Here is a 54,760-nt window from a genome sequence, read left to right as displayed (position 1 = left end):
AGCCATTGCCATTTTGGCCACCAACGACGGGCAAATCAAGGACTACGAAGGAGTTAACAGAATCTCCTCTCCTTTACCGCCCATGGTCATGGTGTCCAGCACCGGCGGTTCCGGCGCGGAGGTATCCCAGTTTTCCATGATCGTTGAGAAACGCCGGCAGGTCAAAATGGCGATTATTTCAAAATCACTTATTCCCGATATTGCCATTGTGGACCCGTCTTTATTGCAGACCAAGAGCGCGCGGTTGACGGCGGCCACCGGTGTAGATGCCTTAAGCCATGCCATCGAGGCCTATGTTTCCCTGGCTGCCACACCACTGACGGATGTCCATGCACTGGCGTCCATTCGCCTTATCTCCGCCAACCTGAGAGAATCCGTAGCCTGCAGGACCAACCTGGAGGCCAAGTCGGCCATGGCCATGGCCAGCTTGCAGGCAGGTTTGGCCTTTTCCAATGCCATTTTGGGTGCCACCCATGCCATGACACACCAGGTGGACGGCCTGCTGGACCTGCATCATGGTGAGACCAACGGATTTTACTCCCCTATATCATGGAGTTTAACATGATTTCCTGTGGCGAAAAGTTTGCCAATATCGCGGCAGCCATGGGTGTGCAAACCACCGGGCTGGGCAAATGGAAAGCCGCCGAAAAGGGAATCGCCGCGGTACGCAGGCTGTTCAGGGATATTGGCATACCGGAAAGGTTGTCTGAAGTAGGGATGAAAGAGGAACATATTCAAACGCTGAGTTTAAATTCCCTCAAGGACGCCTGTTTGGTAACCAACCCCAGGGATTGCAGCGCCGATGAGCTTGAAGGATTATACAGAAGAGCCCTTTAAAGGGGGAGTGCCTGGTGTTTGACGACAAATTAACCATTATACAAAACTTAACAGGGGTCAACTCTTCCAAACTTAACTATTATCTTGAGGTTCAGCGTTCCAACGAGCAGATCAAAATACAGATCAACCGACTGGAACTGCTGCACCAGTTAATTAAGGATATTAACATTGACATGTCCCTGGCGGACATTGTGGAACGGGTATATAACAAACTTCCCCGGGCCGTGCCCTGTTGTTTTTTAGGACTGGCCCTGGCCAAAGGAGACCGGCTGATCATGACAGCAGCCATACCGGACAACCGGCACCTGGGCCAACCGGTGCCCAGGACATCGGTACTCTGGAAGTCCTATACCAAATGCCAGCGGCTTCTCTACAATTTGAACGGTAAAAGGGAGCTTGTGCGCTCACCGGTTGACGGGCAGGACCCGGTGGAAAGCTGGGGCCTCAAGTCTGCTACCATTGTGCCGCTGCTGGTGAGAAATCAGGTCATCGGTGTATTTGTTGTCGGTGATAACCAGGAATTTACCTACGGCAGTTCCGAACTGGCCTTTATTGAGCAACTGGCGGACCAGCTGGCCATTTGTATTGAAAACGCCAGGTTGTATGAAGAGGTGTCCAAGGGAAAACAAGAATGGGAAGCCACCTTTAAAGCGGTTCCCGACCCTTTTTTTTGATCGATAAAAATTATAATGTGCTCCGTCATAACCATAGAAATAATAAAATCGTTTCTCACATTGATGACAGGGAGGAAACGCCCAAGTGTTACAATGTCCTTTGGAAAAGAAACGCCCCCTGTGAAAACTGCAGCCTGGAGGATGTTCACCGGAACGGCAAAGGAGTTTACCGGCAGATTCAATACGACGGGGCCATTTTTGACGCCTTTTATTACCCGATGATGGATTCCTTCGGAGAGACCTATGCGGTGATTCTTCATGTGAAAGATGTTACCGAGAAGGTAAAAATGGAGGCCCAGTTGGTCCACTCGGCCAAACTGGTGGCCATTGGGGAAATGGCCGCCGGGGTGGCCCACGAGCTGAACAGCCCCATGACGGTGATTATCGGCACGGCTCAAATGATGCAGCGGGACATGGGCAGCGAAGATCCCCGGGCTGAATGGCTGGATGACATTATCAGCTGCGGCATGCGATGTAAAAAATCATTCAGAATTTACTTTCCTTCTCCCGGCAGGGACAATTTTTTTTCGTGGAAACTAATGTCAATGAACAGGTAGAAAAGGTATTAAGCATCATCCATTACCAGATTAACCGCAACAATATTGAAATTGTGAAAAAATTGGACCCAACTGTTCCCGATGTAATGGCCAACGGCCATCAACTGCAGCAAGTTCTCATTAACTTGCTGCTGAATGCCCGGGATGCCCTGGAAGAAACCGAGGGTGAGAAATGCATCACCATATCCACTGGGATTGAGACAGAACAGGATAAAAAATGGGCGATCATTAACGTACAGGATAACGGCTGCGGCATTGAACCGGAGAACCTCAATAAAATATTTAACCCCTTTTATACCAGCAAAGAAGCCAGCAAAGGGACCGGGCTGGGACTTTCGGTCAGTTTGGGCATCGCCCAGTCCCACGGCGGCGCCATTCGGGTAGAAAGCCAGCCGGGTCTGGGGAGTACCTTTCGATTTCTGCTTCCTTTAAAACATGAGACAGGGGGTGAACCGTAAGTGGTCAATGTACCAGGTATCTTAATTATTGACGATGAACAACCTGTAGGAACGTTTTTTACCAGGCTGCTGCGGACCAAAGGCTACCGGATCGGTGTGGCCAGTTCGGGCGCTCAGGCCCATGAACTCATTGCCCGGGAAAATTATGATGTGGCCATGGTGGACCTGAAGCTGCCGGATGCCGATGGCCTGAGCCTGCTGCAGCATATTAAATCGGCACAGCCCCGGTGTGAAGTCATTATCATGACCGGTTACAGCACTACGCGTACCGCGGTGAAGGCCATTCAATTCGGGGCCTTTGATTATATTGAAAAACCCTTTGACGATATCGACCTGGTTGAACAATTAATTGAAAAGGCCATTCTTTTTGGGAAAACCGCAGGGCAATTGGGGAAGAGTTCCTATAGCTGGAGCGAAGTGACGGAGAGGATCGGTTTTCAGGTGGGCAAAACGCCCCAGATGATCAAACTGGTCAATATCGCCGAGCGCATTGCCACCAAGGACATCAACGTCTTGATTCACGGCGAGACTGGCACCGGTAAGGAAGTGCTGGCCAGGTTTATCCATGCCGCCAGTCACCGGGAGGATAAGCCCTTTTTAGCCATTAACTGCGGAGCGCTGCCGGAGAACCTGTTGGAAAGTGAATTGTTTGGACACGAAAGGGGATCCTTCACCGGGGCCAGCGTCCAGCGGAAAGGGATCTTTGAATTAGCCAACAACGGCACGTTGTTTCTGGATGAAATCGGGGAAGCCAGCCTGGCCATTCAGGTAAAACTTCTGAGAGTCCTGGAAACAGGGGAATTTTTAAGGGTCGGTGGCGAAAAACCCGTTAAAACGAATGTACGGATTATTGCCGCCACCAACGTGGATTTGGAGGAAGCGGTCAGTCAAAAAAACTTCCGGGAGGATTTATTTTACCGGTTGGACGTGGTCCGTTTGGAACTGCCGCCCCTCAGGGAAAGGAAAGAAGATATTCCGCAATTTGTGGAACATTTTATTCATAAGTTCTGGGGAAAAAGCGCTGGTCCGGTGCCGATCTTTTCCCCTTCCTGCATGGAGGCCCTGCTGAATTATCACTGGCCCGGCAATATCCGGGAACTGGCCAATGCCGTAGAACAAGCCCTGGCCCTGTGCGATGGCAGCATGGTGCTGCCGGAACACCTGTCAGGAAAAATTAACGGGCAACTCCTGCAGGCCAGCAGGTACGATGCGAAGGACCTGCCTAAGGGAAGCGAGGATTTTCCTCAGGTGTTGTCCTGCCAACCGGAAAATTTAGAGCAGCTGGACGAGGACAGTTTGCTGAATTTATACCGGAGGGTGCAAACCCTTCACAGGGCTTTACACCGCACTATGGGCAAAAAAGGTATTACAACTGTTTTTCCGGTCTCCCTTCAAGAAATGGAAGCGCGCACTATTGAAGAAACGCTGGAATTTTTCAACGGCAATGTCAGTATGAGTGCCGGGCCCTGGGGATTGGCCGCAACACGTTGTATCGTAAGGCCAAGGAATACAACATTAATATAACAGGTTAATAAAAATGAGGGGAGCTACCCCTCATTTTTACTGATCTTTTTTCCCGACGATCCCTAAAATCACCCTGTAGGGGCCGGTGTGCCGGGAGGAAGGATGGCCACCCTGTCACCGGGTTTAATGCAGTGAGACAAACTGCAAACCGCGCCGTTGACCATGATTGCCTCCACATCCTCTTGCTGTATGGTTAACTTATCCAGCAGCTGGTAACCGGTGAGACCGTCCCCCACCTCGTACATTTCCGGAAAGCCAAACCCCTTTTCCTGCATAACCGCCCGGAGTTTGGCAAAGCCCCTTAATTCAATCGCTCCCAATGGCAGACACCTCCTGAACCGAGTCGCTCTAAGGTAAAACATACGCAATTTCTACTCCCATTATATAACGAAAATTCACTCTTTTCCTGTGGTATTTTGACACAGCTGTTTCACTTTAGAACGAAGACATGTACCATTTTGGTTATTTTTTAAGATTCAGAAGCTTTTAATCTTTGGTACATTCTTTGCATTTTATTATGGAATTCAATGATACCTAGTAGAAAGGGGGCAAATACAGACAAATTTTTGAATATAGAAAAAAGCAGGAAAAGTCGAATACGAATCGAAGTATTTAAGTGATTACCAATCAAGGAGGGATATGTTGTGCCAAAATTTTTACGCATTGATATGGGCAAAAAGCAAGTCAAATGGGAAGAATGCCCCGAAAAGTATTTAGGTCTTGGTGGCAGGGCACTGACTTCGCAAATGGTATTGGACGAAGTACCTCCAACTTGTCATCCCCTGGGTGAGTACAACAAACTCGTCATCGCACCCGGTTTATTATCCGGTACCAACGCCCCTTCTTCCGGCCGCCTGTCTGTGGGTGGCAAGAGTCCGTTGACCGGTGGCATCAAGGAATCCAACGCGGGTGGTATTTGCTCCCAGAAACTCGCCAACCTTGACATCAAAGCCGTTATTCTTGAAGGCAAGCCTGCCGACAAGGGCACCTGGATGGTAAAAATCTCTCCCGAAGGCGCAGAATTACTGCCTGCGGACGATCTGGCCATGAAGGGCACCTATGAAGTGACCGCCATCCTGCGCGAGCGCTACGGCAGCAAAGTCGGCGTCATTTGCATCGGCCCCGCCGGTGAAATGATGCTCATGGGTGCCGGTGTAACCAATAACGACAGCGACGGCAACTCCAGCCGTTATGCCGGTCGCGGCGGCCTGGGTGCTGTAATGGGCTCCAAGGGCATCAAGGCCATCGTCGTAGACGCTCCCAAGACCTTTGACGTTCCCGTCAAGGACAAAGAGCGCTTCTCCGCTGCTGCCAAGAAATTTGCCAAGATCCTCATGGATCACCCCGTTACCGGTGAAGGTCTGCCCAACTTTGGCACCAACGTGCTGATGAACATCATCAGCGAAGCCGGCACCCTGCCTGTCCGGAACTTCAGCAACGTTGGACGTTTTGAGAAAGCTAATAACGTTGGCGGCGAAACCTTAGCAGAAGTAGCCAAGGCCCGCGGCGGCAAAGCAACTCACTCTTGTCACCCCGGCTGCGTCATGCGCTGCTCCAACGTATATCCCATGCCCGACGGCAAAGTTTGTGCTCCCATCGAATATGAAACCGCCTGGTGCTTTGGTCCCAACCTGGAAATCAGTGATCTGGATGTTGTTGCCAAACTGAACTACCTCTGCAATGATATCGGTCTGGACACCATCGAAATGGGTGTTGCTCTGGGCGTATTAATGGATGCCGGCGTCATTCCCTTCGGTGACGGTGAAGCAGCCATCAAGACACTGGAAGAAGTGGGCAAGGGAACCCCTGCCGGACGTATCTTGGGCAACGGTTCTGTATTTGTGGGCAAAGCTTACGGCGTAACCAGAGTTCCCGCCGTTAAGGGCCAGGGCTTACCTGCTTACGATCCCAGATCCTGCAAAGGCAACGGTGTTACCTATGCTACATCCCCCATGGGCGGCGACCACACTGCCGGTTATGCTGTAACCGCCAACATTTTGAAGGTGGGCGGCTTTGTAGATCCACTGAAGCCGGAAGCCAGGTAGAACTGTCCAGAAACCTGCAGATCGCTACCGCTGCTGTGGATGCCACCGGTCTGTGCCTGTTTGTAGCCTTTGCCGTACTGGATAATCCCGAAGGCCTGCCCACCATCGTTGAGATGCTCAATGCCCAGTATGGTCTGGAACTGACCACTGACAACGTGGTTGAACTTGGCCAGAGCATCCTGAAGAACGAGCGTGAATTTAACGCCAAGGCCGGCTTCACCAACGCTGATGACCGCCTGCCGGAGTTCTTCTACACCGATAAACTGGCTCCGCACAACACCGTGTTCGACGTTACAGATGAAGAGCTGGATTCTGTATTTAATTTCTAGCCCATAGACAGACTATTTGTAGTATAATGAATTTTGAGGTGACCTGGACATGGTGATTGAGCTGAGGGTATATACAGGCCTGGAAAAATACACGGGAACTCGTTACGGCGAGTTAATCACGTTACAATTGGCTGAGGGAACCACCCTGCGGGATATTTTCAGCAAGTATGGCATTCCGGAGGAGGAAGTATTCAGCGCATTGGTAAACGGCTTGCATAAGCCCTTTGACACTGTTTTACAAGACGGTGACCGGGTTGCCCTTTTTCCGCCGGTTGGCGGCGGTTAAACCGACCAAGGAAGTCAGGGGCAGGGGAAAATTCCCCTGCCCTTGTGCAGAACGTCGTTATGCTTACTAGAACATATTGGTGGTGGTTCGTTCGTGGACGTATTCTGGAATGGGTTTATGATGGCAGTTAAACTTCTTCTGGCCGGGGACAAAGAAATTATCGAAATCGCGTTATTAACGTTAAAGGTTTCCGGTACCGCCACCTTCATTGCTGTTTTAATTGGCGTCCCTATGGGCTTTTTCCTGGCCCTGACTTCCTTTCCCGGTAGAAACCTTCTGGTAAGTGTCGTAAATTACGGCATGGGACTGCCCCCAGTGGTGGTGGGACTGGTGGTATGGCTGCTGCTCAGCCGCTACGGCCCCCTGGGCATGCTGGGACTGCTGTATACGCCCGCAGCCATGATCGTCGCCCAGGGCATCATTGCCTTTCCCATTGTGACAGGCTTTACGCTGGCAGCCTTTCAGCAGCTGCACCCCAAGTTAAAGTTGCAGATTCTGTCCCTGGGAGCCTCCCGGCTGCAGCTTCTCTGGCTGATGGCCAGGGAAGCCCGGATGGGACTGTTGGCGGCGGTGATGGCCGGTTTTGGAGGGGCCGTTTCCGAAGTGGGAGCCTCCATGATGGTAGGTGGCAACCTGGTGGGATCTACCAGGACCCTGACCACCGCCACGGTACTGGCGGTTAATAAAGGCCAGCAGGAACTGGGCATGGCATTAAGTTTGATCCTGCTGTTTGTCGCTTTTACCATTACAGTGATCCTGACAACGGCCCAGCAGCGGGGGAGGTGTCCATAGTGGTTATTTTAGAAGCAAGGGATATTAAGTTTATCAAAAATAACAGAACGATCCTGGATATTGATGCGTTCGCTTTACGGCAAGGCGAAGTGACGGCCCTGATTGGTGTCAACGGGGCGGGGAAAACCTCTTTGATGCAAATCCTGGCCCTGCTGCAACAGCCAACCTCCGGGCAGGTACTGTTTCAAGGGGAGCCGGCCGGTAAGCACAACCTCCTGCAATTGCGGAAAAGAATGGCCTTTGTTTTTCAACAGCCCCTTTTACTGGACATGACAGTAAGACAAAATATTGAAACCGGCCTTCGATTACGGAAAGTTGCCAGTCATTTAATCAATCAGCGAGTGCAATTATGGTTGGAAAGGCTGGGGATTCAGCACCTGGCTGACGGCCCTGTTCGTTTCCTGTCCGGCGGGGAGGCCCAGCGGGTCAGTATTGCCCGGGCCCTGGCCCTGGAGCCGGAGGTTCTGTTTTTGGATGAACCATTCACGGGCCTCGATAGCCCCACCCGGGGACAACTGCTGTTGGACATGGCCAAACTGCTGCATGGGACCAAAATTGCAACGCTGTTTGTTACCCATGATTATGCAGAGATCCCTTATCTGGCTCACCGGCTGTCCGTGCTGGACCAGGGCCGAATTATCCAAACCGGCACGCCCCAGGAAATCTACCAGCGTCCCAAAAACCAGGCCGTACTAAAACTGCTCCAGTGGATACCCATGAGAGGTGAGATGCGGGAAGCAAAGGGGGCATTCTAGAATGATCGATAATTTTAAAAGGAACATCAACTACCTTCGCATATCCGTTACCGACCGGTGTAATTTACGCTGTGTTTACTGCATGCCCCCGGAAGGGGTGAAACAGACCCCCCACTGGGAAATACTAAGTCTGGAGGAAATCAGCCGGGTGGTGGACGCGGCATCGAATGTCGGCATTCGAAAAATACGCATTACCGGCGGTGAACCGCTGGTGAGAAAAAATATTTTGGAGCTGTTTCAGGCCATTTCCGCCAACCCTGCCATTGACGATCTCTCGGTTACCACCAACGGGGTGCTTTTTGCGGATATGGCAGAGGACTTGAAAAAAGCCGGGTTAAACCGGGTTAACTTCAGTCTGGACAGCCTAGCGTCTGAAAATTTCAGGGATATAACCCGGGTGGGAAAGTTTGATGATGTTTGGCGGGGCATCCAGAAGGCCCTGGAACTGGAGCTTCATCCGGTTAAGTTAAACGTTGTGGCGGTACGCGGGGTGAATGACCGGGAGTTTGGGGATTTTGCCCGCTTGAGCAGGGAACTGCCGCTACATATTCGTTTTATTGAACTAATGCCCATCGGGGAATGCAACCCCTGGGCGGTGGGGAATTTTATTTCCGCCGAAGAAATTATGCAGCACCTGCAGCAGGAATTCGGCCCCCTGGAGACACAAATCAAGGTGACCGGCAGCGGACCCGCAAAATATTACCGACTGCCCGGCGCCAGGGGAACCATTGGTTTTATTACTGCCATCAGTGAACATTTTTGCAGCACTTGCAACCGCTTACGTCTGACAGCTAACGGTCAGCTTCGACCCTGTCTTTACGGCAACCAGGAATTCGACCTGAAGACTTTATTAAGAAGCGGCGCGGGCAGGCAGGAATTGGCGGAGTTTATTGCCAAAACCATTCAGCACAAGCCTGGCCAGCACCATATGGAGGACGGGTGGACCGACCGCAGGGTGATGAGCCAGATAGGAGGTTAAGAACCATGTCCCAGTTAACACATTTTGATGCCAGGGGCAATGCCCGCATGGTGGACATTACAGACAAAAAAGAAACCCACAGGGTGGCCGAGGTACGGGGAGAAGTGGTCATGTCCCCAGCCACCCTGGAGTTGATTCAACAGGGCGGTATGGCCAAGGGGGATGTCCTGGGTGTAGCCAGGGTAGCGGGGATTATGGCAGCCAAAAGCACCCCCAATTTAATCCCCATGGCCCATCCCATTATGATTACCGGGGTGAACATTGACTTCAAATTTGCACCGCCCAATATGCTGGAGATCCGGGGGATTGTCAAGACCGGCGGCAAAACAGGGGTGGAGATGGAGGCCCTTACCGCCGTCAGTGTGGCTGCATTAACCATCTATGATATGTGTAAAGCGGTGGACAAGTCGATGGTAATCCAAAATATCCGGTTGGTTAACAAAAGCGGCGGCAAAAGCGGCGACTTTTTACGGGAGGGAGAAGAACCATGGGAAAAATAGTGGCAGTTTGCACCAGTCCTAAAAAGGGAATGCGGAAGAAAAACGTAGGTGAAGGGCTTCTGGTGGTGGAACACGGGCTGGAAGGGGATGCCCATGTGGGTGGCTGGCACCGCCAGGTAAGTTTGCTGGCTTTAGAAAGCATTGAAAAAATGCGCCAACTGGGGCTAAAGGTGGGACCGGGCGATTTTGCCGAGAATTTGACCACCGAGGGCATTGATTTGGTTTCCTTGCCCATTGGCACAAAACTGAAGATTGGTGATAGTGCGCTGGGTGAAGTGACGCAAATCGGCAAGGAATGCCATACCCGCTGTGCCATTTATCACCAGGCCGGGGACTGCGTAATGCCCAAGGAAGGTATTTTTATCCGGGTGCTGCAGGGTGGACCGGTAAAGGTAGGGGACTCCATTGATATTCAACCGGCATAAAGCAGCGCCACCGGCTATTTCCCTGGTGGGATGTTCCAATTCGGGGAAGACCACTTTTTTAGAAAAACTGATCAAGGAAGTCAAGGCCCGGGGGTATCGTATCGGTACCGTTAAGCACCACCGGGGGGCCTTTGAACTTGACATTGAGGGTAAAGATACCTGGCGGCATGCTCAGGCAGGGGCAGACACCGTGGCCTTGGCCACGCCCACCGGCTTTGGTCTGGTAAAAAACTGGAGCAGGAGCTGTCGTTGGCGGAGATTATCAACTATATGTCCGGTGTGGACATCGTGATCATAGAAGGTTTTAAAAAGGGCCCCCAGCCTAAAATCGAGCTCGTTCGTTCCGAGGTATCCAGTTCCCCGGTTTGCCCTGCTGATGAACTAATGGCCGTTGTCAGCGACCTGCCGCTGGAACTGGGCATTCCCTGCTATGATTTGCATGATATTGCCGGTGTGGCAGATCTCATTGAGGAGCGGCACCTTAAACCAGCCGGGGATGTGAACAGGCTGGCATTAGACGACCGGCAGAAAAAACGTTACCATCGAAACATCATGCTGCCAGGGGTCGGGGAAGAGGGGCAGCTCAAGCTGCTGAACTCCTCGGTAATGGTGGTGGGGACCGGCGGATTGGGTTCCCCGGTGGCTTACTACCTGGCGGCGGCGGGCATCGGCCGGTTGGGCCTGGCGGATGCAGATGTGGTGGATTTCTCCAATTTGCAGCGGCAGATTCTCCATGCCACGGTGGATGTGGGGCGCCTTAAGGTGGAATCTGCGCAGGAAAAGCTTCTGGCAATAAACCCGGATATCGAGGTTAAACTCTACCCCTATCGTATCGATGAGGTCAATGCTGCGGAGTTGGTCAGGCAATATGACATCATCGTGGATGCCACGGATAACCTGGAAAGCCGGTACTGCCTGAACCGGGCCTGTATCCTGGAGGGGAAACCTTTTATCTATGGCGGCGTATTGTCAATGGTAGGTCAGGTCATGACCATTCTACCGGGCCGGGGTCCCTGCTTCCGCTGCATCTTCCGGGAGCAGCCTTCGGCCAAAGCTGTTAAGTCTACTGCCGAGGTAGGAATTTTAGGGTCGGTGGCGGGCATCATCGGCAGCATTCAGGCCACCGAAGTCGTGAAATTCCTGCTTGGACAGGGAGACCTGCTGGTGGGCCGTATGCTGACGATGGAAGCATTGTCCATGACCTTTCAAGAGGTTGAAGTTAAACGGGATCCTACATGTCCCGAATGTGCCCACCTGGCATAACATAGGAAAAAGATTGAAATAAGTAAAAACCCAGGCTAGCCTGGGTTTTTACTTATATATAATGTTATAGTTTTAAAAATACCTTAATTACTCCAGACTTGACTTTGCGGTTAGGCCGTAAATCATCTGGCCAAAACAATCACAAAGAATTTCCGGTTCGGGTTTACCGGATTTAACAGGCTGATTCTTCTTGGGCTTTGAATCGTGTATTTTCTGCAACACAACCAGTTCATAAAAACGAAACAAGCTAGTGCCATTTTTCACTTTATCGGTCATACTTCACCAACCCCTCACGAGCCCAACCTAACTGCTTTTTAAAAGGGTATCACACCCGGAGAAGGGTCACAAGGTGGGGGGACAAAGAAAAACTAGCAAAAATAGGATGATAATTTAGAATATTAAGACAAGTTAACTCTACCTGGCCAATTTACTTTTACCCACGGGCGCCAAAGCGGGGAGCCACACAAATAAAATGAACAGACTGTAAGCTACCAGCAAACTTGGCAAAGAAAAAAACTCCAACCAGCCGCCTCCCAGCAGGGGACCTAAGAGATAGCCCAAAGAAAAGGCGGTGTTGTAGATACCTTTTATACTATAACTAATTTTATAAAAAAGAAATCCCATCCAATGTGGGATTTCATTCTGTCTTTCTAACCCAGGGGGCGTTTATTAATGGTGATTACCGGCGGGCCGCCCCGGTCGTTTTTTCTATGGGGCCGGTCCGGAAAAGGAATGTTGCTTGCACGGGGCGATACTGGCGGCGGGTGTGGCTCCGGCTGAGAAGGAATGAACGGTGGCTGTGCGGCCCCCGGTTGTTCCAGCCCGGGGGCTGTGGGTACCTCCGGGGGAGGGGGCTGCTCCCCCGGCGTTGGAGGCTCCGGTGTAGTGGGCTGGCTGCCGGCGCCCGCCAGAGGGCCTGGCATACTGTTGCCCCCCTGGGGCAGCAGGGGAGGTTGAACGGCCGGCAACTGGTTGGGCGGGTTTTCCGGCGGGTGCCTGGGGGCATGCACAACGGTGATACTGTTATAAATCCGCTCGTCCTCACAGACCAACTGCCCGTTTTCATACCGCCGCTGGCGGATTTCCACCCGTGGAATAAAGGCGGATACCTCCGCGGGCACACTAAGACTGGACAGTCGGCACAAGCGAATCCCGGCCCCTTCCACCACCAGATCGACATGGTCATTTTGATAGCAGTTACAAGGGTCAAATACTTGAAGTTGACGGCTTTTTCGAATCAATTTATACTGAGCCATAACAGCCACTCCAATAGGGAAAAGTTTCCTTAAAACTACTTTATGTCGTTTTTGGTTATTCGGTGACAATTATGGTAATAGGTTTAAAGATTGCCCTGGGAAAAAGTGTGTGGAGGAAGGAGGATGTCCCATAATTTGGATTAAGAGATGGGTGATTTGCTTAAGTCTTATTTTGCTCATGGTCGGTTGTGCAGCCAAGGGAAGAACAGAGAAGGTTGAGCCCCCTGTGGATCATACCGCAGTGACTGGCAACCACGAAGCCAACTTAATCAAATGGACTGCCGACGGGATCATCAGTCCCAATGAATACAGCAAGTATCAAAAGATTGGTGAGGTGGGATTCTATAGCAGGATTGAAGGGGACTTTGCCTGCCTGGCCATGGTAGCGCCAACGACCGGTTATATCGTCCTGGGCATTAACCAGGCTTGGGGGACTGGATAAGGTAGAGGTCCGGCCGACCCTGGGGATGGAAGACCCCTGGCACTACCGGAATAAAATTCACTTGCATGTAAAGAAAGAGGGCCACAGGGTAAAACTGGGCTTTTATGCCGAGGGAACCTACGAACTGGCCACCGGTCTGGGTCATCAAACCTGCCTGCTGGTGGACAAACAAATTAACCAAGTGGCAGCCACCCTGGAGGAGTTCATAAATAAACATGCTGTTTCTCCGTACCACTGGCAGAAAAAAGAGGACTGCTGCGCCACGTCATGATACGCCGGGGTTTCGGAACCGGGGAGATCATGGTAGTCCTGGTAACCTCCGCCGAAAGATGGTCCACCGCAAAGGAATTTGACAGGGCCATTGTAACCCGGCATACGGAAATTGTATCCGTTATCCGCAACATCAACACCAGTCCCGGGCGTGTTGTCCTGGGTTCAGAAAACCGTTTATTAACGGGCAGGGAGTATATTTTGGATTACTTAAACGGATTGAAATTTAAAATTTCCGCTCCCTCCTTTTATCAAGTGAATCCCCTGCAGACTGAAGTGTTATATAACAGGGTTTTAGAACTGGCTGACCTGAAAGGGCACGAAACGGTTGTAGATGCCTATTGCGGCATCGGAACCATTGCGAACTTCCTGGCACGCCATGCGGGCCGGGTGATCGGCATGGAAATCGTCCCGGAGGCGGTGGAAGATGCTAAAGAAAACGCCCTGTTAAACGGCCTGTCCAATACCGAATTTATCCCGGGCCCCGTAGAAAGTTTATTACCGAAGATGGTTGCCAAAGGCCTGAAACCCCACCTGGTGGTCCTGGACCCGCCCAGAAAAGGTTGTGAAAAAGAAGTATTGCAGGCCATCTCCGAAGCGCAGGTGCCCAGGATGGTCTATGTCTCCTGCGATCCCGGAACCCTGGCCCGGGACCTGGGGATCTTTGACAGCTCGGGATATCAAACCTTACTGGCCCAACCGGTGGATATGTTTCCCTGGACCAGTCACGTAGAAGCGATAATTCTGATGACACGTAGTGGTTCAGGCGATAAATAGTAGAGTTTGACCACAACATATAGTGGTTTTGGTCTGAATTTTGGGCAAAAAACAGACGAAAAAATGACCTTTTTTGACCCCTAAAAAAGGGCTAAAATATAGATGACATTGGTTAAAATCGAAAAAACCGATGGTTTTGCATTAGTTTTGATAACACAAATGAATATTTAAGTAATGAATAATTATGAGGCAAAGTTTACTGGTCAATTAGAAGAGACCAATGAGCATTGCCTCTTTTTTATGTTCAAAATCCAGAAAGAGAGGGAAAAAAGATGTCAAAGTATTTTATGAATGATTCAGAACTTCAAGAGCTAGAGCAGTTGATGATGTTGGTTCCAAATTTCTCACCAAGGGGTAGAGGAATAATTGTGGTACACGGATTTGGAAAGGTAGATGCACAAGAAAAAGAAGAAGAGGTCTTGCCAACCTTACCAGAGCAATTTAGATTTGATTTAGATATTGGATGTCTGAAAAGTAATGGTAGAGGTGCATCCTATGATCGATTCATTTCAAGTTGCTTTCATGAGTGTAAGTCGCACCGGCTTCAAAGTCGTCTTGAGTATTTGATTAGAAACTGCGCAGGTGATTTTTTCATAAGCCAATCACACAGAGGGAGATTCGGTTCTGTCTGTCGCCTACAAGAGATTCCAGTTGAAAATAGAAGTTCAATCCATCTGGCCGTTTTATTTCTATTGTCTGCTGATGATAAACTCTGGTCTGCAGCTAAGGATCATGTTTATACTGATAGTTTTGATTTTAAGAAAATGAATTTAAGCGGCATCAACACTGATGGCTATGCCATCTATCAAATGGCAAAGACCATCTATACGGCAAGAGAATATATCAGAATGGATGAAATCGCTGACAAGTTTTTAATAGGTGATCAGGCATTTAAAGCAATCATTCATTCAATACTCATCGCCAAATACGGAGCGACAGCGCTCCAAGTAAAGTTCACTTAAGCCACCTTCTACAAAATCAAAATGTAGGATGTGGTTTTTTATTGTCACAAAATGAAATGGAGGGATACGAAATGTACATTACAATTAAGAAATCAAACAACATCGATGAGAAATCTATAGAAGCTTGGTTTCCCGTTGCAGAAGAAAAGTTTAGTAAAATCTGCGAGGAGCTTGGAATAATTGTTTCAACAAATGCCAATTGTTATATTGTCGATTCAAATGACAGCGATTTGATTGGTGTCATTAAAGAAAGATACTGCAATATTGATGAACTGAACTTTTTGGTAAAGAGGCTAGATAGCTTTGATGCAAAAGAAAAAAATACTTTCTTTGCTTCTGCTGTTGCCACTGATGCTCAGTCACTTAAAGATCTTATCAACCTAACATACAATACCCATTGTTATAGTGTCATCAGTGATTTTAGCAATCTGAATGCGGTGGGAAGGGATGTATATCTCAATGAGGTCGGTGCTGCGACTACAAAAGAACTTGAAGCAATCGATGGAAGAGCCGTGGTTGATGAACTTATGAAATTCAGTCCAATGAAAGTTGTAACACCTTATGGATTCCTTTATCAAAATAGAAATCAACCTGAACAGGTTTATGATGGCAGGCACTTTCCTTGTTATTACTGGCAAAGTGAAATAGCTACATTATGTTTTGAAGCTCATGGAGATCAGGAGTTCATTTACATGCCGTGCCCTTCTAGCTCTATTGAAAAGGCGTTGATTCGATTAGAAGTTAAGGACATCGAAGAATGTAAACTTTCCTTTGAAAGCGATATGTTACCTAATAGGTTGATTGAGTTCATTAGCAATGATGAATCGATGGCGGCCAAGGTAAACAGGCTAAATGATTTTTCAAAGCGCTTTAAAGAGATGGGTGGTCATGAATCTCAATATTTTGAAAAGTTAATGGCGTACATCAGACCAAGAAACCTGTATGAAATAAACGCTTTACTAGATCATATGCATGAATTTCAATTGTTTGATGGTATTAGAAGTGCAGAAGAGTATGGGCGATTTATGATATGTGACTCCGGCCATTTTGAATACGATGAAAATCTTGAAGATTACATTGATTTTAAAAGGTATGGCGAGCAAAGAATGAATAATGAATGTGGCGCTATGACCCATAACGGTTACATTACTTTTTATGGTTCGAGTATGAAACTGCAGGATGTTCTACTAGAGAATCTCGGTATGACAATTCAAAACACTGACAGAGTTCATCAAATGAAGCTCTATATGCCTCTGATAGCCGTCACTTATGATGTTGAAAATGACTATGGCTACATGGAAAAATCATATGATTCTGAAGAAATCTCTTCGCATGAGCTCACTAAATACGAAGAGGAAATCCTAAAAGCAATTGAAAAACGCAGATTGCCAGGCGAGGAACAAAGGGGGATGATGAAATACTATAGCGAACGTGACAGCTTGAACGCAAAGGTTTCAAAATATGAGTTCACAGTTGAAGAAGTAGGCGGTGAACTGATGGGGGTTGCAGTTTTTACACTTAATGATGACTTAACGGAAAAAGAACTGGATCTCATCAAGAGTGAGGTAACTGGTCAAGCATCTGAGCTATTGGCAACCGTTAATTCTAAGAATACCGGTGATGAGCTTGGTATGGAGATTAGAAGGCTGCGTGATGAGAAGCAGGCCCTTCAAAATGAGCAGGCATCCCGACAGGATCTGAGAACACGACTCGATGAGATGATGCGTTTCCTTAACGATCTGCCTTGCGAGTTGACTGAATATGAAGAAGATTATGTAAGGACTCTCTTGGAAAAGATAACGGTTTATGATGACTATTTCATTGTGGAATTTAAGTCTGGAATTGAAATCCAAATTGACGAGTAATCGATACAACACTATAACGAAGTGGCTGATGAGATATACCGCTTGCGTGAACTGTATTTATCAAGATAAATTTGTAGCAAATATAAATATATTTTTGTAGCGGCCTGAAAGCCGAAAAGGTGAAAACATAGTTATTTTAGTTTAATCAAAGAATTTTTGAGCCTCATAGAATCTCTGCCGGTGAAATCGAGTAAATGGCTATGGTGAATAATGCGGTCAATAATGGCTGCAGTAAGTTTTTCATCGTAAAAAACCTCATTCCATTTGGTAAACTCCAGATTCGTGGTGATGATGAGACTTTTGCGTTCGTAACAATCGGCAATTACCCCGAAAAGCAGTTTAGCGCCGTTGGTATCCACCGGGACATATCCCCACTCGTCACAAATCAGCAGGTCGCATTTTTCAATGCTTTTAAGAAGCTTGACGATGTTGCCTTGCTTTTTTGCCTCAACCAGTTCGTTCACAAGAGATGCCGTGCGGTAAAACCTGACCTTTTTGCCGTTATTACAGGCGGCGATTCCAGCAGCAATGGCAAGGTGTGTTTTGCCGGAACCGACATTTCCGTAAAGGATCAGATTTTCTTTCTTGCCTACAAAAGATGAGTCCATAAGCTCATTTGGGGTAATGCTTTTAGGGATTTTGATGTCTTCAAAGGTGTAGTCCTCAAAGGTCTTAATGAGATCAAATTTTGCCTGCTTAATGAAGACGTTTTTTCGTTTCAGCTCTCTATTTTCAATCTCCATCGTGAATAGCTCAAGTAAAAATTCAATGTTGTTTTCTTTTTTAATGGCTTTTGCGTTATCCACTATGTTGGTGCCAAGTTTCAGCCTTCGGCACAACTTGTAAAGGGCATCTTCCATCAGTTCTCACCTCCAATCAAAGAGCCGTAAACCGACAGATCGTTTTTGTACGGTAATTGAGTAGGCGTGTTTTGCGTCTTAACAGCCGATGGCGGAGGGGATTCCGTAAGATTTCGGTAGATAAGCAAAAATTCATCGGCATTCTGAATTTCATGCACTTCCAGCGCAACCGTAGCTTCATCAAGTTTACCGTCAAGTATGATTGGAGTCAGAGTCGACAACATCTTTTTGCTGTCATCATAATCAGCGCGGTTAAAATATTCCTGCCAGACGACGGGGAGTTCCTTGAAAAACTGTGTGTACTTGAACGCATTCGGCTTTCGGTTAATGGCAGTCAAATATTTAATCCAGTCCACCACTGGTTCAGGCATTTGCCCGTACCGCCGTTTATGTACCACCACTTCTTCATATTTGTCATTAAGTATTCGTAGCTCTTCGGCGCTTATCTCCAGCCACATCTCACACCGATTGTATTGAGGCGCAGTGGAATATTTGTTGTTTTCAAACTGAACAAAGCTGTATTTATCTGTTTTTACCTTTGCAAGCCTTGTCACCTTGAACCGCTGTTTAGGCAATGGCTTCATTGCCTCTAGATCCTGCACTAAAAGGTCACAGATCAAATCTTTCTTCCTATAATGTTGTGGATTAACAAAATAATTGACAAAAGAGGGATAGAAAAAGTTTATCCGGGAAACCTCGGGAAACCTTGATTTAAAAGGGGTTATCGTGGGATAGGCCCGGAAACGGTTGACAAAAAAGTTGAGAACGGCCTCACCGGTGGAAAATATAAAAAAGAGAGCGGCTGAAAGCACTGGAAGCCTTGTAGCGCAAGGGGATAAGGTGCTTTTTTGCTGCTCTCTTTTAATTATAACAACCGGTCGGCAGAAAGAAAACAGGCCGGGCGTGCGAACGGGGGCGTTACTAGGCGTGCGGGGCGTGCGAAGTCGGAGATGAATGCGGGTAAAATGCAGGTAAAATAAGCGTTTGCGGCTCTCATAAAATCTAACGCCAGCGTTCGGACGGCGTGCGAAATTAAAAAAGTCGGGGCCGTTTCCGGTCAAAACAATTGAACAAAATACACACTTGAGAAAAAACGTGTTCAAATGCAGTATTTACAAGGGGTTAGAGGATTTGCAAAGTCAATAATTTAGCCCAAAGCAATTGAACAAAAAAGGATAGATAAATCTATCATAAAACGATAAAAATTAAGCCGTTTCACTTGCGGCTGCCTCTTCCCCTGTTCCTCCATTCATCGAGTCGGATAACGTTCCCTTTTTAACCGTTCTATCATACAGCATATCAATATTAGCCTTTGCATACTCCTGGTCTCTTGTGTCCAATTGTCGGAACTTCCAGAGCATTTCTTTTTCCTGTTCTGATAAAGGCCCCACTTTCTCAGTTTTCTCAGTTGTTGTATCAATCTTCCTGTATTTATTCTCACCTGTTAGAATCCATTCCATCGGAACATCCAAAGCAGTGGCTATTTTATAAAGCGAGAGTGTATCAGGCGTGCGCTTTCCTGTAACGTACTGGCTGATAGCATTATTGGATAGTCCAGTTGCTCGGCAAAGGTCAGCCTGTTTTTGATTTAACTCAGTGAGGCGAGCAATTATCCTTTCCCCTACGTTTTTAATTTCAATCATGTAGCTCCTCCTTTCATTATTTACAACAAGTGAGAGATTTTTTATTGACAACCTCTCACTTGTTGTATAAAATTAGTTTGATAGAGAAATATATCAAAAAATAATACCACATATGAGAGGAGGATGAAAGAAGTTTAGGGGTTGACAGGAAATTTATTCCTAATCCAAACGGAGGGAGATGGGAGATTGAAGCACGGCAAGAGGCCCACCAGGGCGCAAAAATCAGGATTAAATCTCTTGGACTCAATCCTGATAATTGGTTGGTAGTGAAAGACTGTAGAGAATGCTTTCAGGTAGTTCACAAAGTGTCAGGTAAAACAAGAAAGATAGGAGGTCAAGCGTAATGTTTAATAATGGAGTATTAAGAAAGAAACTCAGCGATGAAAAAATTTCAAAGCTCGATTTAAAAGGAGTCTTGTTATCAGATTTAATTTTAGAGTATCAAAATCAAAACAGCATACTGAGTTACGCTCATCTTGAACGAGTCTTTATGACAGTAATTGCCAAGACTAAAAAGCAGTTCAAGAATCATCGTCAGATGAATCAAGCTCAGGCAACAAAGTCTTTTTAATGGCTTTTTCGATGGTCTTGAGAGCAAGGAAATAAGAATCTTGAACACAAAGAGTTACAAAACGAAGAGTATCTTTATTGATACTCGAACAGTGACGCTCAGCGTAATCTTGGATATTGTTTTCTAAGTCTACGGAGATTGATAAAGATATCTCACCAATATTAGAATTTAGCTCATTTAAAAAATCGTAAAGCTGGTCTTCATCGAATGGAAACTTAGACATATAATCACCTCCCGTGATATAAAATGTGTCGCAACTCCATTATATCACGGGAGGTTAAATAAGAGGAGGTGCAGCGTGACAAGGTTAGATTTATTTAAAAAGTATCATGACATGGCGTGCCATAATCTTCTTTGCTGCTCAGCCAATTACCTGATGGAAAAGCCAAAGGAAGGTTATAAGAAGGAATGGAACGAGGCACGGCAAGAGGTTGAAATCCTTGAGGAGTTAATCAGGGAGCAGACACAAGAGTAATCACAACGGAAGGAGGATGCTGGATGCAACGCAACAAAAGACAACTGACGGCCTTCGGCGTGCTGGTCAAAAAAGCACTGATTGAAAGACGGATGACGCAAGTCCAGCTTGCAGAGAAGGTCGGAACCAGCAACAAATACTTAAACCTCATCCTCTACGGGGAGAGGTCGGGCGAGAAGTACCTTGCCAGCATAGCGGAGGAACTTGGCTTAGACCTGGGAGAGGTCAAAAAAATAGCGTGAAGGAGGAATAGCTTTGAAGAATGTCAAGGATTTTCTTCTTGAGTTGGACAGCCTCAAGGTCGGGATGGGAATGAGCGAAGGAGTAATTCCGGAAATCATGCTCATTATCCTGAGAACAAAACAAAACGAGCTCAAACGGCAAATCGAGCAGGTACAAAAGGAAATCCAGAAGGGCATTGAGGACTTGTTTGATTGCATCAGCCTGAAGCAGGCCAACATTGAGACCCTCAACAACATTGACACATACCTCCAGGAGGAACTCAGGAAAGTTGAGGAGAGCATGGGCAAAATCAAGGAAAAGGTGACAAAAGGCGCATGACCGGAGGGATGGGGATGTTCAACAATGGCAGAAGAAAAGAGCGTCCAACCGGTAAGAAGCGACGCTCTTTTCAAAAGCCGTTGATGAAGGAAAGCCTCATCCCCTCCATTTTATCAGATTTTAGGCCAAGGGTAAAGGGGGAAGGATTTGGCTGAAACATTTGTCACGCTCGAAGAAGCGGCTGAACTAGAAGGGTTAAATTATTACACGCTTTATCGAAGGATTCAAAGGAATCCGGGAAGTTTTAAGACCCGGACTGAAGAGAGGGACGGAGGCAAGGACAGGGTTTTGGTTGCCCTCTCCTCCCTCTCCAAGAAAGCAAGACGGGGCTATAAGGAAAAGGTAAGCATTAGCGGGAGTGATGTAGTGGTTGAACAGAGGACAGGCCAAGAAGCTCCCTGGTATGTAGGCGTTGACCTGAATTGGTATCTTGAGAACTTCTCAAAACAATATTATCAGGCGGTCGAACTGGGCAAGCGGATACAGGAGTTTTTGAATTACAACGACGGTGAGCGGACGGCTTTCGCTGAGGAGTTTGCGGAGGAGCTGGGCATCAGCCAGCGGACTCTATACCGGTACGCCAAGGACTACCTTGAAGCGTCAGCCTGGGCCATGAGGCTCCATAAGGAAAACGGCCATAACTACGATTTTCTGAAGGTGCTCTCCTTGTGCAGGAAGCCAAAGGAGAAATTCACGTTCCCGTCCCTGGACGATAAAGTCAGGGCCTATATTGAAAACGTGTGGTTTGACAAGGACTTTGCGGCCAACGACGGGACGGTTGAAATGCTGTACATGAAGCTTGGGCAGGTGGCCGAACTCCAAGGATGGGAATACCCATCATATCAGACGGTTACGAGGTATATCAACTATCTGATGGAGGAAAGACGGGCCAAGAACGCTCATTTTCTGGCGGCCAAAGGCATGAGGGAGTATAAAAACAAGGTGATGGTGAAGGGTTCACGGGACACCAAATCCCTCCCGGTCTTGGGCCTCCTGCAAGGTGACGAACATACATTTGACTGCTGGGTCGCCTTTACCCATCCAAACGGCAAGGTTACGGCCATAAAACCCCGGCTCGTGGGCTGGGTGGACACAAGAAGCAGGGTATTCCTCGGTGACATCATCTGCCGACACGCCAACTCTCAGATTTTGAAATTGTCCTTGCTCAAAGTGATTTACGGCACGCCGGGGGAGTACCCCAGTGGCTCTTAATCGACAACGGCAAGGACTACAACGCCAAGGACTTGACTGGCATCAAGCGGAGTGAGCGGAAGCAGAAGAAGGAGCTCCAATTCGACGAAGAGACTAAAGGCTTTTACCGGAGCATAGGGATTCAGGACGAAATAAACAGCCTGCCGTTTCAGCCTTGGTCAAAGGCGCAGATTGAGCGGTTCTTCGGGACGATATGCTCAAGCTTCACCAAATGGATGTTCTCCTACACCGGCACTCTGACCGGCTCCAAGACGGCAGCCAAAATCAAGAAGGACATCCCTAAGATGTTGGAGCGTGGGGAGCTCCTCACGATGGAAGAGTTTTACGAGCTTTGGACAAAGTGGTTGAACGAAGTTTACCACAAACGTGAACACTCCGGCCTCAAGCGTCAGGGTGAGAAGTACACGGTTCCGATAGAGCTCTTCATGAAGGCTGAGGACAAGTATTATAAGCCTGCTCCCCCGAAGTCATACGCTTCAATCCTGATGATGAAGGCTGAGAGGGTCACGGTTTACAACATCGGAATCAGGAAATTCGGTTACGAGTACAGGGCTCAGGAGCTTTGCAACTACCACGGGGAAAAGGTTGATATCAAGTATGACCCTGAAGACGTGACAAGGCTCTACGTCTACACCAGGGAAGGCAAGAAGATTTGTGAAGCGGTATCCCAGGAGCTCTTACTGATAGCTCCAAGGGTCTCCCAAAAGGCCCTTGAGGAACACAAGAAAATGCAGAATACGCAGCTTAGAAACGATAAGGAACTCCTTGAGGAGTTTAGAACGCCGTATGAGCAAAGGGGTAACGTTCCGGGTGATGTTGTCGGGGCTCTTGACCTGGTGGTTAAGGGTAAGGGCGACAAGGTGGTTGCTCTCCCGCAGGACAAGCAGTTTGCCTCAGAGCTCAGGGATAAAAAGAACAGGCAGAAACAAGACGCTGAAGACGAGTTCTTCAGCAGGAAGGCCCAGGATGCGCTCTCTAAGCTGAGGCAGCTTGGGTAAAAATTAGAAAGCGAGGGATAAAGTGATGGAAGCTGTAGCGACGATTTACACAGGTGAAATGAGGTCACTGGCCCAAAGGGTCAATGAGTACCTGGCGGTAAACAAGAAGACCAAAGCGGAACTGGCAAACGAGCTGAACTATTCGAGGACAACCATATCGAGGTATTTGTCAGGCAAGTATGACAGCGACACGACGGAGCTTGAGGCAAGGCTTGAGGACTACCTCAAGAGCAAGGCCGGACAAAAAGAAGACACTCCGGCAGCAACCGAAACACCGGTTTTGAGGCTGCCGAAAAAGAGAGGGTTCTTTGAGGGCCGGGATGCGGAGAGCGTGATTGGACTTTGCAGCTCCTGCCAGGAAGACATGGGCCTCGGGATTGTGGTCGGCAAGTCGGGGTTCGGCAAGACCCACGCTCTGAAGCACTACGCCAAACTGCCCCGTGTGGCCTATGTCGAGTGTGACGATATCATGTCAAGCCGGGATTTGGTCGAGGCCATCGAGAAGGCCCTCGGCATTCCTCAGACGTACGGGACGATTTGGAAAAGGGTCAACGGCATCCGGGAGTTTTTCAACGTGAATCACGGGTATTTGCTCATCATCGACGAGGCTGACAAGCTCATCAGCAAGTACACTCAGAAGAAAATGGAAATCCTCCGGGGTATTTTTGACCAGGCCGATGTCGGGATTGTCATTGCCGGTGAACCGAAGCTTGAAGCTCAGATAAAGAGTTATCTCACACGGTTTGCCAACAGGATTGACTTCTACACTTCCCTGAAGGGGCTGACCCGGCAGGAAGTGGAGAAATACCTTGAGGGGTACAAGGTCGAGCCGGACGCAATGAATGAGCTGGTCTCCAGGGCCTGCAACCATCAGACGGGATGTTTCCGGCTGCTGGGGAGGACACTGGACAACGTTATCAGGATTATGAATGACACCGGTCAGGAAGTCATTACTCTCAAAATAATCAACCAGGCAAGCAAAATGATGATGCTTTAAGGAGGCGTGAACAATGATGGGTTTAAATGAAACGGTCGCTTGTGCGGTGAACGGCCTGACAGCCGGGGTATTCAGCAAGGAAGAGGTTAAAGAGTCAATCACCGGATTTGTGAATAAGAACTACTTCAGGATTAGCGAGGAGCTTCCCGTCAGTGTATTCCAGGCACTGCATGAAGCCTTTGGAATGACCTTTGAGATACACGACGGGAAGGTCTCGGGGGTCAACGTCGAGGGAGGTTTGATGTAGATGGCAAGAAAGCGAATCAAGAATCAGCCGGTTCTGAGGAGCTGGGCTGAAGTGGATGCGGCCCTCAGAGAGATAGCTGAAAAGGAAATCCAGATTGAGGAAATCGAGGGCGAAATGAACAGGCAAATAAACGGCATAAAGATATCCGCAGGGCTTGAGGCAAAGCCGCTTCAGGACAGGATTGACAAGCTGGGCAAGGATGTCAAGGAGTTTGTCACGGAACACAAAGAGGAGCTGGACGGCAAGACAATGACTCTTAATTTTGGGAGTGTCGGCTTCCGGCTGAGTACGTCGGTCATCATCCCCAAGGCCAAGGAGAAGGTTGCTGAAATCATCAAGAGCCTAAAAATCCGCAGGATGACGGACTGCATCAACGTTGTGGAGACAGTCAACAAGGAAGTCCTCAAGAAGTACGGTGAGGAGGAAATCATCAAGGTCGGGGCAAGGCTCAAAAAAGAGGATGTCTTTTGGTACGAGACGGCTCGGGAGAAGCTCAAGGATATGCATCAATAAGGGGGTGGCGTGATGGGATACAACAAGGGGCGGTCTTATGCCCCTACTTTTACTATTAAGACCATATGGGGGCTGGCGAAGTCGCCGGAGCTGGCTCTTGACGATGATACCCTCTACTCCATCATATACCGGGAGACCGGCAAGGACAGCATGAGGCAGCTCAGCCAGAAGGAAATCAACAAGGTTTGCCATGCCCTCTCTGCCCTGAAGGACTCGGCCAAGGGCAAGGGCGGCAGCGGCAGGACTGACACCGGGGGCAACAAGCTCACCAAGGCGAAAAGACAAAAGATATACCGGCTCACTGGTGAGCTCGGGTGGAACAACAACAACGCAAGAATCAACGGTTTTGTCAAAAAGATGTTCGGGGTTGAACGGCTTGAGTGGCTGAACAACGAGCAGTGCAGCAAGCTCATTGAAATGCTCAAGAAAATGGTGGAAAGGGAAACTGCCAAGAAGGACGGTGATGGTGTTGAAGGAAAAGCTTCGCCGGTACACGCCGGAGCAGATAAAGGTCATTGAGCAGTACTGGGACACCTTGCGTTTTACCAGGAAGACGGGGCAAATAGCTGACGGCATCAAAGAGCGGGAATATGAATACTGGGAACGGTTTGACCCGGCCCTGGTCATTGAGGCCCTGACAATCCATATCAGGAAATACCCGAATATTCGGGAGAGTTATACCCGTGGAATATTGCGGAATCTAAAAGGGGGTGCATCTCTTGGAAGTAACGGCAAAAGTATTAACCCAAAACATGGAACGGCTCAGAACACAAGCGGAACAAAGAGGGATGAACGGGCCGAAGAGGCCTTCAGGAGAAGACTTGCGGGTCTATGAATGTGAGTTATGCCGGGACTCAGGCGTTATCTTCAACCTTGAGAAAAACGTTGGTTATGTGTGTAGCTGCCAGGAGCGGAAGAAGCTGAAAAGGCTTTTAAAATCCTACAACATCAGCGACGAGTTTGTTCACAAGAATTTTGGCAACTTTACCCTTAAAGGCATGGACAAGCGAGTGGTCAACGCTTACATGATTGCAAAGGAGTATTCTGACGGCCTGGTGGACAGGGTTAAGCGGGGAGAAGGTCTGAGGGGTGCGCCGTGGATGGGCCTACTGGGGACATCGGGATGCGGCAAAACTCACCTGGTCACGGCGGCAGCGTATCCGCTCATAGAGCTTGGGGTGCTCCCTATGTTCTTCAACTGGGTGCAGAGCTTTACGGAGTGGTTCGCCTACTACAATAAGCCGGAAGAGGCTTACAAAGTGGACGAAATCCGGCAGCGGATTTACAACTGTGACATCCTGATTGTGGACGATATCTGCAAGGAAAGCCAGAAAGACACTTGGATTAAAGAGTTCTACGGCATTGTTGATTACCGATACCGGAAGCAACTGCCCATCATTTACACGAGCGAATATTTTTATCAACTGGTCGGCTTCTTATCCAAGGCCACAGCCGGAAGGCTCTTTGAAAAAACCAAGAATCCAGAAACCGGAAAGATGTACTTAGCCAAGATGCTCTTAGCTGAGAACGAAGACCCACTGGCCCTTGACTACCGGTTCAGGGATATCTTTTAAGAGGAGGGAATGAAAATGGCAACAAAGAAATGGCAAAAAAAGCTCACAAACAAGGAGAAACGAGCTCTCAAAGAGTTAAGGACTGAACTGAGAGAGAAAGGAATTCTCCCTCCGGTAAAGCCTAAACTCAACAGGAACAAATTCGCTATTGAAGTTGTTAACGAGTTTAGAGAGAGTTTTGGAGCCTTTGGCGACGGTGTTTATCTATTTAAAGCAATTAGCTGCATGACTCCTGATGTGGATATGAATTTAAAGCCCAGACCCAAAATAACTCCTGAGCAGGTCGGGGTCATAAAGGTAATGAAGCTTGCAATGGAAATCAAGAAGTTTGAAAAAGACATTATAGCAAAGGGTGAAACGAAATATAGTGTCGGAGAGTTATACGAGAAGATTATTGCTCCGATAGTAAACCTTTAAGGGAGGTAATTGAGTTGAGTAAAAACAATAAGACGCTGAATGATTTTGAAATCTTTAAAGAGATGAGCTCCCTTATCAGAGAGAATCTGATATCAGAAGCAATCAAAATGAATAATACTGCTAATTTTATGGATTCTGAGGAATTTGAGAAAAAGATTAGGTGCCTAAGCAACTGGCAGATTGCCGAAATCACAAAGGATATAGGATTATGGCATATAAACAGGATGCTCAATGTCAGCTATGAAGACAGGGAGAGAGATAAGCTCAAACTAAGGGAAAGCGGAGAAATTATGGAAGATTTAATGAGCAGGATTAAAAGGGGGCATTAAAATGACGACAATCAAAAAAAAGCTTATAAAATACAATTTTTCAACCGGCAATGAACCGAAGTATATCGTCGTTCATGACACAGGCAATCCCGGCAAGGGTGCGGATGCTGACGCTCACTACAGGTATTTTAACGGTGGCAACCGAAATGCCTCGGCCCATTACTTTGTAGATGACCATTCAATCATCCAAACTGTGGAGGATATAAATGCCTCCTGGCATTGCGGGGATGGCAAAGGCCAGTACGGCATCACCAACTATAACTCCATAGGGATTGAGATTTGCATCAACAGTGACGGGGATTATAACAAGGCCGTCCAAAATGCTATTGAGCTTGTCAAGTTCCTGATGAAGAAGCATAACATCCCCCTGGACAAGGTTGTAAGGCACTACGACGCAAGCCGGAAGAATTGTCCGGGGACTATGAGCTCAAACAACTGGGAGAAATGGAACTGGTTTAAGGGTCAGCTTAAAGAGGAGGCCGCTCCTGCTTCGGGGCTCTACAGGGTGAGAAAGTCTTGGGATGACGCAAAGTCTCAGGTAGGGGCCTACAAAGTCCTTGAGAACGCTAAGGCAGAATGTGACAAGAATCCAGGATACAGCGTCTTTGACGAAAAAGGAAACAAGGTATATCCCCTTCCCTCCTCTGCTCCTGAGCAGCCGGGAGAGACGCAGCCGGAGCAACAGCTCACTCTCATCATGGGCAAGACGGAGGCAACGGCGGCTCAGATGGCCTCCTATGCCTGAAGAGCAATGCAAAGCCTCTTCTGCCGAACTGCACAATTGAAGAGCTTGCACAGGTATTCATTGAGGAGGCAGAGGTTGAAGGCGTGAGGGCTGACGTTGCTTGGGCTCAGGCCCTGAAAGAAACAGGGTATTTCAAATATGGCGGTATCGTCCTTCCTGAGCAGAACAATTACAGCGGCATCGGAGCACTCAACAATAACGCCAAGGGTGAGGCAGCCGTCTTTGAAAGCCCACGGATAGGGGTAAGGGCGCAAATACAACACCTGAAAGCCTACGCAAGCACTGAGGCCCTTAAGCAACCGTGTGCTGACCCACGGTTCCACCTAGTCAAGAGAGGCTCTGCAAAATATGTTGAATGGCTCGGATACGAGGACAATCCCAACGGTACGGGCTGGGCCTGGCCCGGCAAGGGATACGGTTACAGCATCGTCGGCATCCTGAAGGGAATCCTCCAGGAACCGAAGGAAAGCAAAGAGGCAACGGATACCGGAAACGTTCCCCAGTGGCAGAAGGACGCTTTTAAGAAGCTCGTCGAGAGGAAGATTATCAACTCCCCTGAGTTTTGGGAGGGCAGGCTTGGGGAGACAATTACCATCGGTGAGGTCATGGGTATCCTGGCGAACACGCTTTAAGCAAAACAGCTCAGGAAAGGGGGTGGCCGCTGTGGACGGCTTAATTGATGAGCTGACACCGGAAATGATTCCTCAAGGCATCTATCGTGATATTGTCGAAAAGATTGGAGTCGCCAATTTTATCAAGCTTGCTGAGCTCGTGGGGGGAGCGACAATCTACATACCGAAGGCAGAATCTTTCCTCCGTCCGGCAAGAGACCTCCGTATCAAGCAAGAGTTCAACGGCTACAACCACGCGGAGCTTGCAAAAAGATACAACCTGAGTGAACGTTGGATAAGGGCGATATGCGGAGAGGGTCACGCCGAAGGTCAGATAAGTTTGTTTGACTTCGATTACAGCCAGGAGGAGAATACAGAAGAAATCAAGGAATCGGCAACAGCTTAGAAGCAATTTTCAGAAGTACTTTGAATATAAGGTACTGAAAAAGCCTGCTAACATGATAAGTGTTAAGAACATAGTTCTTAACACTTATTTTTTCAAAGGAGGGAGAAAGTGTGGAAACAATGCAGCAGCTCTTCAACCAGGTGGTCATTGACATTGCAATGGCGGCTCTTGCTTTGCTGGCGGCTTATGCCATTAACGCTCTGCACAAGCTGACGGAAAAGGCAAAGCTTGAGACAAAGCGGCTCAAAGACGAGGAGCAAAGGAAACTCTTGATTGACGCACTGGAAGACATCGAAATCCTGACAACAAAGACGGTGACGGAGATTGAGCAGACAACAGCGCAGGCCCTGAGAGAAGCGGTCAAAAGCGGAGTCAGGGACAGAGCGGAGCTTGAAGCGTTATCCAAGAAGGCTTTCGACGAGATTGCCGATGCGTTAAAGCCGGAGGCTAAGGCTCTGATTGAAAAGCATTTCGGGAATTTCTCAAAATATCTGACAAAAGCGATTGAGACAAAAGTGTTTGAAGTCAAGAACGGTCTGTAAGGGGATAACGACGTATGGAATTAAGTTGGATTCTACAAACAATCACGGCCATTGCGATTGGTGTCATCGGTTATTTTCTCAGGAACACGATGGCTGAAATCAAAGAAGGCATCAAAGAAAACGACATGAAGGTCAAAGAAATCGAGGCGAGACTATCAAAGGACATTGCCGGAGTCAAGGACGAGCTCCATGACTTAAAAAGCGATTTGCCCTTTGTTTACGTTTTGAGAGAGGACTTCATCCGCTCCCTCAACAACGTGGACACCAAGATGGGTAATATAGACAGCAAGATTGACAAGCTGCTGCACTTCAAGGGCAATAGTAAGGGGGAATGATGCATGGATGAACGTACAGAACGGGAGGTCAAGCAAAATAAGGCGATAAGGGGTTATATCATCCGCTCATTAGTCAAAGGACATCAAAACTCTTTATTGCTCAGACAGATAACCAATGCACTTGTGGCAGACGGTTTAATCGTATCTCCCGACATATCGAAACACCTGGATTATCTCTTGGAAGCCGGGTACATCAGCTTTACCGACAAGACGGTCAATGCCTATAACGCATACAGAAAAGATGCAGTAATTAAGCTCACGAGGAAAGGTGTTGACCTGGTTGAGGGGACGCTTGATGACCCGGGAGTTGATGTCTGATGGGCAAGGAAAGAGCAAGGACAAGAATCAACTCCAAAATTGACTCCCTGCCGGACGAAATCCGGGCCAAAGTGGACGAAATGATTGTTGACACAAGCAACACCTACCAGGAGATTGCTGACTGGGTAAAGTCCCAGGGATACGAGGTCAGCAAGAGCAGTGTCGGCAGGTATGCCATGAGGACAACGGCGGCAACACAAAGGCTGATTGAAGCCCAAAAGCAGACGGAGGCCCTTGTCAGCGTGGTCAAAAGAAACCCTGACATTGACTACACGGATGCAGGGCTCATGATGCTGATGGACGGCCTGGTCAAGAAGCTGACAACCGCAGAGGAAGAGTTTGACCGGATGCCCCTCGACAAGGCCGGGAGGCTGATAACGGCAATCAGCCGGACGAAGGTCTATAAAGACAGGGTTAAGCAGGACATGAAAAAGAAAGTCGAGCTTGCCTTTCAGGGTATGGAAAGTGAGCTGATGGCCGCTATCAAGTCAGACCCGGAACTTGCCAAGGAATTGAAATCAGTGCTTGAAAGAGCCAAAGAAAAGATGATGCAGGATGATTAAGCTTGATGAATATATCCAGCGGTTAGAGGAGCAAGACACCGAACTCATACAAAACATGGAATACCAAAAGCGGTTATTTGAAGACTATGTGATGCGAAACAGCCAACACCTTGAGGTCAGAGAGAAGCTCCTGAAGGAGTACAGGGCCGGGGCAGAACTGACAGGCCAGAAGGGTCTCAGGAAAAAACTTGCCGCTATAGACCTCGGATATTTCGGAAGGGCTTATCTCCCCCATTACTTTGTCCGGGAATCCCCTCCCTTCCATGAGCGGCTGGATGATATATGGACTCAGGGAGTCATGAAGGGCAAGAATCCCCTCACCCAGCACAAGGAAATTGCCAGGGACAAGGGATGCAGGAGAGGAACTGCCGCTCCCCGTGGACACGCAAAGTCAACAAACTTCACTTTCAAAGACACGCTGCACGCTATCCTCTACCAGTACAAGCATTACCCCATCATCCTTTCCGACAGCTCGGAGCAAGCGGAAGTCTTCCTGACGGACATCAAGACGGAGCTTGAAGAAAACAGAAACATCATTGAGGACTTTGGAAACCTCAAGGGCAGGGTCTGGAAAAGCAGCGTCATCCTGACCTCGACGGACATCAAGGTTGAGGCCATAGGCTCAGGCAAGAAAATCCGTGGCCGGAGACACCGGAATTGGAGACCTGACCTCATCGTCCTTGACGATATTGAAAACGATGAGAATGTCAACACGCCGGAGCAGCGGAAGAAGCTTGAGAACTGGTTTTATAAAGCGGTATCGAAGGCCGGGGACACCTATACGGACATTGTTTACATCGGGACTATCCTCCACTATGACTCCCTGCTTTCCAAGGTTCTCAAGAATCCTGAGTATCATTGCGTCAAATACCGGGGCGTTATCAGCTTTGCAAGCAATCAAGAACTGTGGGCCGCTTGGGAGGCTATATACACAGACCTTGAAAACGAGCGGAGACAAGAGGACGCACGGGAGTTCTTTGAAGCAAACAAGGAGGAAATGCTTGAAGGAACTGAGGTCTTGTGGGAGGCGAAGCTCTCTTACTATGACCTGATGATAGTCAGGATATCAGAAGGCGAAGCGGCCTTTAACAGCGAGATTCAGAATGACCCGATTGACCCGGACTCATGTACCTTTAACGAGGAGTGGTTTGACTTCTATGATGAGAGCTCAATCAACTTCTCAGACCCGGAGTTTATCATTGTAGGCGCAAATGACCCGTCTCTCGGCAAGAACAAAAAGAGTGACACGTCCTCCATTATTGCGCTGGCTAAAAGTCTGAGGACTGGCTACATGTACATTGTGGAGGCTTCCATCGAGAAGAGGAAACCGGATGTAATTATTGATGATGCCATTGAGATGTCCAAACGGATGAAGCGAGACCTCAAAAAGCCGTTCTATAAGTTCGGGGTGGAGACGGTTCAATTCCAGTATTACTTCAAGGACATCATGGTCAAGAAAAGCGTGGAGGTTGGAGAGTACCTCCCCATTGAGGAAATCCCGAACGTGCAAAACAAGCATGTGAGGATTGAATCCTTGCAGCCGTTTATTAAAAACAAATACCTGAAGTTTAATGCAAAGCACAAGACCCTTTTGCAGCAGTTTAAAGAGTATCCAATGGGTAAAAACGACGACGGCCCGGACGGTGTTGAAATGGCGGTCAGGCTGGCCCTCGGCATCAAAGGCAACACCAAGGTTGACTATAAATCTGTGCTCGGCAGGATGTTGAAGTTCAAAAGAGGGGCTTATTAAGGAGGGTGAGAAACGTTGGCGAAGAAACGCAATAAAGCAAAAGACAAGGCAGTAACCAAGAAACCTGAGCTCTTTGAAATTGCGGTGGCTCAGGTTCAGGACAAATATTCAACCTACCCCTCTAACGGGCTGACACCGGTCAGGTTGGCGCAGATATTCAGAGAAGCCGATGCCGGGGACGTTCTGAGGCAGATGGAGCTCTTTGAGGAGATGGAAGAGAAAGACCCTCATTTGTTCTCCCAGCTTCAGACCAGGAAGAACGCAGTCACCGGACTGGATTATGAGATTATCCCCTTCTCTGACGATGAGGCCGACAAGGAGATTGCTGAGTTTGTCAAGCAGGAGATTGAGAGCCTGGAGAACCTTGAGGATGTCCTCATGGACTTGCTGGATGCCATAGGCAAAGGGATTGCCATAAGTGAAATCATTTGGGCCTATGACGAGGGCAAAGTCACCATCCAGGATATCAAGTGGCGGCATCAAAAGAGGCTGTTTTGGGACGAAAACGACATCCTGAAAATCACAACGAAGGACTTCCCTTCCGGGATTGAGATTCCTGAAAACAAGTTTATTATCCACCGGTACAAAGCGAAGTCCGGTCATCCCGCAAGGGCTGGCGTGCTCCGTGTGGTAGCCTGGATGTACCTCTTCAAGAACTATGACCTCAAGGACTGGGTAAGCTTTTGTGAAGTCTTCGGGATGCCTTTGAGGCTAGGGAAATACAATCCCTCGGCAAGCGAAGAAGACAAGCTGGCCCTCATGAGGGCACTGGTACAGATTGGGACGGATGCAGCCGGTATCATCCCGGACGGGACGGAGATTGAGTTCAAGGAAAGCGCAAAGACAACCTCAATCAATGTCTATGAGTCCCTGGCCCGGTTCTGTGACGAGCAGATATCAAAGGCTGTGCTCGGTCAGACCCTTACCTCTGATTCGGGAAGCGGCTCCTATGCCCAGTCAAAAACCCATAACGAGGTAAGGCATGATTTGACGGTTGCGGACTGCAAGGCCCTGGCCGCTACTCTCAGAAGAGATTTAATCCGTCCTCTCGTGCTCTTCAACTACGGGGAAGACAAGAGAATCCCGTATCTCAGGTTTGATTCTGAGGAGGCCGATGACCAAAAGGAAACGGTTGACATCTACGAAAAGCTCATTTGCAAGATAGGCTTAAAGATACCAACGGCTCACCTGTACAAGAAATTCAGTATTCCAAAACCGGAGGAAGGAGAAGAAGTGGCAACTCCTCCAGGAGGAGCGTCCGGTGTGCCCCTTAGAGAGGCACTGAAGTTTATGAGGAATAAAAGCGACAGGGAGCTTGAGCGGATTGATAAAGAGTACCAGGTGCAAATTGACAAGCTGGCTGACGTGGCCGTTGCCCAAAGCTCAAGTGTTTTTGCCAAAATTTTTGAGCCGGTGATGGAGCTGCTCAACGATTCGGAAAGCCTGGAAGAACTCAAAAAGCAGCTTGAAGATGAAAACTTTGTCGAGGCCCTTTATAAAAAGATGGACATCAAAGACCTTGATGAGCTCCTTCAAAAGGCAATGTTCTACGCTGATATGCTCGGAAGGATGAAGGAAAATGAAAGACCTGTTTGAGCTATTGACCAAAGAAATTGTCTTTGAAGAAGCGGTGAGCTACTTCGGGGATAAGCTCCCGCTGAAGCCCTCGGAGTTTTACAAGCTGGCTGACGAGTACAGGAACAAGGCTTTCACGGTTTCGGGATACTCCAAAATCCAGGTGCTCAACAAATTCCATGACGAGCTCTTGAAGGCAATCAAGGAAGGCACAACCTTGAGGGACTTCAAGGACAGCATGAATGAGTTCCTGGAAAACAAGGGTTATAAGGGCATCACAAACTTTCAGGCCGACAACATCTTTAGGACGAACATTCAAACATCCTACCAGGTCGGCCACTACAGGCAGATGACCTCACCGGAGGTTTTGAGGCTCCGGCCTATTGGGAGTATGACGCAGTAGGCGACACGCACACAAGGCCCTCTCATTTGGCGATGGACGGCAGGGTTTTCAGAGCGGATGACCCTGTTTGGGATACCTGGTATCCCCCGAACGGCTTCCGGTGCCGGTGCGGGGTGAAGACCTTATCGGAAAGGCAGGTCAGAGAAAGAGGTCTCAAGGTGGAGACGGGGGCTCCCCAGGCCGCTGAGGTTGACGGGAAGTTTGTGAACATACTTCCTGACCCGAACTTCGCAAACAATCCGGCAAAGGTGCCGTTTAAGCCTGACCTGAAGGACTATCCTGAGCCGCTCAAAAAAGCGTTTGAAAGGAGAGAGGCATCAAAGAAAAAGACGAGCAAATAAAAGCCCAAATTTAATAGTTTTTCCACTCGGTAAGGTATTTATACCTGAAACAAATTTAACCCCCGTTATAACGCGTGCTAACGGCGTTAGAAACGATATTGAGAGGTGGGTGCATGGTAAAGGGATTAGTTTTGAGTATGAGCTCTTCGACAATAGAAGGAGTCCCCGATGTGGTCAACCTCCTGCCGCTCGGGAAGGTCAAGTCGCAAAAGGGAGACTTCATTGTTGACAAAGAGAGCTTTGAGCGAATCAGGAACACCTTCAAGGAAAGGGGTATCGACATTGTTATTGACTATGAACACCAGACCCTTGAGGATGTTCAGGCTCCTGCCGGTGGATGGATAAAGGATTTGTTCATCCGGGACGGAGCGATTGCGGCAAAAGTGGAGTGGACTCCCAAGGCCCAGGAGTACATCAAGAACAAGGAATACAAGTACCTCTCCCCTGTTGTCCTGGTGAGAAAGAGTGACCAAAAGGCGGTTGTTCTCCATTCCGTGGCGTTGACAAACACACCGGCGATAGACGGTATGTTTGCGATAGTAAACTCAATAAACCTTGATGATTTTGAAGAAGGAGGAAAGGACATGGATTTATTAAAGAAACTGGCGGCTCTCCTCGGCCTGGCTGAAGACGCTACAGAGGAGCAAGTAATTCAGGCTATCAAGACAGCCGTTGGCGAAGTCGAGAAGCTGAAAGAGGAAGCCAAGAAGCAGGAAGAAGGCACGGAGCCGGTTGCCAACAAAGTCATTTGCGGCCTGCTGGGGCTCGACAGTAAGGATGCAAAGACTGAGGACGTGGCTGCCGCTATCATGGCCCTGAAGAACCCGGCAAACTTTGTGCCGGTGGCAGAGTTCAACAAGCTCAAAGAGAGGCTGGACAAAAAGGACAGTGAGGAGCTTGTGACCAAGGCGTTAAAGGCGGGCAAAATCTCGGCGGCTCAAAAAGAATGGGCTGAGGAGTACGCTTGAAAGACCCTGAAGGCTTCAAGAAGTTTGTTGAAAAGGCCCCTCAAGCCGTCCCGATGGGAGAGTTGGGAATGGAAGACACCAAACAGAGCGACGGCAGGCTTGAGGAAACCACAATGGCCGTGTGCAAGATGCTCGGGGTGTCCAAGGAAGACGTTGAGAAATACGGAAAGGATGTGAAGTAACATGGCACTGACAGCAGGAAGGAACACCGTTGAAGTCCAGGACGGGAAAACCCTGGTGCTCCCGGTAAAGGCCAACGCCAAGATTTTTGAAGGCTCCCTGGTTGTGCTTGATGCAACGGGGTACGCCGTTCCGGGGAGTACGGCTGAAGGACTGAAGGCTGCCGGGAGAGCTGAGGAGTTTGTTGACAACACCGGGGGCGCAGACGGGGCCAAGACGGTCAGAGTCAGGCGGGGCGTTTTCAAGTGGAATAATGACGATGCCAATCCTGTGACCGAAGCGGACTTAATGAAAGACTGCTACATCAAGGATGACGAAACCGTCACCATGCTGGCGGTGGGAACGTCCGTCGCCGGTAAGGTGATTAGGCTTGACAACGGTGAGGTCATTGTTGAAACGCTTTAATGCCAAAACATTTTAATTCTGAAGGAGGCTAAAAAGGCTATGATAGTTAACCAACAGGCGTTACACGGAATTACGACAGGCTTTAAGACCATCTTCAACAAGGTCTTTAGCGAGACAAAAGTCCTTTGGGACAAGATTGCAACCAAAGTCCCCAGCGAGACCGGGGAAGAGAATTACAAATGGCTCGGAAAGATTCCCCGGATGAGGGAATGGATTGGAGACAGGGAGATTCAAAACCTTGCTGCCTCCGATTACACCATCAAGAACAAGGACTTTGAGCTCACCATCGGCGTTGACCGGAACGACATCGAGGATGACAAGATTGGTGTCTACAATCCGGTTATCCAAGATATAGCTCAAAGCACGGCAACATTCCCGGATGACCTTGTTTTTGAGCTCCTGAAAGGCGGCTTTGAAAACAAGTGCTATGACGGGCAGCCGTTCTTCTCTACCACTCACAAGGTAGGTAAAAAGACGGTCAGCAACAAGGGCACAAATAAGCTCTCTCCTACCTCCTATGCGGCAGCAAGAAGCGGCATGATGTCATTGACCGACGAACACGGACGGAGCCTGAAGCTCATTCCCAACCTGCTTGTCGTTGCCCCTGGCAATGAAGAAATGGGGAGAAAAATCCTCCTGGCTGAGCAGATTGACGGCTCGACAAACATTTACAAAGGCACGGCTGAGCTGCTTGTTGTTCCTGACCTGGCCGGAAGTGATGACGCATGGTTCCTGCTTTGTACCACAAAGCCCCTGAAGCCGCTCATCTTCCAGGAGAGAAAGGCTCCGAAGTTCGATGCCCTGATTGACGATAAGGACGAGAATGTCTTCATGAGGAAACAGTACCTCTATGGAGTGCATTCCAGGCTAACGCCGGTTACGGCTTTTGGCAGATGGCCTTTGGCAGCACTGGCGAAGTTGCGTAAAGGGATGATGCGGAATGCCTTACTGCACGGTTGAAGAAGTCAGGGGAATGATAAAGGCCGATGCCCTCAACATGATAATCGGTGATGAGTACATTGAGGACGAGGCGGAAAGAGAAGCCAGAATCATCCCTATTATCGAGGAGGCAATCAAGGACGCAGACGGGAGATTGACGGGTATCTTGTCAAAAGGTACTCCGTCCCCCTCTCCCCTACCCCGAAGGTAATCAATAAATTCAGCAAGGACATTGCAGTTTACAACCTCTTTTCAAGAGCCGGAATTGATGAAGGAGAGAAAGAAAAGAACTTCTTAAACAGGTACAAAGCCGCAGTGAAGTTCCTGGAGAATGTGGCGAAGGGCGTTGTCGATATCGGCATCACCGACAACACCAAAAAGGCAAACAACGGATTCTCCGCAAACTCAAACACAAGGCTGTTTTCAAGGGACAGCATGAAAGGGATGTAACCCATGTACAGTATTAGACTTGAGGGAGACGTAAGAAAACTCATGAAGAAGCTGAGGGGCCTGGAAGACGTTGACTTGAGAGGCGCAAGCCTGACGTTGGCAGAGGTGCTCAGAACTTCCACGAGAGAAAGGTTTCAGCAGCAAAAGAGCCCGGAGGGGAAGCCCTGGAAGAAATCAATCCGGGCTATCCGGGAAGGCGGCGCAACGCTGACGGACAGCGCAGGGCTGAAAAACTCCATCAAGTCCACTGCTGACAGCACGGGTTTTGCGGTAGGCACAAACAAGGTCTATGCCAGGACTCACCAGTTTGGAGAGAAGGGCCGAAAGGTCACGATCAGGGCCAAGACATCTAAGGGCCTCATCTTCCAGGTAGGCGGCAGATGGATTCGCAAGAAGCAAGTAACCGTCAACATCAAAATCCCTGCCCGTCCTTTCTTGGGCATCTCTGAGGAGGACATGCTGGAAATCAAGGAAACCCTCGAAGATATCATAGCGGAGGCATAAGAGATGATTGGACAATGCAAAGAGTATCTGATACAAAAGCTCAAAGATGCAGGCATTAAGTCAAAAGTGCATACCAGCATGAAGACTCTTGAGAAATCCAATGAAAGCCATGTCGGAGCTGTGTTGTTTGAAGGTGACAGCTATACCCGAAGCGGCTCAAAAACCATCTATGTAGACCAAGAGGGCGTCAAGCGAAAGAGGGTCAAGGTATTCAACCGGAAAACAAGCTTTATGGTTGTCATCGGAGAGTATGAAGAGAGCAAGTGCGAGAGCATCTTTGAGAGTTTCGTTGCCCTGCTGGATAGAGGAATTGAGATTGACGGGAATTTTACGGGGATTGAGGTCGAGGATGCTGACTGGGTGGACGAAAACGACAGCATCTTAAAAGCAAAAATAGCCGTCCAGGTTAAAATCACCTTTGACGGCGGCATATACAAAGACTCTGCACTCGGCACAATGAGCGAGTTAGAGCAAACACTTGAAAAGGAGTGAGACAATGGCGACGAATAAACCGCAGCCGAAACTCCTCCTGAGCTCCTCACCATAGAGGAGCTGAAGAGGATAAACAAAACGCCTGACCGGGTGTTTGAAGCATGAAGGCCGCTGAGAATTGGAAGACCGGGAAGTCGGTGACTCAAGCGGATTATGAGAAGGCATTGAAGGGATTCTTAGAGTCCCCAATGGGAGGAAAGAAGGTGAAGAAAGATGCTAAGGGACGTTAATACCATCATCACAGACGGCGGGCTTGGGGTGGATACCGCCAAGGGCGAAGGGATTCACTTCAAGATAGGGGTCTCCCCCGTTGTGTCCGATGCGCCGATTGTCATAACCGGCAGTATGAACGCCAAAAAAATCAAGGAAAAGCTGGGGCTCTCCCCCCTTGCCGATGCCTGCATGGACAGTGTGGAAAACGGGTCAAGCATGATTTATTGTCTGCCGGTGGCTGCATCCATCCCCGGCACGGTCGGGGAAGTCGTGAAGGCCGGGACGGGGCTCGGGACATGCACGGTGCAGGGGACACCGAACAACGCCTATGAAATCATCGTGAAGTTTACCGGGGCAGGCGGGTTCAATCAGGCGGTGCTCAGGTACTCGGTGGACGGAGGATATTCCTTCTCTGAAGAGATTACCCTTGCAGTCAACGGAGAGCTTGACATTCCATCCACCGGCTTGAAGTTTGTCTTCACGGAGGATGCGGCAACTCCGGCAGACTCCTACAAGATAGGCGACACCTACACCGTGAAGACCGAAGCTCCGCAGATGACCAATGATGACGTGCTCACGGCAATAGATAAGTTGAGGACTGTCAACTATTCATTTGAGTACGTGCATGTCGTGGGAGAGTCAACAAAGGCTCTTTGGGCGGCAATCTCCACGGAGCTGGGAAGACTCTTCGGGATATACAAAAAGCCGATGTTTTTCGTGCTTGAAGCAAGGAACATCCAGGAAGGGGAAACCCTTGACGAATACGCTCAGTATCTCGTCAATGAGAGGGTTGGGCTCCAAAACACCGACATCCAGATTGTAACGGCCCGGTCGCTCTATACAAGGATGGACGGCACGGTCAAGGACATCAACAACGCCGGGATTGTGTGCGGCCTGTATTCCAGGGCAAAAATCCAGCAGTCCATTGGCGAAGTGAAGAGCTTCAGCATAGCGGAGAACAAAATGCTTGAACTGCTTCCCAGGGGAATTGAGGACTACCTCTCCCTGCTGGATGAAACGAAGTACCTGACATTCAGGAAGTACGAAGGAATTGAGGGCTTTTACGTCACCAACGCAAGGATGATGTGTCCTGACGGTTCTGACTACAGATATGCTGAAGATGTCAGGGTCAAAAACAAGATTATCAGGGAAACAAGGAAGCAGGCCCTCCAGGAGTTGCAAAGCGACATCGACATGGAAGATGTCCAGGGCAGCCTTGAAACGATAGCCAAGTTCATCCTGGCTCCGGTTGACACGATGGTAAGAAACAAGGAAATCTCTTCTGCAAGAATTATTGTCCCCGAAGCCAGGACATCCTTGTGACCGAAAAGCTCAACGTCATTATCAGGTTTGTCCCCATCGGCCATGTGAGGGAAATCGAGATTGACCTTGGAATGGAGAACCCATTCAGGACACAACAGTAAGGAGGGATGAAAAGTGGCTATTATAAACGGCAAGGTTTATGACTGGTCTGACGTGTCGGTCAAGCTTCCGGGCCTTGAGATTGAAGTCCAGGAAATCTCTTATGATGATGAGCTGGAAAAAGAGGCTGCCTATGGGAAGGGCAGCAGGCCCAGGGGTTACGGCACGGGCAACTATAAGTCGGAGGGTAAGTTGAGCCTGCTCAAGGATGACTTTGATGACCTGGTTGCTTACTGCAAGCGGAAAGGGGTTTCGTTGTACAAGCTCGTCATCCCCAAAATCATTGTGAGCTATGCCAACCAGACCTCAAAGACCAAGACGGACGAGCTGGACACGGTTACTTTCACCAAGACCAGCCAGAAGAATGCCCAGGGCGACAAGTCCCTGAAGGTGGACATGGACTTTATCATCGTCAACGGCATCATCAGAGACGGCTTGAAGCCCGTTTAATGAGCGTTAATCTCAAAATAATTGACAAATAGGAGGATGAGGAACGTGGAAGACAAGAACAAAACGGCGGCAGAAACCACGAAAGCCAAGGACGATTTTGAAGCCTATAAAGCCAAATACGGGAAGCTTTACCGGGTAAACGCAACCGTTGAGCCGGACGATTCGACAACGGTCGAACTGGTGTATTTATTCCAAAAGCCCGCAACGGCATCCTATGACAGGTATGTCAAGAGCACGGCGCAGAGCCCGACAAAGGCACTCAGGGCGTTTGTCCTGGATAACGTCATCGAAGAGCAGCATCAAAAGCTTGAGGCTGACCTTGAGGAATACCCGGCCCTTGCTCTCAGTGTCGGTGAGAAACTGCTGAACATGCTGGGGTTGTCTAAAGACATAAATTTAAAGCTGCTTTAGAAGAGCAACTCCAGGAGGTAAAGGGTAATTTCATCGAAGCCGGTTCGCTTGAAATTTACAGGTATCTACCTCCTGCTCTTCTAAAGAAACCTGTGGGAGAGATGGATATTGAGGAGTTTTTGAGAGCCCTTGCTCAAGCTAGATATATCCAGGAGCTTGAGAAAAACGTGGTCGCAAGGGCCGTCTCGGAAGTCTTCTCAGAATAAAGAAAACCGGCCTCTTTAAAAGGTCGGTTCTTTCCTTAAAATCCAGCTCTTATATAGGATTGTGGCGTGCTTTGCGGTCTTAAAAACGCCCTCCTTCATCTTGTCCTTATGCCTGCCAAGAGTGTGTTGATGACCTACCCACAAGCAATATGGGGCAACGTAAATGGTCAGGGGCACAAAGACAATAAAGGATATGACAACTCCGGCGCAGAGGGCGAAGACGATGAGTTTTAGGACGAACAGAAGACCTACCAGCAACATGACATCAACCTCCTTTTTTCTTTACTATAGCACAGGTTAGAAATTTTTAACAGGGGGTGAGAGACAGCGTGAGTTTAGATACAATTTTTAAACTAAGTGTAATCGTCGGGATGATTGACCACTTGACCGGCCCAATGGCAAGGGTCAACAGCTCGGTCAGCAACTCGGTAAGCAGAATAGACAGGCTCAATCAGTCCTTTGGCGAAATGACCAAGACCGGGATTGCAATGGCGGCGGTAGGGGCTCAGATAACAGGCGCAGTGCTCTCCCCTGTGGCAGCAACCTTTGAAACACGGAGAGCCCTCGGGGAACTGTCCTCGGTCGGCGTTAAAGACCTTGTAGCCCTTAAAAAAGCAGCCAAAGACTTTTCGGACACTTGGGCCGGGACAACAAAGGCGCAGTTCGTTTCGGCGGCCTATGACATCAAGTCCGGTATATCCTCCTGACTGATGAAGGGGTTGCAAAATACACGGAGTTTGCCGGTATCACGGCCAAGGGCACAAAGTCAACCATTGCCGAAATGACGAGCCTGTTCGCAACCGGGTACGGGATATACAAGGACTTTTACAAGGACATGAGCGACATCGAGTTTGGGGAGATGTTCTCTGCCGGGATAGCAAAATCAGTGCAGCAGTTCAAAACAACCGGCTCAGGCATGGCCCAGGCCATTCAGACCTTGGGGGCATCGGCAACCACGGCAAACGTGCCCCTTGAAGAGCAGCTCTCCATCCTTGGTATGTTGCAAGCAACTATGAGCGGCGGTGAGGCGGGAACAAAATACAAGGCTTTCCTGGCATCGGCGGCCAGAGCCGGGGACGAATTGGGGCTCAGGTTCACCGATGCGAATAATCAACTCCTGTCCATGCCGGAAATCCTTGAAACGCTCAGGGCCAAGTTCGGAAGCACGTTGGATGCCGCAGAAAAGATGCAGATACAAAAAGCCTTCGGCACGGATGAAGCGGTTGCCTTGATTGACCTGCTCTATAACAAAACGGGAGACCTGCAAAACAATATTGTCGGCATGTATGGTGAACTGGGCAAAGGGATTGAGGTCGCTCGGGGCATGGCGAACGCTATCAACGAAACCGAAGGAGAGAAATATGTCAGGCTGACGCAGAGAATCCACAACGTCACAGAAGAAATCGGGAATCAACTGCTCCCAACGGTGAACATGCTGCTAGGCAAGGGTGAAGCGGTTCTCGACAAGATAAGCGGATGGATTAGCCGGAATCAGCAGCTCGTCAAGGTGCTTGCCATTATTGTGATGATGATAGGGCTGACCCTGACGGCCTTGGGGACTTTCATTACAGTTGTCGGCGGCGTGGGCCTTGCGTTCACAAAAACGGCTCAGATGGCAACCGGCTTTTGGTCTACTCTTAGGAAAATACCGGACACGCTAACCACTATCAGGATACAGGCCATGTATGCCGGTGATGCCATAAGGAACGGGTTTGCCTCAGCCAAGACCTTTGCTTCAACGGCGGCGACGAGCATCAGGAACGTGGCGACATCCATCGTCAGCATGGGGAGAGCTGCCGTTGTCAATGGAACGGCGGCGGTCAAAAACTTTGTGCTCAGTCTGGTGTCGATGGCAAGACAGGCGGTTGTCACGGCGGCCACGGCCATGCCCGGCCTGATAGCTTCAGTATGGTCTTTCACCGCTGCTTTACTGGCTAACCCTATCACCTGGATTATCATTGGGATTGTGGCGTTGATTGCGGCCCTGGTGCTCCTATGGAGAAACTGGGACACGGTTATTAACTTCCTTCAGGGTGCTTGGAACTCCGCTGTCACCGGCGTTGTCAACGGGTTTAACAGGATTAGGGAAATATTCGCAAGCGGTATTCAGTGGATTAAAGACTTCATAACCGGGTCTTTGGCCTGGTTCAGGGAATCGGGCTCAAAGATACTGACAACGTTCACGGAAGGGATTAAGAGCGCAATATCGGCCCCCGTTGAGGCTGTCAAGGGCGGCCTTGCCAAAATCAGAAACCTGCTCCCCTTCTCGGATGCTAAAGAAGGCCCTCTCTCCTCCCTTACCCTGTCGGGAGAAGGGTGTTTGAGACAATCACAAGCGGTATGGTGCAGACTCAAAACCTTCCCGCTGAAGCAACTGAGAACGCCTTCTCCCATGTTGACCTGACGGCCCAGGAAGGCATTAAAAAGGTCAACCTGAAGGAAATAACCAGGGAGAAATCGGAAAGCAGTGAAAGCTCCAAGGAGAAAGAGAATGGAACCGTCATCCAAAGGCTCATTGTCCAGACAGATATCAGTAAACTCAAAGACCTTCAAATGCTGTTTAGGTTGCTGAAAGAGATTGAGGACTATATAAACAGCAACGGAGGAGAGCCAACACCGGTCGGGGAGGGATAATCTTGATATACATTGATGACAGTATCGTTAAAGTTGGAGGGGTTGTCCTCCCCGGCCTCTTCAAGAGTATCGAGATAAAAGGTGATGCGCTAATTGAGGAGCAAGAAGTTGAAGGCAGGAGCACGAAACCGAAGCAGGCAACGGGATATGAGGACGCAAAGATTAACTTGGAACTGATTCTCCATGACGGGCCGGTTCTGACAAAGCTCCAAAAGCTTGAAGCAATCCAGAACCTCTTCAAGAAAAAGGGGCAGGTAAAGCCCATCATATACGAGATAGTCAACGAGCACACGGCGGCCAGGGGCATCACACAGATTCTGTTTAAGAACCTGACAACAAAAGAACAAAGCAAAAACGACGAGCTCACAGTCATGATTGAATTTTGGGAGTATATCCCGATGACCATCACTGCAACGAAGGCGGGAAGTACTTCCGGCACTTCGGCGGCAAGCACGGCAAAGGCGAATCTGACTTCCGAATACCAGGGATATTTGAGCAGCCGTGGGACGGCTCCGAAGCTTCATGACAAGACCGCAAAAACAGCGGCGACAGACAACGCAGAGACCCAGGCATACAAAAGCAAGCTTGCTGCAATGCCTTATTAGTGAGGTGAGAAAGTGGAAACAAGTGAGCTTTTTTATCCCGAAACCAATATCAACATCGGGGGCTATGGCTTTCAAAAGGGCGTTGAGATAGAGGTTTTCTCCTCGAAAGATTCATACTTTGACTGGGCAAAAGTCAGGTTTACCCAGCAGTTTAACGAGAAAATAACCCTCAGCAAAAAGGACAAGGCCCTGATTCAGCTCGGTTATAACGGGGTTTTCGATGAGGTATTTGAGGGATACGTGGTCAATCCCATGAGTGAGGGCAGCTACTCAAATGAGGTTGTGCTCAAGGATGACATGATACGCCTTGAAGAGACGTACATCACAAACACTTTCCTGGACGCAACTCCTCAAGAGATATTAAGGTTCTGCCTGAACAAAGCTGGAATCACGAATATGAGAATATCCTCGAAGGTCTACCAAAAGAAGAAAGTTGTTCCTGTCTTCAGGAAAAACGTTATAGCGGTCATTGAGGAGATTCACTCTATTTGGAAGATCAAAGAGGCGTTCTTCTTCTCGGGAGGGGTGTTTTACTGGGGAGAAAAGCCGGAGCAAAAGAAGGTATATGAGTTTGAGTATGGCGTGAACATTATTTCCCTTGAGAGGCCGGGCGGGGTTTGGGTGCTTGAAACGGTGTCAACGCCTTTCATCAAGCACTCACAGAAAATTATTGTAAGGCATCCGAAGATATCCGGGGAGTTCGAGACAAAGAAAGTTGTCTTTACTACCAATGATGCGGGGTTTATAAGGACGTACATCTATTTTAGGGAGGGAGAGAAATGTTGGAGCAGATGATTCAAAACGTCATTGAAAAGCTTATAAAGACGAAGTATGCACACATTAAGCTCTCCTCTGCCGTGTACGCAAAGGTTACAAAGGTTCAGCAATACCCGGACTATTATCTTTACAATCTCAAAATACTTGACGAAAACAAGGCGGTCAATGCTGAATTTCCTGAGATTCCTGAAGTAAAGTCAAAGGTTGTGCTTGAAAGCGGGGATGTGGCGGCGGTGCTCCTCCTCTACGGCCAACTAAATGTTTATATCGTGGGGAAGGTGGTTTGATGGCGGGTCTATATGATACGGACGTAAAGCTTGATGAAGATTGGCAATTGACGGCTGCTGCCAATGGTGACGCTCCCCTCTCCTCTGATACGGACTGCTTTATTCAGGATATCAGGCTTGAGGCACTGTCCCAGGAGGGAGAGCTCTTCTATGACGAGACATGGGGATGGTCGCTTCTTGACTTCATTCAAGCGGATGATGACGAGCTGGTAAGGCTGGAAATCGAGCAAAGGATTCGGACGAAGCTCTCAAGGCGTGAAGAAATCGATAGCGAGACAATACAAACAAAGCTAAGTTTTGAGGATGATAAGATATCCGTCAAGGTGGCGTTGAAGTTTACTAATGACTCAAAGCAGTACATCTTAGATATTGTACTGGATAGGGTCAGGGTCGAGGTGGTGATGGTGTAATGATTGACGAGAAAATATTGGATGAAATCCTTCCGGTGCCGGACAGAGAGGAAATGAAAAACTCGATCGTGCAGGAACTTAAGGACGAGGGCTTTAAGATATCAAACTTCAGCTCAGGGGGAATCTTCTATACCCTGCTGATGATAGTCATCCAGATTAGAATCGAGCTGGTGAAGCTCCTGAGAAAGGTTCTAAACAATATGTTCCTGTCCCATGCTGAAGACGTGTGGTTGGAGCTGAAGGCGGCAGACTTCTCCAAGAAGAGAAAGCAGCCGACAAAGACAAAAGGATATGTAACCCTTGAAAGGGACGCTCCTGGAGATGCGGTCAAGATAGCCAAGGGGGACATATTCAAGACGGAGCAGGATATCAACGGAGAGGAGCTCCGATTTCTGGCGGTCGAGGACACGGTTCTACAAAAGGACTCCTTGAGCCAAAAGGTTCTTGTCCTGGCTGAGAACGAAGGTGCAAAATACAACGTTCCACCGGGACAGATAAACAAGTCGCTCACTCACATTGAGGGCATTGACAGGATATTCAATGATTCTGACTGGCTTGTTCAGGAAGGGAGTGACCTTGAGGATATCGAGAGCCTGAGAGATAGAACCCTGAAATCATGGGCAGAGCTCTCCACCATGCCCATAGCTGACAAATACAAGAATGTTTGTGAAGGAGTCGAGGGCGTTCTTTTTGTAAGGGTTGACGATATGCATCCACGAGGCCAGGGGACTATTGACATCATAGTGACCTCGACGGCGGGAGCCGCAACTCAAGACCTGCTTGACAAGGTTGAGGCCCAGGCCGTCACCATAAAGGGGCCATATGACAACCTGCTGGTGAAGTCTTCGGAGATTGTGGAACAGGATTTTGATATCATCATCTATATTGCGGAGGATGCAAGCGACGAGGGCGTTCAGGAGAAAGGTGAAGCAATTATCACCGATTTGATGAAAATCAGGAAAGACAGGGAGCTCAACCGGCTTTACTTAGATGACATCAGGTATGCCCTGAAAAGCGGCATCCAGGTTTACAAGAAGTCAGACATTATCTCCCCTGCCGATGACGTAATCCTGAGCAATGATAAAGTGATTGTGCTCGGTCTGCTCAATATAACCGTTGAGAGGGTGTAAAGGTATGTTTGAAAAGTTTCAGGACTATATGTATTACCTGCTCTTTGGCCCTCTCAAAAAAGTCGCCAAGGCAAAAAACCAGTTTTATATACTCTTCAAGGTGCTCGGGAAGCTGTTTGACCAGACAAAACAAGATATCTTCCGGGTCAGAGCGGAGTCGATGGTAATCAGTGCAAGCAGTCTTATGCTTGAAGAGCATGGGCGTGACCGTCGCATGAAGAGACTCAAAGGGGAAAGCGTTGAAAACTATAGAATGAGGCTTTCAATGAAAAATATTATTGCTGAGAAAGCCGGAACGAATGAAGGTATCCTCCTTGCACTCAAGGCTCTTGGATATGAACAATCACGAATTGAGCCATTTTACATCCATGACCCTGAAAGGTGGGCTGAGTTCCTGGTCTATCTCTCGTCAAAGCAGCAAGTCGGCATCAATGACATGGCGGTTATCGACAAGGAAGTCATGAAGGTCAAGCCTGCAAGTGGAAAGCCCAGTTATGGGATAGAGGAATATACGCAGGTTGAAGCCAGGTCGGAGTTTAAGGGCGGCCTTTACCGGTATCCATTATGCAACACCTTCCTTTGCGGGGTGTGGCCCTACAACAATGATAATGTGGGCTATCTGCTCAGGACTGACTTGAGTCATGAATCGACGTACAGAGAAGGCAACTTCTCCTATCCCCTGGCCGGGACGATTGCTGCATCCGAAAGACTGTATCAAGAAACGGACTTTGTGCAGTGCAACCATGAGAGCTCAACAATAGAGGCAGAAACGGAGTATGAGGGTAATACATTCAACTATCCTCTCTGTAATCAAATAAGGGCGGGAGAATATCCAAACTAAAGGAGGTTTGATGGATGAAGACATTAACTGCAACGGGTATTACCAAACAGCTCACAAGGCTGAAAGACTCATTGTCACATGCAACCTATCTGCTGAACGGGCAGCAAAGACAGACTGATATCTTTAAAACGGAGATAAACCAGGACTTTATAAGGATATTCGTCTACCTGGATGACACTGTTTCGGGAACGGTCAGCAATATCAGTTTAGTTGACAGGGACGGTGATGTGGTGGCTCTTGCAACCAGAGAGTTTATAAAACCTCAATCCAAAGGGCTGTATTCGGTCTTTGCTTATAAATTCGTGGAAGTGGAGGTGAGCTAAAATGAAGCCTTACAATCTCAAGCAATGGCAAGACCATATTGTTGACGAACTAACGGGAGAGGTGATTCAGGAAGGGACTCCCGTCAGTGCGACAAACTTAAACAATATGGAGACCGGTATTCTTGGAGCTGACGGTTTTGCCTCGGTTCTGATTCAACAGGCAATGCAGTCCAAAAGAAGCATAGCTGACCTGGAAGGAGAGCTTGTGGAAGTGTCATTGAGCAATACAATGAGCTATCCCTTTAACAACTCAGAGACAACCGTTGCCCTCCAAAAGGCAAGGGACACCTTGAATTACAGGGTGCTCACTGAGGTTCTAAGCTCCAACGGGTTTGTCGGAGACATTGAGGTGTACGACAAGGCCCTGAACGGCTTTAAAATCCGGTACACAGGCAGCGCAACGAGTGCAACAATCAAATGTTTTATCCAAGGGGGTATGTTTCAATAATGGCGAACGTGATAATTAAGAGCAGCGAGAGGCAAGAAAGGACGAACAGGGTCTTGAGGGACTTTGGACACAACAGCTCAACGGCCAACAAGCAAACAAGGGAATACGCTGAGTGCATTGCTCAGAGGAGTCATGAAGTGATTAAGAAAGCGGAGGGATTGAAAAGATGAACGGTCAGGTAAATATCGTTGAAAAGAACGAAGGGCCAAAAATCAACATCGTGCAGGACGGGACAAAGGTCATCCTGGATGAAATCATGACCCTTGACCTTGAGAAGTACGAAAGGGACTTTGATGTTCATATTAACATTTGCACTAATGAGTTCGGGTTCCTGACCTTCGGGCTCAATAAATGGTATGTTGCACAGATAGACATACCGGCAAGGGCATACGATACCGTCATTGACGGTGAGGATGAGAATGGCAATCCAATGGAAAAGCAATTCCCCATCCCATTTGATATGGGCAAGGTGACAATAACATTATGGGCTAAAGGAGGAGCAACCAATGAGTAATTTTGATGACATGAAATTAGCGGTTGAAGCGTTGTCGGGCGGGAAAAATACGGTCTTGTTTGATGATATGGGGCTCCCTTCAATCATGGTGAGGATACCGCTATTCAAAAGCATTGACGTGATGACCGGTGGAGAAGATGCGGCTCATCCAATGTTTGTTGTGAATGGAGTTCAGAAATCTGAAGTGATGGTCTCCAAGTATCAAAATATTGTCATGTATGACCGAGCCTACAGCCTGCCCTTTAAAGACCCGAAAACAAGCGTGAACTTCGATACAGTAAAAGCCTACTGTGAAAATAAGGGCTTAGGATGGCATCTGATGACGAATGCTGAATGGGCCGGGATTGCGCTTTGGTGTAAGAAAAACGGCTTTATGCCCAGGGGGAACAATAACTATGGAGCTGACCATTCCGCTCCCCATGAGAAGGGTGTGGGAACCTACTTTGACAGTGGAGCCGGGAAGACCGGCAGGGTTGCAACCGGAAGTGGCCCGGCAAGTTGGGCTCACGACAACACCAACGAGGGCATATTTGACCTCAACGGCAACGTGTGGGAATGGGTCGGAGGCTTGAGGCTTAACAACGGGGAGATACAAATTATCCCTAACAACGATGCCGCTGCTGCTGTTGACCAAACGGCGACAAGTGCGTTGTGGAAGGCCATGTTGCAGGACGGAAGCCTTGTGGCCCCCGGCACGGCCAACACTCTAAAGGTGGACAATACCACGGCAGGCGATGCAACCGCTACCTCTCATGATGTTGGTGGAGACCCGAGGATAAACACGGCGGTTGAAAACCAGATGTATACACCGGGAGGCCAGTATGATTACGGATATTCATACACAACCTTCGAAACACTGGCTGCTGAAGCAGGAGTAACAATCCCGAATCTCCTCAAAGCTTTAGGAATGTTTCCGATTGATGCGGCGCATGGGGCAGACGGTTTTTATGCTCGTAACTATGGAGAAAGGCTCCCGTTTCGTGGCGGCTATTGGGGTCGCACTTCCCATGCGGGCGTGTTCTACGTCTCCCTGGCCCACTCTCGTGCGAGCGTCAGTACGCGTCTCGGTTTCCGCTCCGCTTTTGTTACTCTGTAATCTGTTTTCTGAATATCTGTCGGGGAGAGCGATAGCTCTCCCCCCACCCTGAAGTAAGAGAGGAGTTTTAGATGGAGCAATTAAAGATATACCAAAAAATCTATGACATGATAGTCTACGGAAACAACTGCCTACTTCAGTTTCCCAGGTCAGAAAGATATGCGCTTGCAACGGAGATTAAGAAAAGCATGTATACGCTGCTGAGGTTGGCGATAGTGGCAAACAAGAAGTATTATAAAAAGACAACTCTTCAGGAAATGGATGTTGAGCTGGAAACATTAAAAACCTTTATAAGGGTTGCGGCAGACCCTAAATTCAAATACTTGGGACTGAAGCAATATGAAAATTGGAGCAAGATGCTCAGCGAAATCGGGCGCATGTTGGGAGGATGGATGAAGGCAGTAAAGCAGTAAATAAATAAACAAAAACTATGGGGGATGAGTCTATTGAGCTCCCGATTCGTGGCGGCAATTGGGGTAACACTTCCAATGCGGGCGTGTTCAACGTCAACCTGAACAACTCTCGTGCGAACGTCAGTACGAATATCGGTTTCCGCTCCGCTCTGCTCTCATAGTCAATGGCTATAACCTCATGGGGTTATAGATAGCACAGAGAGAACAAAGGGGCTCATTCCCCTGCTGAAAAAGCAAAATATTGAATTGCTATAGAAGCATCGAGTAAGTAATGAAAGATGCTACATATAGTACTAATAAAAACAAGGGGATGCAAAAATTGTCTCAGAAATTAAAGAACCTTTTTCCGAAAATCATTGATTTTGAAAACTTGTACATAGCGGCCCTTGAAGCGAGAAAAGGGAAACGTTTTAGGGATGAAATATTAAAATTTAACAGCCAGCTTGAGGAAAACTTGATTATTATTCAAAATGAGCTTTTATATAAAACCTATGAAGTAGGCAAATATAGGCAGTTCTTTATACATGACCCTAAAAAGAGATTAATCATGCACTGCCTTTCAAAGATAGAGTTGTTCAATGGGCCGTATACAGGATTTTATACCCGCTCTATGACAAACAGTTTATTTTTGATAGTTATGGTTGCAGAGTCGGAAAAGGCACTCATAAAGCGGCAGACAGGCTTCAATACTGGTTGCGGCAGGTAGACCGCAAGAGTCAAAAATACTATTACCTTAAGCTTGATATCTCGAAGTATTTTTATAGAGTCAACCATGCGATATTACTTGACATCCTAAGAAAGAAGATTGTTGATAATGACTTGATGTGGCTGCTTGAGACCATAGTCAACAGTGAGGACGTGGCCTTTGGGCTCCCTGCCGGAATGGAAGCCGATGACTGCCCGGAAGAAGAGAGACTGTTTGATACAGGGATGCCAATAGGAAACCTTACCTCACAACTCTTTGCAAATGTCTACTTAAACGAGCTTGACCAGTATGTAAAGCACAAATTGAGGATACATTACTACATCAGGTATATGGATGATATAATAATCCTGTCGGATGATAAGAAATACTTACACAAGGTCAAGGAAGACATTGGAACATTCCTGAAATCGGCTCTTGCGCTTGACCTAAACAACAAGACTGCTATCAGACCCATATCTTTAGGTGTTGAGTTCGTGGGCTTTAAGATATGGCCTACCCATAGGAAGCTAAAGAAAAAGACTCTGAAGAAGATTAAGAGGAGGGTCAAAACGCTTCAAAAAGCCTATGAAAAGGGGTTGATTGCCTTCGATAAGGTGAATGCCTCAATGCAGTCCTATTTCGGCATCATGAGGCACTTCAACAGCTATAACTTCAAAACAAAACTCCTGAACGAGTGCGTATTTCAACGGGGCGAAGACCAGCACGTCCAGGAGCGTTATTCTCAAAATAATTGGCAAGAGTAAAGCCAAAGACCCTCAGAAATAGTTCTAAAAACCAGCGTTATTTTTGCCAAAAATCATGAGAATTTTTGCCAAAAATTTTGAGCGGCTACAAATGTTCCCGATTCATATCTTCATCACAGCGTGTTAAAATATCTTTGTTGAACTGGATTAAATCTGTAACCGTTGGCACAGGAACAAAGAAATTGCGACGTTGGTAACCAACCTTGTTTTCCACGCTACCTTTTTCCTGACCTTTGTTCGGATTACAGAAAATAGCGTTGAACTTATGATGCAACACAAACCTGGTAAATGTATCTGTCAACTGCCTTCCTCTTTTGGGTAGGATTTTTACGACTGCACTGCTCATATTGTCAAACAGTATCCGTGTCGGCACTTTGCCATATACTCGAATATGCGTTGCATTCCTTCAAGAAGACATTCCGTGTTCTGTGATTTGCATAGCTGCACATATCCGCCGTTTGAAGCTGGAAATGAGATGACGAGTTCATAATATTTGGTCAGTGTTCCCACGGCGTCAAAAGCATAAACTTCACCAAAATCCAGCTGCGCCTCTCCGAATACGTGGTACCCTAAAATTGCAGTATCGTAAACGCTCTTGCCAAGTTCTTTTTTTGCTTTAGAAACATAGTTGATGACAGTTTGTTTTCCAACCAGCAGCTTGTCCTTAAATTCAGCTTCTGTGCTTAACCGATCATATACTTTAGTGGCGGTATGCCGCTGTTTTCGGGGCATTTTTAAATCGCTTTCAAGCCATTCATCTATGACAGGTTTTAATGCGTCAAGTCTGCTTTCACGCATCTTGCGAGGCTTGGTTTCTGCATTCCAATCATCTTTCTCCACATATTTTTGACTGTGTCAAAATGATGGCCGGTTTTTTCTGAGATTGCTCTAAGCGACAGGTCTTCATATTCTCGCAGCGCTGTGATATACTGAATTCTCTCCATTGCTATCATCCTTTCAATTCACCTTCCTTGTTAGTCTCAAACTCCAAGGATACCGAATTTTCAGGTCGACTGCAATGGAGCTTCTTTTTGTCCATTGCTGCTACACTTTTTTACTTATATTTGCTACACTTCTATTTTAATATATACAGTGAACTGAGGCAAAATGCATTGGTTGAAAACGCAGTCATGTCAACTCGCAGAATATGATGATCTATTGGTGAGACGGCTTATTGAGAAGTTAACAGTCTTAGATGATAATGACTGTTGAGTTCAGGTCCAGCGTTGAAATTGATGTAGAAATATAATGCATATAACTAACCGCCAGTCGAGGAGAATTATCCTTTATCTGGCGGTGTTTTAATTGTTAAAACCCTCATCAAGTATAAATAGACAATAAATTGCTCATTCACTTGAATGATTGTTCAAGTATCTATTGACATCTTATTATTGCGGTAGTAATATAAACATATGAGCAACTGTTCAAGTATACAATTGAAATAATATCGGAGGTGAGAATGTGGCAAGGAAAATTCAACCAGCTGAAAGATGCGACTGTGATGTTATACATGAGGATACTGTTAATCAAGTTCGAGAAAAAATGCCTCAAGAAGAAACTCTATATGATCTTGCGGAGCTATTTAAGGTCTTTGGGGATTCAACAAGAATTAAGATACTCTGGGCGTTAGATGAAGCAGAGATGTGCGTTTGCGATATTGCATTCTTATTAAATATGACCCAATCAGCAATTTCTCATCAGCTAAGAGTCTTAAAGCAGGCTGAACTAGTAAAGAGCAGAAGAGAAGGAAAGATTGTATTCTACTCTATTGAAGATGAACATGTAAAGCAAATATTTGACCAGGGATTAATTCATATTTTAGAAGAAAGAAAGTAAAGGAGGGCCAGTAATGTTAAAGAAGGAAGTAATTTTAGAAGGTTTAGATTGCGCAAATTGTGCAGCTAAAATTGAAGATGAGGTTAATAAATTAAATGGAGTCAAAGCCTATATGAACTTCATGAACAAGACATTGACTTTAGAAACTGAATCAGAGCAAGAGTATAAGAATACACTACAGCAAGTTGAAACCATAGTGCACAAGCACGAACCGGATGTGGTAGTGAAAGAAAAATCCGTTAACAAGAGCAATAAAAAAGTATTAATACTTGAAGGACTTGACTGTGCGAATTGTGCTGCAAAGATTGAAGCTCAAACACAAAGCCTTGAAGGTGTAAACAGTGCGACCGTTGATTTTGTATCTAAGAAGCTGAC

75 protein-coding genes and 7 pseudogenes (2 of these 82 running past the window's edge) are annotated in these 54,760 nt (G+C 48.0%); 72 read left to right on the top strand and 10 right to left on the bottom strand.

The window, feature by feature from the left end:
• The 3 pseudogenes from P378_RS07845 to P378_RS07835 form a co-directional block, all read left to right on the top strand.
• Positions 1–837, top strand: a pseudogene (locus P378_RS07845) (iron-containing alcohol dehydrogenase) (it extends 329 nt beyond the left edge of the window).
• 14 nt (positions 838–851) lie between these two features.
• A pseudogene (locus P378_RS07840) lies at positions 852–2,526 on the top strand (GAF domain-containing sensor histidine kinase).
• Positions 2,527–4,058: pseudogene (locus tag P378_RS07835) on the top strand (sigma-54-dependent transcriptional regulator).
• Between the two features lie 60 nt (positions 4,059–4,118).
• Here P378_RS07835 and P378_RS07830 read toward each other — a convergent pair.
• Positions 4,119–4,370, bottom strand: a complete 252-nt coding sequence (locus tag P378_RS07830) for a MoaD/ThiS family protein (RefSeq protein WP_238473014.1) — start codon at positions 4,368–4,370, stop codon at positions 4,119–4,121.
• Between the two features lie 324 nt (positions 4,371–4,694).
• Here P378_RS07830 and P378_RS07825 point away from each other — a divergent pair.
• From P378_RS07825 to P378_RS21340, 9 genes and pseudogenes are all read left to right on the top strand, one after another.
• A pseudogene (locus P378_RS07825) lies at positions 4,695–6,424 on the top strand (aldehyde ferredoxin oxidoreductase family protein).
• 49 nt (positions 6,425–6,473) lie between these two features.
• A complete protein-coding gene (locus tag P378_RS07820) occupies positions 6,474–6,710 on the top strand; it encodes a MoaD/ThiS family protein (RefSeq protein WP_099082854.1) in 237 nt (78 codons plus the stop codon).
• 93 nt (positions 6,711–6,803) lie between these two features.
• Entirely contained in the window at positions 6,804–7,502 is a 699-nt protein-coding gene (locus P378_RS07815; protein WP_099082853.1) for an ABC transporter permease, read from the top strand.
• The gene (locus tag P378_RS07810) at positions 7,502–8,257 is read left to right on the top strand and encodes an ABC transporter ATP-binding protein (RefSeq protein ID WP_099082852.1); all 756 of its coding nucleotides are present in this window, start codon (positions 7,502–7,504) and stop codon (positions 8,255–8,257) included. The genes P378_RS07815 and P378_RS07810 overlap by 1 nt, the downstream gene beginning before the upstream one ends.
• Before the next feature lies 1 nt (position 8,258).
• Positions 8,259–9,236, top strand: coding sequence for a GTP 3',8-cyclase MoaA (gene moaA, locus P378_RS07805; RefSeq protein WP_099082851.1), 978 nt, complete (start codon positions 8,259–8,261; stop codon positions 9,234–9,236).
• A 5-nt stretch (positions 9,237–9,241) separates the two neighbouring features.
• The gene (moaC, locus tag P378_RS07800; RefSeq protein ID WP_099082850.1) at positions 9,242–9,736 is read left to right on the top strand and encodes a cyclic pyranopterin monophosphate synthase MoaC; all 495 of its coding nucleotides are present in this window, start codon (positions 9,242–9,244) and stop codon (positions 9,734–9,736) included.
• A complete protein-coding gene (locus tag P378_RS07795; protein ID WP_099082849.1) occupies positions 9,724–10,161 on the top strand; it encodes an MOSC domain-containing protein in 438 nt (145 codons plus the stop codon). The genes moaC and P378_RS07795 overlap by 13 nt, the downstream gene beginning before the upstream one ends.
• A 25-nt stretch (positions 10,162–10,186) precedes the next feature.
• Positions 10,187–10,503: pseudogene (gene mobB / locus P378_RS21345) on the top strand (molybdopterin-guanine dinucleotide biosynthesis protein B); the annotation flags it as partial.
• Positions 10,504–10,545: 42 nt separating this feature from the next.
• Positions 10,546–11,424, top strand: a complete 879-nt coding sequence (locus P378_RS21340; protein ID WP_338013871.1) for a HesA/MoeB/ThiF family protein — start codon at positions 10,546–10,548, stop codon at positions 11,422–11,424.
• 87 nt (positions 11,425–11,511) lie between these two features.
• Here the strand turns inward: P378_RS21340 and P378_RS07785 are convergent, their stop codons facing one another.
• Together P378_RS07785 and P378_RS07775 are read right to left on the bottom strand one after the other, a co-directional pair.
• Complete coding sequence (locus tag P378_RS07785) at positions 11,512–11,700, bottom strand: hypothetical protein (RefSeq protein WP_099082848.1); 189 nt, start codon at positions 11,698–11,700, stop codon at positions 11,512–11,514.
• 374 nt (positions 11,701–12,074) lie between these two features.
• Positions 12,075–12,680 (bottom strand): hypothetical protein, encoded by a 606-nt coding sequence (locus P378_RS07775; RefSeq protein WP_099082847.1) that lies wholly within the window; start codon positions 12,678–12,680, stop codon positions 12,075–12,077.
• Positions 12,681–12,831: 151 nt separating this feature from the next.
• Between P378_RS07775 and P378_RS07770 the strand changes: the two genes are divergently transcribed.
• The 5 genes from P378_RS07770 to P378_RS07755 all read left to right on the top strand — a co-directional run bounded on the left by P378_RS07770 (position 12,832) and on the right by P378_RS07755 (position 16,996).
• Positions 12,832–13,122 (top strand): hypothetical protein, encoded by a 291-nt coding sequence (locus tag P378_RS07770; protein WP_099082846.1) that lies wholly within the window; start codon positions 12,832–12,834, stop codon positions 13,120–13,122.
• A 25-nt stretch (positions 13,123–13,147) separates the two neighbouring features.
• Complete coding sequence (locus P378_RS21335) at positions 13,148–13,393, top strand: hypothetical protein (protein ID WP_238473013.1); 246 nt, start codon at positions 13,148–13,150, stop codon at positions 13,391–13,393.
• A 29-nt stretch (positions 13,394–13,422) separates the two neighbouring features.
• On the top strand, positions 13,423–14,169 hold the full coding sequence (rlmD, locus tag P378_RS07765) for a 23S rRNA (uracil(1939)-C(5))-methyltransferase RlmD (protein WP_238473012.1): 747 nt from the start codon (positions 13,423–13,425) through the stop codon (positions 14,167–14,169).
• Between the two features lie 272 nt (positions 14,170–14,441).
• Positions 14,442–15,131 carry a hypothetical protein gene (locus P378_RS07760; RefSeq protein ID WP_143338433.1) on the top strand — a complete coding sequence of 230 codons (690 nt, stop codon included), beginning with the start codon at positions 14,442–14,444 and terminating at the stop codon, positions 15,129–15,131.
• Between the two features lie 71 nt (positions 15,132–15,202).
• Positions 15,203–16,996: an antirestriction protein ArdA gene (locus P378_RS07755; RefSeq protein ID WP_180261019.1), complete on the top strand. Its 1,794-nt coding sequence runs from the start codon at positions 15,203–15,205 to the stop codon at positions 16,994–16,996.
• 131 nt (positions 16,997–17,127) lie between these two features.
• Here P378_RS07755 and istB read toward each other — a convergent pair whose 3' ends face one another.
• From istB to P378_RS07740, 3 genes are all read right to left on the bottom strand, one after another.
• Positions 17,128–17,856 (bottom strand): IS21-like element helper ATPase IstB, encoded by a 729-nt coding sequence (gene istB, locus P378_RS07750; RefSeq protein ID WP_099082843.1) that lies wholly within the window; start codon positions 17,854–17,856, stop codon positions 17,128–17,130.
• The gene (locus tag P378_RS18940) at positions 17,856–18,917 is read right to left on the bottom strand and encodes a Mu transposase domain-containing protein (protein ID WP_143338432.1); all 1,062 of its coding nucleotides are present in this window, start codon (positions 18,915–18,917) and stop codon (positions 17,856–17,858) included. The genes istB and P378_RS18940 overlap by 1 nt, the downstream gene beginning before the upstream one ends.
• 144 nt (positions 18,918–19,061) lie before the next feature.
• Positions 19,062–19,499 (bottom strand): helix-turn-helix domain-containing protein, encoded by a 438-nt coding sequence (locus tag P378_RS07740; protein WP_099082841.1) that lies wholly within the window; start codon positions 19,497–19,499, stop codon positions 19,062–19,064.
• A 266-nt stretch (positions 19,500–19,765) separates the two neighbouring features.
• On the opposite strand from P378_RS07740, the gene P378_RS24055 reads away from it, so the two are divergent.
• Positions 19,766–19,843: a hypothetical protein gene (locus tag P378_RS24055; RefSeq protein ID WP_420795984.1), complete on the top strand. Its 78-nt coding sequence runs from the start codon at positions 19,766–19,768 to the stop codon at positions 19,841–19,843.
• A 177-nt stretch (positions 19,844–20,020) separates the two neighbouring features.
• Here P378_RS24055 and P378_RS18935 read toward each other — a convergent pair whose 3' ends face one another.
• Complete coding sequence (locus P378_RS18935) at positions 20,021–20,293, bottom strand: hypothetical protein (RefSeq protein ID WP_143157096.1); 273 nt, start codon at positions 20,291–20,293, stop codon at positions 20,021–20,023.
• Positions 20,294–20,368: 75 nt separating this feature from the next.
• On the opposite strand from P378_RS18935, the gene P378_RS19470 reads away from it, so the two are divergent.
• The 35 genes and pseudogenes from P378_RS19470 (at position 20,369) to P378_RS07585 (ending at position 41,416) form a co-directional block, all read left to right on the top strand.
• A complete protein-coding gene (locus tag P378_RS19470; RefSeq protein WP_180261018.1) occupies positions 20,369–20,545 on the top strand; it encodes a hypothetical protein in 177 nt (58 codons plus the stop codon).
• 23 nt (positions 20,546–20,568) lie between these two features.
• On the top strand, positions 20,569–20,787 hold the full coding sequence (locus P378_RS07730) for a helix-turn-helix domain-containing protein (protein ID WP_073240039.1): 219 nt from the start codon (positions 20,569–20,571) through the stop codon (positions 20,785–20,787).
• Positions 20,788–20,800: 13 nt separating this feature from the next.
• Positions 20,801–21,106: a hypothetical protein gene (locus P378_RS07725; protein ID WP_073240040.1), complete on the top strand. Its 306-nt coding sequence runs from the start codon at positions 20,801–20,803 to the stop codon at positions 21,104–21,106.
• A 147-nt stretch (positions 21,107–21,253) separates the two neighbouring features.
• Positions 21,254–22,318 carry a hypothetical protein gene (locus tag P378_RS23480; protein WP_338013861.1) on the top strand — a complete coding sequence of 355 codons (1,065 nt, stop codon included), beginning with the start codon at positions 21,254–21,256 and terminating at the stop codon, positions 22,316–22,318.
• A gap of 32 nt (positions 22,319–22,350) precedes the next feature.
• Positions 22,351–23,316 (top strand): Mu transposase C-terminal domain-containing protein, encoded by a 966-nt coding sequence (locus P378_RS23475; RefSeq protein ID WP_338013860.1) that lies wholly within the window; start codon positions 22,351–22,353, stop codon positions 23,314–23,316.
• Between the two features lie 25 nt (positions 23,317–23,341).
• Positions 23,342–24,313 (top strand): AAA family ATPase, encoded by a 972-nt coding sequence (locus P378_RS07715; protein WP_099082839.1) that lies wholly within the window; start codon positions 23,342–23,344, stop codon positions 24,311–24,313.
• Between the two features lie 13 nt (positions 24,314–24,326).
• The gene (locus tag P378_RS07710; protein ID WP_099082838.1) at positions 24,327–24,560 is read left to right on the top strand and encodes a hypothetical protein; all 234 of its coding nucleotides are present in this window, start codon (positions 24,327–24,329) and stop codon (positions 24,558–24,560) included.
• Positions 24,561–25,073 (top strand): host-nuclease inhibitor Gam family protein, encoded by a 513-nt coding sequence (locus P378_RS07705; RefSeq protein ID WP_099082837.1) that lies wholly within the window; start codon positions 24,561–24,563, stop codon positions 25,071–25,073. It begins immediately after the preceding gene.
• A gap of 12 nt (positions 25,074–25,085) precedes the next feature.
• The gene (locus tag P378_RS07700; protein WP_099082836.1) at positions 25,086–25,592 is read left to right on the top strand and encodes a regulatory protein GemA; all 507 of its coding nucleotides are present in this window, start codon (positions 25,086–25,088) and stop codon (positions 25,590–25,592) included.
• Positions 25,543–25,908, top strand: coding sequence for a hypothetical protein (locus P378_RS07695; RefSeq protein WP_180261017.1), 366 nt, complete (start codon positions 25,543–25,545; stop codon positions 25,906–25,908). The genes P378_RS07700 and P378_RS07695 overlap by 50 nt, the downstream gene beginning before the upstream one ends.
• Positions 25,895–26,647, top strand: coding sequence for an ATP-binding protein (locus P378_RS07690; protein WP_207654007.1), 753 nt, complete (start codon positions 25,895–25,897; stop codon positions 26,645–26,647). The genes P378_RS07695 and P378_RS07690 overlap by 14 nt, the downstream gene beginning before the upstream one ends.
• A gap of 15 nt (positions 26,648–26,662) precedes the next feature.
• Complete coding sequence (locus P378_RS07685) at positions 26,663–27,064, top strand: hypothetical protein (RefSeq protein ID WP_099082833.1); 402 nt, start codon at positions 26,663–26,665, stop codon at positions 27,062–27,064.
• Between the two features lie 14 nt (positions 27,065–27,078).
• A complete protein-coding gene (locus tag P378_RS07680; RefSeq protein WP_099082832.1) occupies positions 27,079–27,393 on the top strand; it encodes a hypothetical protein in 315 nt (104 codons plus the stop codon).
• A gap of 1 nt (position 27,394) precedes the next feature.
• Positions 27,395–28,138, top strand: coding sequence for a peptidoglycan recognition protein family protein (locus tag P378_RS07675; RefSeq protein WP_099082831.1), 744 nt, complete (start codon positions 27,395–27,397; stop codon positions 28,136–28,138).
• 83 nt (positions 28,139–28,221) lie between these two features.
• Positions 28,222–28,770 carry a glucosaminidase domain-containing protein gene (locus tag P378_RS07670; RefSeq protein ID WP_238473011.1) on the top strand — a complete coding sequence of 183 codons (549 nt, stop codon included), beginning with the start codon at positions 28,222–28,224 and terminating at the stop codon, positions 28,768–28,770.
• Between the two features lie 31 nt (positions 28,771–28,801).
• Complete coding sequence (locus P378_RS07665; RefSeq protein ID WP_099082829.1) at positions 28,802–29,155, top strand: Mor transcription activator family protein; 354 nt, start codon at positions 28,802–28,804, stop codon at positions 29,153–29,155.
• A 119-nt stretch (positions 29,156–29,274) separates the two neighbouring features.
• Positions 29,275–29,697: a hypothetical protein gene (locus P378_RS07660; RefSeq protein WP_238473037.1), complete on the top strand. Its 423-nt coding sequence runs from the start codon at positions 29,275–29,277 to the stop codon at positions 29,695–29,697.
• Between the two features lie 14 nt (positions 29,698–29,711).
• The gene (locus P378_RS07655; protein ID WP_099082827.1) at positions 29,712–30,032 is read left to right on the top strand and encodes a hypothetical protein; all 321 of its coding nucleotides are present in this window, start codon (positions 29,712–29,714) and stop codon (positions 30,030–30,032) included.
• 3 nt (positions 30,033–30,035) lie between these two features.
• Complete coding sequence (locus tag P378_RS07650) at positions 30,036–30,350, top strand: hypothetical protein (protein ID WP_073239891.1); 315 nt, start codon at positions 30,036–30,038, stop codon at positions 30,348–30,350.
• On the top strand, positions 30,350–30,913 hold the full coding sequence (locus P378_RS07645; RefSeq protein WP_073239892.1) for a phage protein Gp27 family protein: 564 nt from the start codon (positions 30,350–30,352) through the stop codon (positions 30,911–30,913). The genes P378_RS07650 and P378_RS07645 overlap by 1 nt, the downstream gene beginning before the upstream one ends.
• Positions 30,906–32,663, top strand: a complete 1,758-nt coding sequence (terL, locus tag P378_RS07640) for a phage terminase large subunit (RefSeq protein ID WP_073239893.1) — start codon at positions 30,906–30,908, stop codon at positions 32,661–32,663. Before P378_RS07645 ends, terL begins: the two co-directional genes overlap by 8 nt.
• Before the next feature lie 15 nt (positions 32,664–32,678).
• Complete coding sequence (locus P378_RS07635; protein WP_099082826.1) at positions 32,679–34,259, top strand: DUF935 domain-containing protein; 1,581 nt, start codon at positions 32,679–32,681, stop codon at positions 34,257–34,259.
• The gene (locus P378_RS23470; RefSeq protein WP_338013859.1) at positions 34,243–34,641 is read left to right on the top strand and encodes a phage head morphogenesis protein; all 399 of its coding nucleotides are present in this window, start codon (positions 34,243–34,245) and stop codon (positions 34,639–34,641) included. Before P378_RS07635 ends, P378_RS23470 begins: the two co-directional genes overlap by 17 nt.
• Before the next feature lie 32 nt (positions 34,642–34,673).
• Positions 34,674–34,982, top strand: coding sequence for a phage head morphogenesis protein (locus P378_RS23465; RefSeq protein WP_338013870.1), 309 nt, complete (start codon positions 34,674–34,676; stop codon positions 34,980–34,982).
• A 113-nt stretch (positions 34,983–35,095) separates the two neighbouring features.
• A pseudogene (locus tag P378_RS07625) lies at positions 35,096–36,132 on the top strand (phage protease).
• Position 36,133: 1 nt separating this feature from the next.
• Positions 36,134–36,535 carry a hypothetical protein gene (locus tag P378_RS07620; protein ID WP_099082825.1) on the top strand — a complete coding sequence of 134 codons (402 nt, stop codon included), beginning with the start codon at positions 36,134–36,136 and terminating at the stop codon, positions 36,533–36,535.
• A 39-nt stretch (positions 36,536–36,574) separates the two neighbouring features.
• Positions 36,575–37,495, top strand: a complete 921-nt coding sequence (locus P378_RS07615) for a Mu-like prophage major head subunit gpT family protein (RefSeq protein WP_338013858.1) — start codon at positions 36,575–36,577, stop codon at positions 37,493–37,495.
• On the top strand, positions 37,476–37,685 hold the full coding sequence (locus P378_RS23460) for a hypothetical protein (RefSeq protein WP_338013857.1): 210 nt from the start codon (positions 37,476–37,478) through the stop codon (positions 37,683–37,685). The genes P378_RS07615 and P378_RS23460 overlap by 20 nt, the downstream gene beginning before the upstream one ends.
• On the top strand, positions 37,628–37,924 hold the full coding sequence (locus P378_RS07610) for a gp436 family protein (protein WP_338013869.1): 297 nt from the start codon (positions 37,628–37,630) through the stop codon (positions 37,922–37,924). Before P378_RS23460 ends, P378_RS07610 begins: the two co-directional genes overlap by 58 nt.
• A 3-nt stretch (positions 37,925–37,927) precedes the next feature.
• The gene (locus tag P378_RS07605; protein ID WP_099082824.1) at positions 37,928–38,428 is read left to right on the top strand and encodes a phage virion morphogenesis protein; all 501 of its coding nucleotides are present in this window, start codon (positions 37,928–37,930) and stop codon (positions 38,426–38,428) included.
• A gap of 3 nt (positions 38,429–38,431) precedes the next feature.
• Positions 38,432–38,920: an SON protein gene (locus P378_RS07600; protein ID WP_099082823.1), complete on the top strand. Its 489-nt coding sequence runs from the start codon at positions 38,432–38,434 to the stop codon at positions 38,918–38,920.
• A gap of 101 nt (positions 38,921–39,021) precedes the next feature.
• Positions 39,022–39,150, top strand: a complete 129-nt coding sequence (locus P378_RS22845) for a hypothetical protein (RefSeq protein WP_274378666.1) — start codon at positions 39,022–39,024, stop codon at positions 39,148–39,150.
• Positions 39,134–40,557 (top strand): annotated as a pseudogene (locus P378_RS07595) (DUF2586 domain-containing protein). Before P378_RS22845 ends, P378_RS07595 begins: the two are co-directional and overlap by 17 nt.
• Positions 40,558–40,570: 13 nt before the next feature.
• A complete protein-coding gene (locus P378_RS07590) occupies positions 40,571–41,005 on the top strand; it encodes a hypothetical protein (protein ID WP_073239904.1) in 435 nt (144 codons plus the stop codon).
• A gap of 45 nt (positions 41,006–41,050) precedes the next feature.
• Positions 41,051–41,416, top strand: a complete 366-nt coding sequence (locus P378_RS07585; RefSeq protein ID WP_084127747.1) for a DUF6848 family protein — start codon at positions 41,051–41,053, stop codon at positions 41,414–41,416.
• A gap of 221 nt (positions 41,417–41,637) precedes the next feature.
• Here the strand turns inward: P378_RS07585 and P378_RS07580 are convergent, their stop codons facing one another.
• On the bottom strand, positions 41,638–41,883 hold the full coding sequence (locus P378_RS07580) for a hypothetical protein (RefSeq protein WP_073239906.1): 246 nt from the start codon (positions 41,881–41,883) through the stop codon (positions 41,638–41,640).
• Positions 41,884–41,951: 68 nt separating this feature from the next.
• Here P378_RS07580 and P378_RS21330 point away from each other — a divergent pair, with 68 nt between their 5' ends.
• The 17 genes from P378_RS21330 (at position 41,952) to P378_RS07515 (ending at position 52,549) form a co-directional block, all read left to right on the top strand.
• Positions 41,952–42,329 carry a hypothetical protein gene (locus P378_RS21330; RefSeq protein ID WP_238473010.1) on the top strand — a complete coding sequence of 126 codons (378 nt, stop codon included), beginning with the start codon at positions 41,952–41,954 and terminating at the stop codon, positions 42,327–42,329.
• Positions 42,320–44,026 carry a phage tail tape measure protein gene (locus P378_RS07575; RefSeq protein WP_338013868.1) on the top strand — a complete coding sequence of 569 codons (1,707 nt, stop codon included), beginning with the start codon at positions 42,320–42,322 and terminating at the stop codon, positions 44,024–44,026. The genes P378_RS21330 and P378_RS07575 overlap by 10 nt, the downstream gene beginning before the upstream one ends.
• Positions 43,963–44,256 carry a hypothetical protein gene (locus tag P378_RS21325; RefSeq protein WP_238473008.1) on the top strand — a complete coding sequence of 98 codons (294 nt, stop codon included), beginning with the start codon at positions 43,963–43,965 and terminating at the stop codon, positions 44,254–44,256. Before P378_RS07575 ends, P378_RS21325 begins: the two co-directional genes overlap by 64 nt.
• A 2-nt stretch (positions 44,257–44,258) precedes the next feature.
• Positions 44,259–44,861: a transcriptional regulator gene (locus tag P378_RS07570; protein ID WP_099082822.1), complete on the top strand. Its 603-nt coding sequence runs from the start codon at positions 44,259–44,261 to the stop codon at positions 44,859–44,861.
• Between the two features lie 12 nt (positions 44,862–44,873).
• Positions 44,874–45,656 (top strand): serine/arginine repetitive matrix protein 2, encoded by a 783-nt coding sequence (locus P378_RS07565; protein WP_099082821.1) that lies wholly within the window; start codon positions 44,874–44,876, stop codon positions 45,654–45,656.
• Positions 45,641–45,925, top strand: a complete 285-nt coding sequence (locus P378_RS07560) for a hypothetical protein (protein WP_099082820.1) — start codon at positions 45,641–45,643, stop codon at positions 45,923–45,925. Before P378_RS07565 ends, P378_RS07560 begins: the two co-directional genes overlap by 16 nt.
• Complete coding sequence (locus tag P378_RS07555; RefSeq protein ID WP_099082819.1) at positions 45,925–46,335, top strand: DUF2634 domain-containing protein; 411 nt, start codon at positions 45,925–45,927, stop codon at positions 46,333–46,335. Before P378_RS07560 ends, P378_RS07555 begins: the two co-directional genes overlap by 1 nt.
• Positions 46,335–47,465, top strand: a complete 1,131-nt coding sequence (locus tag P378_RS07550) for a baseplate J/gp47 family protein (RefSeq protein WP_099082818.1) — start codon at positions 46,335–46,337, stop codon at positions 47,463–47,465. Before P378_RS07555 ends, P378_RS07550 begins: the two co-directional genes overlap by 1 nt.
• Positions 47,466–47,469: 4 nt before the next feature.
• A complete protein-coding gene (locus P378_RS20080; RefSeq protein WP_073239913.1) occupies positions 47,470–48,306 on the top strand; it encodes a hypothetical protein in 837 nt (278 codons plus the stop codon).
• Positions 48,307–48,320: 14 nt separating this feature from the next.
• Positions 48,321–48,629 (top strand): hypothetical protein, encoded by a 309-nt coding sequence (locus P378_RS07540; RefSeq protein WP_073239914.1) that lies wholly within the window; start codon positions 48,321–48,323, stop codon positions 48,627–48,629.
• 1 nt (position 48,630) lies between these two features.
• Positions 48,631–49,077, top strand: a complete 447-nt coding sequence (locus P378_RS07535; RefSeq protein ID WP_073239915.1) for a hypothetical protein — start codon at positions 48,631–48,633, stop codon at positions 49,075–49,077.
• Positions 49,077–49,247, top strand: a complete 171-nt coding sequence (locus P378_RS19465) for a hypothetical protein (protein ID WP_180261016.1) — start codon at positions 49,077–49,079, stop codon at positions 49,245–49,247. The genes P378_RS07535 and P378_RS19465 overlap by 1 nt, the downstream gene beginning before the upstream one ends.
• Positions 49,244–49,591 carry a hypothetical protein gene (locus tag P378_RS07530; RefSeq protein WP_073239916.1) on the top strand — a complete coding sequence of 116 codons (348 nt, stop codon included), beginning with the start codon at positions 49,244–49,246 and terminating at the stop codon, positions 49,589–49,591. The genes P378_RS19465 and P378_RS07530 overlap by 4 nt, the downstream gene beginning before the upstream one ends.
• Positions 49,584–50,687, top strand: a complete 1,104-nt coding sequence (locus P378_RS07525) for an SUMF1/EgtB/PvdO family nonheme iron enzyme (protein WP_099082817.1) — start codon at positions 49,584–49,586, stop codon at positions 50,685–50,687. Before P378_RS07530 ends, P378_RS07525 begins: the two co-directional genes overlap by 8 nt.
• A gap of 71 nt (positions 50,688–50,758) precedes the next feature.
• The gene (avd, locus tag P378_RS07520) at positions 50,759–51,100 is read left to right on the top strand and encodes a diversity-generating retroelement protein Avd (protein ID WP_073239918.1); all 342 of its coding nucleotides are present in this window, start codon (positions 50,759–50,761) and stop codon (positions 51,098–51,100) included.
• 271 nt (positions 51,101–51,371) lie between these two features.
• Positions 51,372–51,806 carry a hypothetical protein gene (locus tag P378_RS21320; RefSeq protein ID WP_238473007.1) on the top strand — a complete coding sequence of 145 codons (435 nt, stop codon included), beginning with the start codon at positions 51,372–51,374 and terminating at the stop codon, positions 51,804–51,806.
• Positions 51,695–52,549, top strand: coding sequence for an RNA-directed DNA polymerase (locus tag P378_RS07515; RefSeq protein ID WP_238473036.1), 855 nt, complete (start codon positions 51,695–51,697; stop codon positions 52,547–52,549). Before P378_RS21320 ends, P378_RS07515 begins: the two co-directional genes overlap by 112 nt.
• Before the next feature lie 85 nt (positions 52,550–52,634).
• On the opposite strand, the gene P378_RS07510 is transcribed toward P378_RS07515, so the two are convergent.
• Positions 52,635–52,850, bottom strand: a complete 216-nt coding sequence (locus P378_RS07510) for a hypothetical protein (RefSeq protein ID WP_099082816.1) — start codon at positions 52,848–52,850, stop codon at positions 52,635–52,637.
• A gap of 41 nt (positions 52,851–52,891) precedes the next feature.
• A complete protein-coding gene (locus tag P378_RS07505; RefSeq protein WP_099082815.1) occupies positions 52,892–53,389 on the bottom strand; it encodes a hypothetical protein in 498 nt (165 codons plus the stop codon).
• A gap of 621 nt (positions 53,390–54,010) precedes the next feature.
• Between P378_RS07505 and P378_RS07495 the strand changes: the two genes are divergently transcribed.
• Positions 54,011–54,385 (top strand): ArsR/SmtB family transcription factor, encoded by a 375-nt coding sequence (locus P378_RS07495; protein ID WP_099082814.1) that lies wholly within the window; start codon positions 54,011–54,013, stop codon positions 54,383–54,385.
• Positions 54,386–54,398: 13 nt separating this feature from the next.
• On the top strand, positions 54,399–54,760 hold the start of the coding sequence (locus P378_RS07490) for a heavy metal translocating P-type ATPase (protein WP_099082813.1). Its footprint extends 2,236 nt past the window's final position; the window shows 362 of its 2,598 coding nt (coding positions 1–362); its start codon is at positions 54,399–54,401; its stop codon lies off the right edge, out of view.

The sequence above is a fragment of the Desulforamulus profundi genome (assembly GCF_002607855.1).
This window is presented reverse-complemented; position numbering and strand designations above follow the sequence as displayed.

Bases quoted from the DNA above. Each gene is read 5' to 3' on its own strand.
- P378_RS07820 (WP_099082854.1), top strand. From the start codon at position 6,474: ATGGTGATTGAGCTGAGGGTATATACAGGCCTGGAAAAATACACGGGA.
- moaA (WP_099082851.1), top strand. From the start codon at position 8,259: ATGATCGATAATTTTAAAAGGAACATCAACTACCTTCGCATATCCGTT.
- moaC (WP_099082850.1), top strand. From the start codon at position 9,242: ATGTCCCAGTTAACACATTTTGATGCCAGGGGCAATGCCCGCATGGTG.
- P378_RS07795 (WP_099082849.1), top strand. From the start codon at position 9,724: ATGGGAAAAATAGTGGCAGTTTGCACCAGTCCTAAAAAGGGAATGCGG.
- P378_RS21340 (WP_338013871.1), top strand. From the start codon at position 10,546: ATGGCCGTTGTCAGCGACCTGCCGCTGGAACTGGGCATTCCCTGCTAT.
- P378_RS07785 (WP_099082848.1), bottom strand. From the start codon at position 11,700: ATGACCGATAAAGTGAAAAATGGCACTAGCTTGTTTCGTTTTTATGAA.
- P378_RS07775 (WP_099082847.1), bottom strand. From the start codon at position 12,680: ATGGCTCAGTATAAATTGATTCGAAAAAGCCGTCAACTTCAAGTATTT.
- P378_RS21335 (WP_238473013.1), top strand. From the start codon at position 13,148: ATGGAAGACCCCTGGCACTACCGGAATAAAATTCACTTGCATGTAAAG.
- rlmD (WP_238473012.1), top strand. From the start codon at position 13,423: ATGGTAGTCCTGGTAACCTCCGCCGAAAGATGGTCCACCGCAAAGGAA.
- P378_RS07760 (WP_143338433.1), top strand. From the start codon at position 14,442: ATGTCAAAGTATTTTATGAATGATTCAGAACTTCAAGAGCTAGAGCAG.
- P378_RS07755 (WP_180261019.1), top strand. From the start codon at position 15,203: ATGTACATTACAATTAAGAAATCAAACAACATCGATGAGAAATCTATA.
- istB (WP_099082843.1), bottom strand. From the start codon at position 17,856: ATGGAAGATGCCCTTTACAAGTTGTGCCGAAGGCTGAAACTTGGCACC.
- P378_RS07740 (WP_099082841.1), bottom strand. From the start codon at position 19,499: ATGATTGAAATTAAAAACGTAGGGGAAAGGATAATTGCTCGCCTCACT.
- P378_RS18935 (WP_143157096.1), bottom strand. From the start codon at position 20,293: ATGTCTAAGTTTCCATTCGATGAAGACCAGCTTTACGATTTTTTAAAT.
- P378_RS07730 (WP_073240039.1), top strand. From the start codon at position 20,569: ATGCAACGCAACAAAAGACAACTGACGGCCTTCGGCGTGCTGGTCAAA.
- P378_RS07715 (WP_099082839.1), top strand. From the start codon at position 23,342: ATGGAAGCTGTAGCGACGATTTACACAGGTGAAATGAGGTCACTGGCC.
- P378_RS07710 (WP_099082838.1), top strand. From the start codon at position 24,327: ATGATGGGTTTAAATGAAACGGTCGCTTGTGCGGTGAACGGCCTGACA.
- P378_RS07705 (WP_099082837.1), top strand. From the start codon at position 24,561: ATGGCAAGAAAGCGAATCAAGAATCAGCCGGTTCTGAGGAGCTGGGCT.
- P378_RS07700 (WP_099082836.1), top strand. From the start codon at position 25,086: ATGGGATACAACAAGGGGCGGTCTTATGCCCCTACTTTTACTATTAAG.
- P378_RS07685 (WP_099082833.1), top strand. From the start codon at position 26,663: ATGGCAACAAAGAAATGGCAAAAAAAGCTCACAAACAAGGAGAAACGA.
- P378_RS07675 (WP_099082831.1), top strand. From the start codon at position 27,395: ATGACGACAATCAAAAAAAAGCTTATAAAATACAATTTTTCAACCGGC.
- P378_RS07660 (WP_238473037.1), top strand. From the start codon at position 29,275: ATGCAGCAGCTCTTCAACCAGGTGGTCATTGACATTGCAATGGCGGCT.
- P378_RS07655 (WP_099082827.1), top strand. From the start codon at position 29,712: ATGGAATTAAGTTGGATTCTACAAACAATCACGGCCATTGCGATTGGT.
- P378_RS07650 (WP_073239891.1), top strand. From the start codon at position 30,036: ATGGATGAACGTACAGAACGGGAGGTCAAGCAAAATAAGGCGATAAGG.
- P378_RS07645 (WP_073239892.1), top strand. From the start codon at position 30,350: ATGGGCAAGGAAAGAGCAAGGACAAGAATCAACTCCAAAATTGACTCC.
- terL (WP_073239893.1), top strand. From the start codon at position 30,906: ATGATTAAGCTTGATGAATATATCCAGCGGTTAGAGGAGCAAGACACC.
- P378_RS23470 (WP_338013859.1), top strand. From the start codon at position 34,243: ATGAAAGACCTGTTTGAGCTATTGACCAAAGAAATTGTCTTTGAAGAA.
- P378_RS23465 (WP_338013870.1), top strand. From the start codon at position 34,674: ATGGACGGCAGGGTTTTCAGAGCGGATGACCCTGTTTGGGATACCTGG.
- P378_RS07620 (WP_099082825.1), top strand. From the start codon at position 36,134: ATGGCACTGACAGCAGGAAGGAACACCGTTGAAGTCCAGGACGGGAAA.
- P378_RS07615 (WP_338013858.1), top strand. From the start codon at position 36,575: ATGATAGTTAACCAACAGGCGTTACACGGAATTACGACAGGCTTTAAG.
- P378_RS23460 (WP_338013857.1), top strand. From the start codon at position 37,476: ATGCCTTACTGCACGGTTGAAGAAGTCAGGGGAATGATAAAGGCCGAT.
- P378_RS07605 (WP_099082824.1), top strand. From the start codon at position 37,928: ATGTACAGTATTAGACTTGAGGGAGACGTAAGAAAACTCATGAAGAAG.
- P378_RS07600 (WP_099082823.1), top strand. From the start codon at position 38,432: ATGATTGGACAATGCAAAGAGTATCTGATACAAAAGCTCAAAGATGCA.
- P378_RS22845 (WP_274378666.1), top strand. From the start codon at position 39,022: ATGAAGGCCGCTGAGAATTGGAAGACCGGGAAGTCGGTGACTCAAGCG.
- P378_RS07580 (WP_073239906.1), bottom strand. From the start codon at position 41,883: ATGTTGCTGGTAGGTCTTCTGTTCGTCCTAAAACTCATCGTCTTCGCC.
- P378_RS21325 (WP_238473008.1), top strand. From the start codon at position 43,963: ATGGTGCAGACTCAAAACCTTCCCGCTGAAGCAACTGAGAACGCCTTC.
- P378_RS07560 (WP_099082820.1), top strand. From the start codon at position 45,641: ATGTTGGAGCAGATGATTCAAAACGTCATTGAAAAGCTTATAAAGACG.
- P378_RS07555 (WP_099082819.1), top strand. From the start codon at position 45,925: ATGGCGGGTCTATATGATACGGACGTAAAGCTTGATGAAGATTGGCAA.
- P378_RS07550 (WP_099082818.1), top strand. From the start codon at position 46,335: ATGATTGACGAGAAAATATTGGATGAAATCCTTCCGGTGCCGGACAGA.
- P378_RS20080 (WP_073239913.1), top strand. From the start codon at position 47,470: ATGTTTGAAAAGTTTCAGGACTATATGTATTACCTGCTCTTTGGCCCT.
- P378_RS07540 (WP_073239914.1), top strand. From the start codon at position 48,321: ATGAAGACATTAACTGCAACGGGTATTACCAAACAGCTCACAAGGCTG.
- P378_RS07535 (WP_073239915.1), top strand. From the start codon at position 48,631: ATGAAGCCTTACAATCTCAAGCAATGGCAAGACCATATTGTTGACGAA.
- P378_RS19465 (WP_180261016.1), top strand. From the start codon at position 49,077: ATGGCGAACGTGATAATTAAGAGCAGCGAGAGGCAAGAAAGGACGAAC.
- P378_RS07530 (WP_073239916.1), top strand. From the start codon at position 49,244: ATGAACGGTCAGGTAAATATCGTTGAAAAGAACGAAGGGCCAAAAATC.
- P378_RS07525 (WP_099082817.1), top strand. From the start codon at position 49,584: ATGAGTAATTTTGATGACATGAAATTAGCGGTTGAAGCGTTGTCGGGC.
- avd (WP_073239918.1), top strand. From the start codon at position 50,759: ATGGAGCAATTAAAGATATACCAAAAAATCTATGACATGATAGTCTAC.
- P378_RS21320 (WP_238473007.1), top strand. From the start codon at position 51,372: ATGAAAGATGCTACATATAGTACTAATAAAAACAAGGGGATGCAAAAA.